The sequence below is a fragment of the Lewinellaceae bacterium genome (genome assembly GCA_020636105.1).
Lineage (GTDB): Bacteria > Bacteroidota > Bacteroidia > Chitinophagales > Saprospiraceae > BCD1.
The window spans coordinates 1,730,148-1,787,818 of sequence record JACJYL010000001.1; the positions used below are offsets into that span (position 1 = coordinate 1,730,148).

Here is a 57,671-nt window from a genome sequence, read left to right on the forward strand (position 1 = left end):
TTCATTTTCTGGATATGCCCTTTTATGAAACGGGAGGAACAAGAAAAAAACCGCTGGGCAAAACAGACATTAACATCGTAGCCGATATCATCGAACGCATACAGCCCCACCAGGTCTATGCCGCCGGTGATCTCGCTGATCCACATGGCACGCACCGGGTATGCCTGGATGCCGTTTTTGGAGCCTTTGAAAAGTTGAAAGATAAAAAATGGATGAAAGACTGCTGGTTGTGGCTGTACCGAGGTGCCTGGCATGAATGGCCTATCCATGAAATTGAAATGGCTGTGCCCTTAAGCCCTCGTGAACTTTACAAAAAACGCAAGGCTATCTTCATGCACCAGTCTCAAAAAGACAGCCCACCGTTCCCGGGACGTGACGAACGGGAATTCTGGCAAAGAGCAGAAGAACGCAACCGCCAGTCGGCCGAAATTTACAGGAACCTCGGCCTGGCTGAATATGAAGCCATCGAAGCATTTGCCCGATGGAAATTTAATTAGGAAACAAAAATCACAATAACAAAAATTCTAATCAAATCAATCGTATTATGAAAAAAAACCTATTACTAACCCTTTTACTATTTGTTCTGGCAGTAGTTCAGGGGTGGTCACAAACAACAGTTTCAGGTACTGTCAGTTCAGAAAATGGAGAGACACTGATTGGGGCAAGCGTCCTTGAAGTGGGTACTTCAAACGGGACAGTTACTGATTTTAATGGTGCTTATTCCATACGTGTTGCCAATGGTGCTTCACTGACCTTTTCTATGACGGGTTTTGAACCGAAGACCGTTGCAGTGGAAGGCCGTACTGAAATTAACGTTTCCCTCTCAGAAGGTATTGAACTGAATGAGGTAGTGGTTACTGCTCTTGGTATCTCCAGAGAAAAGAAAGCTTTGGGATATGCCATCACGGAAGTGGATGGTGGCGAAATTTCAGAAGCCAAGGAAAGTAACGTGATCAACGGGCTTTCCGGTAGGGTTGCCGGGTTGGTGATTACTCAATCTTCTGCCGGACCAGGTGCCGGTTCTCGTGTAATCATCAGGGGTAATAACTCTCTTGGTGGAAACAACCAACCATTATACGTGGTGGATGGTGTTCCTGTTGACAACTCCGGTTATGGATCTGCCAATGGTGCAGGAACAGCCAACTACAGGAGATCTGATTACGGTACCGGTATTTCTGACCTTAACTCAGACGACATCGAATCCATCTCCGTTTTGAAAGGTCCAAATGCTGCGGCCCTTTACGGTTCTAGAGCTGCCAACGGTGTTATTTTGATCACCACAAAAAAAGGTTCCTCCAGAAAAGGACTGGGGGTTACCTATTCCGGCCACCTCGATATGTCCAGCCCTATGTTGCTGCCTGAATTGCAGAACGAATACGGTATGGGATCTATGGGGACCGCTTCTCCTGACCTCGAAACGCTTAAAGGAACTTCAGGTTCCTGGGGTCCTAAACTCGATGGTTCATCACAACCTTATTGGACAAGTGACGGCGCTACACAGGCTTACAATGCTCAGCCTGATAATGTTAAAGATTTCTTCCGTACCGGAACAAATCTTGTCAACACAGTAGCTTTTGAAGGTGGAACAGACAGATCAAGTTTCCGTTTTTCTTTCTCAAACACAAAGATCAATTCCATCCTTGAAAACTCTGGTTTGAATCGTAACAATTTCAATCTTCGTGCCTCTTCCAAATTGTCTGACAAGCTGACCCTGGATACCAAGGTGACTTATTTCCAGCAGGAAGCCGAACGCAGGCCTGACCAGGGTACGGAAGGTATCATGGCTTATGTTTATGACATTCCAAGAAATATTCCGATCGCTGACTTAGAAAATTCTCAGGATCCTAAAGATTACAGCCCTATTTCTTATAATTCATTAGGCAGTAATCCTTACTGGATTCTTAACCAGGACAAAAATGACGATACACGTAACCGTATTCAGGGATTTGCGAAAGCAACTTACCAGATCAATGACAACCTGTCTATCTTCGGCCGTATCGGTACCGATTATGTAAACCAGAATATTGAGTATGTAGCTGGTTACGGCCACTGGTACTATGCCACGGGTAGATTTAGTTTCAATGATTATAAAACATCAGAAACCAACGCAGATCTGTTGTTGATGTACAATAAAAATTTAACAGAAGACTTTGGCTTGAGTCTAAATGTTGGAGCCAATAAAATGTTGGCCACAAGTTCTTCTCAGGGTGTAAGCGGAGATGATTTCAAAATTCCTACTAAAGCAACAGTGGCCAGTGCTCGGAATACTTTCCCTAGCTACGGTGCGTTGGCTAAAAAGAGAATTCACTCTGTTTACGGGTCTGCTTCCTTTAGCTACAAGAATTTTGCGTATCTGGACCTTACTGCACGTAACGACTGGTCTTCTACACTTCCTGAGAATAACTGGTCATACTTCTATCCTTCTGCAAGTTTATCACTCGTATTTAGCGAATTGATGGAAAGCAGCTTCCTGGATTTCGGAAAAGTTCGCTTCAGTTATGCAAATGTAGGTAGTGATACCGATCCTTTCCTTTTGTTGAATACCTACAGCCTCGATGCAGAAAGCTACGACAATCTGGTTATTTTGTCAGCCAGCTCTATTCAGCGTAATCCTGATCTGAAACCTGAACAGACCACTTCTTTGGAGTTTGGTCTTGAATTCAGAATGATGCAGAACAGATTCTACGGTGATCTTTCATTCTACCAAAATGAGACCAAAGACCTGATTACTACTGTTCCTGTTGCACCCGCTACCGGATATTCTTCAAAATTCACCAACGTTGGTAACATTACCAACCAGGGTGTTGAAGTACTGCTTGGATTTGTACCCGTGAAAACAACTGATTTTACCTGGGATGTTTCCTTGAATTTCGCCAAGAACAAAAACAAATTGGTTGAACTTTTTGAAGGATTGGACAACTTTATCTTCAGTTCTAATAATTCAGGTGATGTGGTTGTTCAGGCTACTGTTGAAGGTGCTGAAATAAACGGTGAAGTGGCAACTCAAGCCGGATTTGGAGACATTTATGGTGTCACTTATCTTAGAAATGATAACGGGGATATCATCGTTAATGAAAACGGATTCCCACAGAGAACCAGTGAAAAGGTTTATCTAGGAAACTACCAGCCTGACTGGACAGGAGGTTTGAACAGTATTTTGACTTACAAAGGACTTACTTTCAGATTCCTGATCGACGCCCGTATTGGTGGTCAATTGTACTCAGGTACCGATGCTGGTCTTGATGCAGCTGGAGTTTCTGCGAACTCTTTGGAATACCGTGAATCAGGTATCGTTGTTCCGGGTGTAATGAATACAGGAACAGCGGACAATCCGATATGGACTCCGAACACAACAAGCATCACCGGACAGGAATACTGGGGCAATTACTCAGGTATACCTTCCAACTATATTTTCGATCAGACAAATATCCGTTTGAGAGAAGTTGGTTTGAACTATACTTTACCTAAGAGCTTGTTCGACAATATCTTCATCGAATCGGTAAATATTGGTGTTGTGGGAAGAAACCTCTTGTTCTTTAAGAATGATCTTGGTAACTTTGATCCTGAATCAAGCTACAGTACCAGTAACTTTGCACAAGGTATGTTGTATTACAACCTGCCTGCGTTGAAGAGTTTTGGTGTTAACTTGAATGTTAAATTTTAATTTTAATTTAAAAAAATTCACTTCAAATGCGAAAATATAATATTATCCTTATCCTTTTCCTGGTCTTTGGCTTTTCCGCCTGTACCGAAGACTTTGTGGAGATCAATACCGACCCGAACGCTATTACTGGATCCGAGGCCAGTGCGGCTTACTTCCTGCCGAAGGCGCAATACAAATTATTTTCTCCTGACCGTTATCCATACTGGCGTGCTCAATTGATCCATGCAGATCGTTATGCAGGATATTACACATTTGGCTTCCATAGTTCCTGGTGGAGTGACGAATTGGGTTACACCTACAACAGTGGTTATACAGATGCTGCCTGGGCGAATTTATATGGAAGTTATTTCGGTTATATCAACACCTATCTGCTGCTGACTCAGCCTGGTGGTGATTTCGAAAATCCATTGAGCAACGCGGTCGGTTTGATTCTCAAGGCCATGTACTACCAGCAGTACACCGATGTATTCGGCATGATTCCTTATTCAGAAGCGGGTAATCCGGATATTTTGTTGCCTAAGTTCGACAGCCAGAAAGACGTTTACAAAGGTTGCCTTGCTGACCTGACCACTGCAATCGAAACCATTGGAGATGCCACCGTAACCGGTGACGGGGTAGAAAATATTGCGACCAACGACCTTTTCTTTGATGGCGACCTTCAACAATGGAAAGCTTTAGCCAACAGCTTGAGATTACGGATTGCGATGAGAGCTCTTGGCGCTACCGGGGACGATTTCGCTGCCGGTGAAATCAATAAAGCGTTGGCGGAGGATCTCCTGGAAGAAGGAGACGGAGCAATCATGAGAGAAGATAACGTAATTTCCGAGTGGAACGCTAGTTCTTACGGTGACATTTGGTATGCATTTGGTGACGGAGGCAATTGGAAATTAAGCCAGACCCTCGTCAACTACCTCAGAGATTATAACGATCCACGTTTGAGTGTCTATGCCAAACCAGCCCCGGGAGGTACTATGTCTGTTACCAGGCCTAATGAAAGTGAAAATCCTGACGGTTATACGAATTTCCCAAAAAGGATTGCTTTTATACTTTCTGTTTTGGATGAGGCCGGTGTAGCTTATACACTTGAAAATAACGATCCTACTTATACCCTTACCATGGCTGAAAACACCTACTATGTTGGTCAGCCAACCCGTTTGGGTGGAAAGATCTCCTCTCTTGCCAGATATGAACTGTTTTCTGATCCTTCTGATTATATTCTTGGTACATCCAAAACGGATCCAAACGATGCTCCGGAGATCGTTATGTCTACAGCCGAAGTTTACTTCCTCAGAGCAGAAGCTGCTGTTAGAGGTTTTGGCAATGATGATGCTCAGGATTTGTTCGAGAAGGGTATCCGTGCTTCCATGAAATACTGGAAAGTTGCCGACGGCGATATTGATACTTACCTCGGCAACTCTGACCTTGCTGTATTAAGTGGCAGTGACGCTGAAAAGCTCGAGAAAATAAACGTTCAGAGATGGATTGCCAGTTACACAGATGGTTTTGAAGGATGGTCCATAGTTAGAAAATCCGGTTATCCTACTCAATTGGCAGCAGGCGTGGAAGATGCTGATATCTTTGGCCTCGGAGATATTGACGGTGACTACCCAACAAGAATGCAGTATGGCAGTAGCGCGTACAATAATAACGGTGCCAACGTAGAAGCGGCTAACGCGATTCAGGGACCTGACAAACAAAACACTAAGTTGTGGTGGGCTAAATAATTAAGCACACCGACAATGTCAGAAATATAAATTATCAGAATAAAATCCACGGGGTGACTTTTTACGGGTCGCCCCGTTTTTTATTTTAAAACAATCTTTCCATGTCAAAAAATTCCTTTTTCAATTTATGGGTGTTTACTTTTTTGTTATGCGGCTTTTCAAGTTGCCAACAAAAGGAAACCGTAAACTTCACCCCTACTTATTCCATTATCCCCCTTCCTGCCCAGATGGAAAAAATGGATGGTTTTTTCCAAATAAATGACCGGACCAAAATAGTAGTTCAATCCCGGGAGGATTTACTTATGCCGCTTGTGGGTTACCTCAATGAAAGATTCCGAAAGTTGTACAACATGGAATTGGAGACCAGTAAAACGCTTTCAGGGAATACCATCCACCTGCAGTTAACGGAATCTGATTTAGGTACTGAAGGCTATAAACTGGAAGTCACCACAGAAGGCATTACCGTTTCCGCAAAAGAAACTGCAGGAATATTCTACGGCATACAGTCCATGTTGCAGCTCATGCCGGACGACCAGCCGGTGGTTTCCAATGTCAACATCACCGACCAACCCCGCTACTCCTACAGAGGCATGCACCTCGATGTGTCACGTCACTTCTTCCCTTCCGATTTTATCAAAAAATACATAGATTTTCTCGCGAAATACAAATACAATTCATTCCACTGGCACCTTACGGATGATCAGGGATGGCGCGTGGAGATCAAAAAATATCCAAAACTCCAGGAAGTTGCTGCTTACAGGCCCGAAACACTGATCGGTCATTACAGTGAAAAACCGCAACAGTTTGACGGTCAACGCTATGGTGGATATTACACCCAGGAAGAAATCAAGGATATTGTAGCTTATGCAGCGTCGAGACATATCACCGTTATCCCGGAAATCGAGATGCCGGGCCATGCCCGCGCCGCTATTGCCGCCTATCCTGAGCTGTCCTGTACCGGTGACACCATCGAGCCGGCCACAAAATGGGGTGTTTTTGAAGAAGTTTTCTGCCCTACTGAAGAAACCTTTACCTTCCTCGAAAATGTCCTGACAGAAGTGTTGGAAATGTTCCCTTCTCAATACATTCATATCGGCGGAGATGAATGTCCGAAAACAGCCTGGAAAAACAGTGCGTTCTGCCAGGAGCTCATCAAAAAAGAAGGGCTCAGGGATGAGCATGAACTGCAGAGTTATTTCATCCAGCGAATTGAAAAATTTCTCAATTCCAAGGGACGGAAAATCATTGGCTGGGACGAAATCCTGGAAGGGGGGCTCGCACCCAACGCAACGGTGATGTCATGGCGAGGCATGGAAGGCGGAATTGCCGCAGCTGAAATGGGCCACGATGTGATTATGACCCCTGGTTCCCATTGTTATTTCGACTATTATCAGTCCGATGATCCTAACGAACCATTAGCTATTGGAGGTTATCTTCCACTTGAGAAAGTCTATTCTTTCGAACCCACCCCGGTAGAGTTGTCTCCGGAAAATGCCAGGCACATTCTCGGCGCACAGGGCAATCTTTGGACAGAATATCTCCAAACGCCCGAAAATGTGGAATACATGATCTTCCCCCGGATGTGCGCCCTGTCAGAAGTGCTTTGGTCCCCCAAAGACAGCCGAAACTACGAGGATTTCATTACTCGACTTGAGCCACAATTGGAAAACCTGAAAAAGTCGGGCGTCAACGTTGCAAACCACTTATTTGATATCAATGCCAAAGCTGAATCAGGCGACGGACAAGGCGTCAGGATCAGCCTTACTACAGGATCCAAATCACCAACCATCAGGTATAGTGTTGATGGTAAAGAGGTAACTACAGAAAGTCCTGAATTTACCGCACCGGTTGTAATTGAAAAAAGTGAGATGTTCAAGGCTAATTCATTTATCAACGGAAAAAAAGTGGGCCGTGGGATCAACTATAATTTTAATATTCATAAGGCTGCCGGAAAAAAGATCGAATTGGCCAATGCACCTCATGAAAAATACAATTCCGGAGGCCCCGGAGCTATAATAAACGGCCTCATGGGAAGCGACAAGCGTTATGGAGATACAGAATGGCTGGGTTTTTCGGGAGAGGATTGTATAGCAACCATTGATTTGGGGGAATCAACGGATATTACCAAACTTAGTTTTCGCTTTTATCAAGGGGTTGGCCAATGGATTTATCCGCCCAAATCCATTGAGGTTTTGGTCTCTGAAGATGGTGAGACTTTCACAAAAGCCGGCGAATGGACTGATAGCCAATCAGATGATACTATCGTAAACGCAGTATTGTCATTGGATAATGTACATGGCAGATTTTTGAAAATCCATATCCATCGCCACGGCATCATTGCTGCAGGACTCCAGGGAGCCGGCAACGAAGCCTGGTTGTTTGTGGATGAGATCGTGGTCGAGTAAAATCTCTTTATTATGAAATAAAATGTGGCAAAATCACGCAAATCTCGGAGAAAAGCGCTGACAAAAGTTAAAAAAAGATTCTTCATTCAGCGTAAATCTGCGGGATCTGCGTGCATATTATCTTGTTGTGAACCATTTCAGTTTTGCCTTATCCCAAAACATCCTCCATTTCAATCCCCAGTTCCTTCACGCTGATTTTTCGCATTTCCACCTTTCGTATTTTGCCGGTGACCGTCATTGGGAATTCCTCGGTAAACTTAAAGTGCTCCGGAATTTTATAATGGGCGATCTGTCCCTTACAATACGCTTGAATTTCTTCAGGAGTCACCGTGAGTCCATGTTTGGGCTTTATCCAGGCCATGACTTCTTCTCCATATTTTTCACTAGGGACTCCAATCACCTGCACCTCGCTCACTTTAGGATGGAGGTACAAAAATTCTTCAATTTCCTTGGGATAGATATTCTCCCCACCCCTGATGATCATATCCTTGATTCGGCCAACGATATTGACATAACCCTCTTCGTCCATGGTCGCGAGGTCCCCGGAATGCATCCATCCCTCCTCGTCAATGGATTCTTTGGTTTTGACTTCATCCTGCCAGTAGCCGATCATTACACTATAACCGCGGGTACACAATTCCCCTTTGACACCGCGTTCCACCGTTTCACCAGTGGCCGGGTCAACAATTTTGACTTGGAGGTGCGGATGTACTTGCCCTACGGTGCTCACCCGTTTATCGAAAGGGGTATGAGATTGAGTTTGGGTACTCACCGGACTGGTTTCGGTCATGCCATAGGCAATTTGCATATCAGTCATCGTCATTACGGTTTGGACTTTTTTCATCAGTTCGGGCGGACAAAGCGCCCCGGCCATGATGCCTCCCCTCAAGGTGGAAAGGTCAAATTGCCTTACCTCCGGCAGATCGAGTTCTGCAAAAAACATGGTAGGTACTCCGTAAAGAATGGTCGCCTTTTCCAGGTCTGCGATTTCAAGAATCGCTTTGGGGTCAAAGGCTTCGCTGGCGTAAATAACCGTAGCACCGTGGGTCATAGCCCCCAGGTTACCCAGAACCATTCCAAAACAATGGTAAAGCGGAACGGGGACGATCATCCTGTCCTTATAGGTCAATTGAAGGGATTCAGTTACAAAAAATCCATTGTTGAGAATGTTGTAATGACTCAGGGTGGCTCCTTTGGGGAAACCTGTAGTGCCGCTGGTGTATTGAATATTGATAGGTTCTTTGTAATGCAGTGACGCCTGACGCTCCGTTAACAAACCATCATCCACCTCCGTTCCGTTCTCCAAAAACTCAGCCCATGTGAACATGCCGGGTTTAGAAGAATTGCCCAGGGTGATTATGGTTTTAAGTCCAGGCACTTCTTCAGATCGAAGCTGCCCGGGGTTAGCATAGTTTAATTCCGGAAGCAAAGCATAAAGCATGTCGGTATATTTGGAGTATTTAAACTCGTGGGCTGCGATGAGCATTTTACAGCCCGATTGGTTGAGCGCATATTTTAATTCATGGAGGCGATAACTGGGATTGATATTCACCAAAATGGCTCCAATTTTTGCCGTAGCGTACTGAACTACCATCCATTCACTGCGGTTCTGAGCCCAAATTCCCACACGGTCTCCCTTTTTCACCTCTTGCGCTAAAAGCGCTTTGGCGCATGCGTCCACCTGTTTTTTTAGGTCATTATAAGTCCACCTAATATTTTGATGAGTCACGACGAGTGCTTCATGCTCACCGTATTTTTCGACAACTTGATCAAACATTTTCCCAATGGTAATTTCCAGGAGAGGCACCTCCTTTGATCCGTAAGCGTAACTAAGTTTTTTTTTCATCAGAGCGAAATTTAAAGCTTCAATCATCCAATGAAACACCCCGTTCTCGGAGTCAACAGCCGGAATTTAAAAAATGGATCAATTGGAAGTCTAACTGAAATCCGGCCAGTAGCGAATACCAGGGGGCTACATCGGAAAAAATTTGAAGGATATGGTAAAGAACTTTTTTGTCCTTTAAAAGAGGAGGTACACTGCTCGTCCAGGGGACTGTTTAAGGCGTTTCATTCCCCAATTCTTAACGGCAGAAGGGATAAAAAGCAGTCTGTATCACTCCTTTTCAACTTAGGCTAATATACAAATTTTTAGCCTTTTAAACACGAATCCAGCATGAAAAATTTTGTTTGAAAGGAGAAAATCTTTGAAGTTCAAACTAAAATTGGAATACTCACTAATTATAAGAAACGCAGTAAAGATAATTTTACACTTTTGCCACACCTCCGCCCCGGCCCTAAACATACTGTAACGAAAGTTTTTTTTTAGTTAGAATGTTTCTATTCCGATACTTTTTTGTCATGATGATTTCGCAGATTATCGCTGAAATATTTAGGGAAAATCCTTTTATTCTGCGTTTTGCCCCCTCCCTAACATGATCAAAGCATTATAGAATTATAGTATCATATTATCAAAAAATCAATCAATCAAACTCATTCCCCGCTCGGCAATAGCCGTAATGGTCAGGGAAGGATTCACCCCCGGGTTGGCAGAAATAACTGATCCATCGAAGATAAACATATTTTCATACCCGAAAACCCGGTTGTTTTTATCGATCACTCCCTCACTGGCATCCTTTCCCATCGCTGCCCCTCCAAGGATATGTGCGGTGGAAGGAATCCCAGTAAGGGCCTCGGTAAACATCACCGTTGGTTTGGCATCAATAAGATCGGCGTATTTGTAGGCCATTTCAGCGGCCTTGGGGATGAAAGCGGTAGGTGCCTTGCCCGCCTCGATTTTTGTTTTCATTCTAAAAAGTCCCCGTCTGAATTTAAGAGTGCTGTCAATGTGCTGCATGAACAACAAAACAGCTGTCCGGTCGCTAAAATCCTTTATAAAGTAAATTTTCAGCCACTGCCATGGGGCCATAAAAGGGGTGGCCATTAATTTAGCAAGGCGCTTCAGTCCGTTAGGCTCATTCACCATAGGCATCATCACCGTTCGCCAGAATCCGGATCCTTGCCCATACCTGACCGGCTCGAGGTGGCTATCCTCATCCACCTCCAAAATAGAACCAATGGCTATCCCTTCCGACATTACCAGATCTTTATTCGTGGAAACGTTCATGATCAATGATTCATTATTCGAACGCACCATATCCCCTACCCTTGGGCTTAGGTTGGGAAGAGAAGTTTCCTTCAATTTTAAGAGCAAAGGCAAGGTGCCCAGCACTCCGCCGGCAAAAACGATCCCTTTGGCTTTAACCTTCTTTTTCAAAGAAAACCATTCGGTAGATTTTTTGAATATAACCTCATAACCGTCGGAACCATCGTTTCCTATGGGCTGCACATCCGTCACCACATGCTCGGGAAGAATGTCCACTCCCAGTTTTTGTGCAAGGTAGAGGTAATTTTTATCCAGGGTATTTTTGGCATTATGCCGGCAGCCGGTCATGCAGGCCCCGCAATGGATACAACCTTTCCGCTCCGGGCCTTCTCCCTTGAAAAATGGATCAGCGACCTCTTTTCCGGGTTCACCAAAAAAAACGGCCACTTTAGTCGCTTCAAAATGGTCGGCTTTCCCGATTTGTTGCGCCAGTTCCTTTAGCGCCAGGTCACTTTCGGTGAGATTTGGATTTTTAGCCGCTCCCAACATCTCCCAGGCTAACTCGTAAAAAGGAGCAAGTTCCGTTTCCCAATCCGCCAGTTTTGCCCAGGAGCCGTGATTGTAAAATGCCTTCTTGGGCTTCGGTAAAGTATTGGCATAGACCAAAGATCCGCCGCCTACGCCTACCCCGCTGAGAATGGAAATGTGTCTAAAAAAAGTCAGCTTTTGGATGCCGAACAATTTGAAGGCAGGCAACCAAAACCATTTGCGCAGGTTCCAGTTCGTTTTAGGGAAATCTTCTGATTCAAATCTTTTACCTTTTTCAATAACCAACACAGAGTACCCCTTTTGCGCAAGTCGCAAGGCAGAGACCGACCCTCCAAAACCGGAGCCAATGATGATGTAATCGTAGGATTGTTTGAGTTGCATATTGAAATGAATTATGTATTTACCACATCACAAGATGACACCTTTTTGCTTTCGCTCTTGGCCTCTGCGCTAAGATGCCACCTTGCGCACTTTTTTGCTTTCGCTCTTGGCCGCCAAGCGAATATGTCACCTTGTCAAAGTCTCCTGTTTATCACCCAAAACCAAAGCGGCGGCAGCAGCGACAACAGCATCATACCCGGGTATCCCGTTGGCATCTGTGGGCTATCCTGAACCGTTTCCAGGATTTGGTAATGTTTACTTGCTTTATAATGATGGTCAGAATGCCTTGACAATTCAAAAAGGAACGTACGACCGATCACGTGGTCCGAGTTCCAGGAATGGCGAGGCAGTACCCTTTCATAACGGCCATGTTCTTTTTTCTTTCGCAACAATCCGTAATGTTCTATATAATTGACCGTCTCCAGTAAAAGAATGCCCATCAATGCCACCTGTAGAAAAGCGAACAACCCGGCCCAGTCAAAGAACATAAAAACTATTCCAATCAAGGTGAGTTGTGCCATCGTATAAACCACCATTCTGTTAGACAAAGACAACCAATAGCGATCCTTTTTTTTCAATCGATTCGTTTCCAGCTGCCAGGCCTGGATATAACTGCCTATTTGTGAACGGAACCAGAACAGGTAAAGCCATTCTCCTTTCCTGGCTGTCGCAGGATCTTTGGGGGTCGCCACATTATGGTGGTGGCCACTATTGTGATAAGGTAAAAAATGCATTTCCAGAGAAGTCATCAGGGATATTTCTCCCAACACCTGCACACTACGGCTGGAGCGGTGTCCCAGTTCGTGACCAATATTGATCCCGAACACTCCACACATCAATCCCATAGCATGAATCCTTCCGGCATATTCGATCGTTCCCATCGGCGTCTCCCTGATGACGATTAAAAACCAGACCAGGAAGCCTACCTGAACCGGTACGGTCAGGTAAAGCAGCCAATCGTAGAAGGGATCGGTTTTGGCCATTTCAAGTGCTCTGCCTTCAAGGTTATATTTATCCGGCTTGAGGAGCAACTCCAGTAAAGGCACCAGTCCAAAAAAAAGAAATACAGGTAAAAAACACCAAATTCCCATCTGGGTAAAGGATATAACGACAGTCATCGGCAGGGTAAAAACACCTATATATTTTAGCTTGGTCATCCAAATTCGATTTTTCATTACGGCCCATAAATCTACTGAAAAAAAACGAAATCCAATTCCCTGCCCCCCTTGAAAAACAAAAGGCGACCCTAAGGCCGCCTTTCCTACAATTTGAAAAAAGGTATGTAAATAGTTCTATTATTAATATCGGTAAGTGTTTCAAAAACAAAATGGGGCATAAGCCGCACCCATTCAAGGCATTAAGTTAGCATTATTATTTTTATTGTGCAAGGATTTGAGTGGGAAAGTGTGTGGTCTACCCTAATTAGCGTAAAAACCCCGTATTCAATAGCGATAAAACCAGAGAAGCTGCCCTGCTCAGGACAGCTTCTCTTTTTTTGTTTACCCAATCCGGATGCTACGTGATAGAAATACTGTTTATTAGAAAAAGGCAGAGCCCGGTTCAATGCCTTCCCCACAACTCCACAACAGCCCGTCTGTTGGCCACATTTTTGGTATCATACCAAAAGACGACTTTTCGGATGACCCTTTTATTGCCTCCTTTCAGGTCAATGACTCGCGTTTCCCCGCCGGCAGGAATGTTATTTTTCAGGTTGACCTCCTGCTCGGTGCCGTCCCCAAAATGGATGGTCATTTTGTGCATATTGATGCCGCCTTTTTTTACCAGTAATTTCAGTGCACTGAATCGTCCTTCCTGGGCGGTGACCATTATTTCATCGCGGTCGAGGTTGTATTTGACTGTTCTTTCTCCGAGTTTCTCCCAACGTGGCGGTTGAATGCCCTCTTTCAGTTGTGGAGGAAGGGAATATGCGAAAGATTGCCCGAAAAGAAAAACAAACGTCATGAATAGCAAGGTTTTGATGGAAATTGATTGCATAGTTAATTTGAGTTTTTAATAATTATTATAGCAAATGTGTACCTTTGACTTTAGGTTTCAATCAACGTTTAATCGAACAACAAAATTTCAGGAAATGGACGAACTTTTTAATACAATGCCTCAAAAAGGACGGGTAGACTGGATTGGGATCCGCCCCGATAAACGTCAACCGCTTATTGAAAAGGAAAGGGTCGAAGTGACCAGGGATGAAGGATTGGTCGGGGATCATTACCACGGAGAGAGCAAAAAAAGACAGGTGACCCTGATTCAATCGGAGCATATTCAGGGGGTAACACATGTGATGGGCAAACAAGTGATTCACCCGGGCGAACTGCGAAGGAATATTGTCGTTTCAGGCATCAATCTGCTGGCTTTTTCAGACCGGCAATTTCAGATAGGTGAGGTTATTCTTGAAATGACCGGTAAGTGCCACCCTTGTTCCCGAATGGAGGAAAACCTTGGCGCCGGTGGGTATAATGCCATGCGTGGACATGGCGGAATAACGACCCGAGTGATCAAAGGGGGGGAGATCAAACTTGGAGACGAAGTGAAACTGATTTAATGGCTAAAGGAAAATTACGATTTTATTGATTTTAAAAATATCAGGGTGAAAATTTAAGTGCAAAGGTCGCGGAAAAATCTTCCGCGCCGTGAGTATGGGATATTCCATTTGTGACCTTTGGGTAATTATTTGGATGCCAAAAAAATATTTAGCCTAAAATAATACAACTACAATACCACTATGAAAGATATTGCCGATCTCATCGGGCGGGTTTTTCTGTCCTTTATTTTTTTATTCGAAGCTTATGATTCCATTCGATATTTCCAGAGCACCCAGGAAATAATGACGAGCTATGGCATTACCTGGCGCCAGGATCTTTTGCTTTCAGGCGCCATTTTTGTTTTGATTACCGGAGGAACCCTTATCCTTATGGGCTATCGTTCTTCCCTTGGAGCTTTACTATTACTGTTGTATTGGGTACCGGTCACATTTATCGTACATTCCTTTTGGAACGATCCTTCGGATATGGTAAGGTTTCAGTCGATCCAGTTTATGAAAAATATCGCCATCATTGGCGGGCTTTTGATGGTATTGGTGAACGGAAGTGGACGATACAGCATCAAACGCCTTTTTGCTACTTCAAGGGTTCCTGGAACGCGATAATTATTTGATGATCTACTGGGTTTAATACTACGATGTAGCAGAAATCAATTATCAAATCATTAAATTTCTAAATCCTGTAAATCCCCAAATCCCGTAAATCCTGATACTGGCAATGGGATAGGCGGAGGTTTTGAATTATTTGTTTAACCTTGCTCCGCAATATTTACAGAAAATCGCATCATCATCATGCCCTTCGGCACCGCAATTACGGCATGATTGTGTATTGGCCATGTTTTTGCCTTCCTTGATGATTTCCGCGGTTACAATTCCGGTAGGGACGGCAATGATGGCATAACCCAAAATCATGACCACGGCAGAAAAGAATTGCCCCAGGGCGGTTACCGGCGTAATATCTCCGTACCCGACGGTTGTCAAGGTAACAACGGCCCAGTAAATCGCATTGGGAATGCTGGTAAAACCACTTTCCGCTCCCCCCTCAATCAGATACATGATCGAACCGATGATAATGGTAAGCACCACTACAAAGGTCAAAAAGACTGTTATCCGTGCGCGGCTTGCCTGGAGGGCTTTTACCAATAAACGACCTTCTTTGAGAAAATGGGCCAATTTAAATATTCTGAATACGCGCAATAATCTCAAAATCCTGATCACCAGGAAATATTCCGATCCTATAAAAATAAGACTCAGGTAGGCAGGCAAAATGGATAAAAGATCCACCACGCCAAAAAAACTCGTTGCATATTTTATTGGCCGGTAAACGGAATATAAACGGAGTACATACTCAATGGTAAATACAAAGGTAAACAGCCATTCCAGTAAATCCAGCCACCAACCGTATTTCACCTGAATGGACAAAACACTTTCCAACATCACTACTATGACACTTGCTGTAATAAAGATCAGCAACAAAACATCAAAGGCTTTTCCGGCAGGTGTATCCGCTTCAAAGATTATTTCATGTAATTTTTCCTTCAATGTGCCCTTCCCGGAACTTATTGTTTCACTCATCCTAACCGATTTTCTCTGTAAACGCGAAAATTTATCTCCTTTTATTTCACATAAATTTACCAATTTTAAAGATGCAACCTCTTTTTTTATTTTTTTTCAACTTTTTTTTCACTAAAAACAGGGTAAAAAAACTATTATTTTTTCACATTATCAACAAAATAAATAAACACAAACTATTGTAAAACAGATATTTATACTTTATAAATGAAAACAAAAATCATAAAAAATAATTCACAATGCCCTTATTTTGTCTTTGTTGTCCTGTGAATATCCCTACATATTTGTATCATCAAAAGGGGATAAGAAAAAGAGGAGATAGAAAATTGATAAGCTGATAAAAGTTTCAGCAACTAAATTTGAAATATGTTCATGGGATTATAACTTGTTTGGTGGTAAGTCGTTCCGAGGTAACTCGGAACGAATTACTCACTTTTTAATCCCAACATCAAAATATAAATTCGCAAAAAAAGAAAGGCGGAATAAATTCCGCCCTTCAAATTAGGTCGCCATGGGATTATGGTCGTTAAAAGTAAATTACAATTTGTTAAAAAAGGTTAAAAGCGAATTTAATTCAAATGTTTCTCTTATTTAAAATAAGGAAATATTGTTCACAAGATTATGATTTAGTTTGGATATGTTCATGGGATTATATAAAAAGCCGTGCGGAGGAGGTACGGCTTTTTTTTTTTGCCCGTTTTGAACCTCACAAAGGTAATCTTCCCCACCACTCTGACAAAAGTTATTTCAATAAAATTTTAATTATTTATTTTAGGGTCGTTTTTAATGCCAAAATGTGCTTTTATTTTGGGTGAACGGCAATCCCCTTTAAAGAATATTTTTGACAGGTATGGATCGACTCAATAAAGGATCCATCATGGCATTAATTAATTTAATTTCCCGATACCTTTTTAAGTCTTCAGGCCGTATCGCTGCCTCTTTTAAATATCCTTCTTCCACCAGTTTTGTTCTTTGAGTACCGGCCAGCAACGGATTTTCCGGGGTCCACCATTGTTTTCCGTCAAAAAACGCTACATTAGAATAACTGGTATCCGTGATCAGACCGTTTTTTACCATGAGAATTTCATCACAATCTCCCTTTAAACGGCTCAGCCTATTCAGCGCCGAACGATCCTGGTATTTTAAATCGTAAATAATATCATCCGCCCGAACGAGCTTTAAAGTGTTGACCGACTTCGGGGTGTACGATTCGATTTCCTGTTTAAATTGTTCTACCCCGTAGGTAATCCGTACTTTGTAAAGTCCTTTCTTTTGACTTTCAGGAATATGGATGATTTCGGAGAGTTGCCAGGAATAAACCTCTCCCCACAACCTGAGAGAAGATTGTTGCATACGCCTTTCGTGAAAAGGCAAATTATACAAAAATCCATCCCTGAGCTGAATGGTTTCCAGGAGCAGCAATTCCATGTTCATGATTCAGATGATTATTTATGGGCAAATAGACCTTGTCAAGCAATTCTTTATATTCAGCTTCTGACTTACTAAAAGTAGTTATTCCCCCACCGCTCTTATACCATAAGGCTTCTTCATTTTGTTCGATAAACCGGATAGAAACGGCACTTTCCAGGTTTTTGCCATCAAAGACGCCAAAAACGCCTGTATAATACCCTCGATGGTACGGTTCAGCCATTTTAATAATCTCAACCGTCTTCTTTTTGGGGGCTCCGGTAACCGAGCCGGCAGGTAATAATTCAAACAAAATATCACCCAAAATATTGAGGTATCCCTCCGGAAGTTGCCCGCGAATATGAGAGCTGCTTTGAATCAGAGCACCCCGGCCGGTTTTCACCTTTTCAAAATACCTGTAGCGCTCCACTCCTACCCTTGTGGCTACCTTGTTCAGATCATTCCGGATGAGATCAACAATAGTCGCGTGTTCCGCCCTTTCCTTAATATCCGTTTCCAGGATTTCGAGGGCACCGGGAATCGAAGCATCGATTGTACCTTTCATGGGAAAAGAAGCAATGACCCCGTTTTCAATATGTACAAAAGGTTCGGGAGAAAAAATGACAAAATGATCCTTAAGCCAGAGCTTATATTTGGCATACGCCTGCTGATAAATGTCCTGTAAGGTCCATGAAGTTTTTATCAAGGTAGGAAAAGTCAGATTGGTCAGGTAGGTATTTCCCTCCTGTATGTTCCGGCTAACCAAATTGAAGGCTTTTTGATATTCCTCAAATGAAACGGGGAATATTTCGGTTTGAGGGACCTGGAAAGCAGGTGAAACCACTTTTTCTTCCTTTGCATTAAAGGAATAACGTATCAATCGCTCGTCCAGCTCATCGAGCCTAAGGACGATCGGTCGATCCATCTCAAAGTCAATGACAAATAAAAACGGAATGCCTAAACTTCCGTATTGATTCATCATTACCCGGGCCACCTGTTTTGAAAGCGTTTCGATCATTTACAATGCTAATGTTCCTTTTTTTTGACCCTACAGAAAAAAGAAAGTCACTTCCTGTAATCCAGTGCCTTCTTTACCTACTCAATAACCATTTTTCAAGGTTACAGTTTAATCATGGCCTCTAATGTCTCCCCAGCCTCTTCCAATGCCCTTTTTTCTTTAAGAGGCATTCGCTTATACTTCCACGTGCATTTCCAACTGTCGAACAAATCCATATAAAACAAGGCAAACAACCCTATTATGGGAACCAGAAACAGGAAATACAACTTAAAGCCCAAACCGACCATCAAAAGTATCAATAAATAAATGATCCAGGCGGCCACTCCGACGGCCATTAAAATTGACGACCGAAAAGTTATGTCCTTCACCCTTTTATGGGTCACAAAAGCAGCCAGGAACATGGGTGGATAACCCAAAATAAACCCTCCCAGAAAAAAAGGAAACCCAATGACAAAAAACAGCCCCAACATTATGGAACTACCGGATTTTTCAAAACGAGTACAATGATCAAGACCTGACTTTTTGAGTAAATCAACATAAATGGCCGTTTTTTCCTTGAGCATCTTCTTTTTTTCGGAAGACAATTGATTGACCCAATCTGCCAATCGTTTTTCTCGTTGTAATGTCTTTTTATCGTTCGAAACAATGGGCAGGATATTATTTTTTTGACGTGATCGGTCAAAGCGAAAGAGATTTTCGACCAATTCATTATCTTCTGCCTGCTCAATATGGATGACCCGGGGGAGCAGGTTTTCCCTTATGCTATCGGTAAGATCGTTTATGCCCTGGTTAGGATTTTCCTGGTAGATTTTTTCAAAACTTCGGACTGGTATAGGCTCACCAAAATCGATATATACTTCCGAGCGAAACCGTTCGGCATAAGTGTAGTTTACGCCCACCGGGACGATATAAACATCTTCAATATCAGGATATTCCTCAAGGGTTCCAAAAGCGATACGCGCAGTGCCTTTCATAAGAGGCCGCAACCGTTTTTCATGTTCACAACTCCCTTCTGCAAGGATCATGACCATTCTTTTTTGGGCCAGGGTTTGGTGACAGGTACTGAAGGTTGAATAGTTTTGTTTGATAAATTTATACCCCCTATCCTTTTTGCGGTACACCGGCAACATATGCAGGGAACGGAGCAAACGAATATAAAATTTCCGCACAAAGATATCTCCCCGTACAAGATAATACAGCCCGCGGCTTTGAAAACAGGCCAAAATACAAGGCTCCAGGAAGGCAGTAGGATGGTTGGCGGCAAGGATCACCGGCTTACCGGCAGGAATATTTTGCAGGTTGGACAGATATATCTTCCTGAAAAATATCTTTAGCGCAAACCTAATGATCGGCCTTAAAATGTAATACAACATAAGCTGAACTTCTCAATTAGTGCGAATATAAGCAATGGAAAGTTGGAATGGCAAAAAGGAAACAAAGAAGTTAATTTGGAAACTCAAATGGTTTCTGCAAAAGGAAAGACTTAAAATAAAAACCTCCCCCCGAACGAATTCGGGGAGAGACTATCCCAAAAACCGATTAAGTGACAAATATATATAATTTTTATTAATTAACCATTAATTTTCGACTCAATCCGGCGATTCATGTACAAACCACGACAAAGATTATACGTCATTATACGTTTTACAAATTTGCAGAGGCATTCACATCCCCTATTTTAATACCGATAAACTCAATTTGCATGTCTCCATTCAGATGATCGATAAATCTCGTCTCCGGGAAATTTTCTTCCAAAGGAACCTCAGGATTCTGAAAGTTGTAATCAAACTGCACAAATCTCCAGGAAGTATTGGATTCCAACTCAGGATCCACTCCAAGGATGAGCTTTCTCAATTTCAATAGATCAAAAGTGGAAACGATATTGGAATGGTTTACATCAGCCGCTATGATCTTGTAAGGTGAATCAAAAGGCTGCACATCCAAAATATGTTTCTGGATGAGTATCAGATCGAAGGTCGTAACCCCGTTGACATCATCGCCGTCTTTCATGGGTTCTACCGTATAATTAAATCCTCCAAGAATATCCTCAAAACTGTAATATCCCGTAGAATCCGTTACCACTTCTGCTGTCATGGCCCCTAACAACCTTACCGTTACCCCGCTGATAGGCTCCCCATCTTCTGTTCTCACAAATCCGTCGATATTGTAAAAATCATAACAGGATAAAGATTCGTTATCTATATGAGCCATCACGATACAACTGCTTTGATTTCCTGCATCATCGAGCGCCCAAACGGTGATTAAGGTGTCTCCAAGTGATTCACAATCAAAAAACAGTGCATCCGTCAGCATATCCGGTGAAAAAGAAAGTTGAGGTGTTCCGCAATTATCAGTTACGCCTTCCAATACATCATTGACATTAAGCACAAAAGTCTGGTCGCCTTCCACCTGGATGGTTAAACTTTCAACACAGGTAAGCACCGGTGCCGTACAATCAACCACTTCAAAATCATACTGGCCAAAAGAAACGTTTCCGCAATCATCAGTAAGTGAAAAAACAAAGGAATTGTCTCCTGCCGGGTAAAGCCCCCGGATCTGGTAATTTCCTTCTCCCATTTCCGTAAGTGTCCCATATAGATCATCATTGAAATTCCCTCCATTCAGACTGTGTGCATAATTCAGCCCAATCATTGGACTGCAATGATCGCTAATGCTGAAATTGTACTCCACATAAGCCAGGCATTGCTCACTCTGAAAGGGCATTTCCAGCATGCAAAATGTGGAATTGGTCGTAATACTCGTAAACTGCGGTCCCTGCTCATCAAAAATATGAATGAGTTGAAAGTAACTGTAATGTCCTCCTGATGGGCCCAGGTAAACAGGGTCGACAAAAGTTTCGCGAAAAAGCGACACCCCGTCAGAAAACAGCTCATAACTACTCGCAGGCAAAGGGTTAAATTCATTTCCGGTAAGCCTCGGCAGCTCAAACGGCTCGGATTGCCCGTCATATTCGCACCAGTTGATGATATTATAAGCACGACGGATGAGCAGGCAAGCCCCGGTGCCATCATCGTCAAGGGTATCCTGCACCATATTAACGGTGATCATATCACACCCGTCCTGAACATAAACCGCCTCCGGAAAATCCGTTTCCAGGCAATCCGGGCTTTCGTCTCCCGGAAGGGTTATCCTGTAATCATGAACGGCCGTGAGGAAAATGGTTTGGGTCACCACGGCAGGCGTATTATCCGGAATATCGGTGGCAGTCCATGTTCTGGTCACCGTACCGATACCGCAATCATTAATATTTTCCACCACCACATAATCAACGGTAAAATCACAATTATCGGTAAAAACCGGAGCATTATAATCTTCGGCAAGATAACTGCTGTAATCATCCTGGCAAGTCAGTTGAACATTGGCGACATTTTGAAGTACCTGTGGAGGGATCAGATCCTTGACCACCACGGTCACATTACAATTATTGAAATTCCCGGCACAATCCCAGGCACGCATCAATACCTCTACCGTTGTATTGGTACAAAAAAATTCGATACTGGAACGGAATAGGCTGTCCGGCTCACCTTCCAGTTTGATCAACACCTGATCAAGGCAGCAATCGTCGCGAATTCCTTCATTAATCTGTCCGGCCTGTACCTGCCCGAATCCACTGGGTTGTAGGGTAACGGTAATGTTATCGTCACAGATCATAATAGGCGGAAGAACGTCCAAAACCTCCACCGGTACATCCAGTACACTGGTGTTACCACAATCGTCGGTCACTTCATAAGTTATACTAAAAACACCCAGGGGCAACCCGGGTCCGGGGATGGTTCCTCCCAGGGCTCCGTCCGTTCCATTCAGGTAATTGGCTTCCCCCAATGGCGTGTGAATACGGACGGTGTAATCATTGCATTCGTCCGTCACCACAGGAGGAGGAATAAACCCCAGCGTGGTACAATAGGTCTGTCCATTTTCCTGGGGAGGTACATTGGCACTCAAGGTCAGGGAGGGAGATTCAATTTCAGGAGCTGTATTGTCCTCCACCCGAATGAGTTGTAAGTTATCATTTCCTGCCCCATCCGTATTGAACAGAAAATTGCCACAGGCATCCAAAACGATCCAGCTCCGAAGGATCATAAAACTATTATCCGTATTGCCACACAATCCAATTAACTGGTCGCTATGCGTGAAAATGAGGCCGCAAAGAGGTACATCCACCAAGGTAGGCTGGCCGGAGAACTCTGGATGGGTGAGCATCGGGTTAGCGAGCCAGTCCCCACATTCAATCTGTACATCTGCTGGAAAAAGCATTTGTTGTTGGGTCCCCCGGGCAATGGAGATGGTTTGGGTAGCAGAGGTCTGATTGCCCGACAGGTCCGTGGCCCGCCAGGTGCGCTCCACATAAGCAATAGGATCACCGCATTCGTCCTCAATAAATTCATCCGTGTACTGTACCGATACATCGGTACAGTCAAATCCTTCGGCAAATCCCATAAGTTCTGGCGCCCAGGAACCGGTACAGGAAATGGTGGTATCAGGAGGTATCGTCAATGTGGGAGGAGACACATCGATGAGCGAGATCAGGGTTGAACAAAAAATGCCGCTGCATTCATCAGTGATATTTGCGGTCAGGGTCTGCCCGACATATTCGGCAGGAATGACGCTGCCGAGGTCTACCCCGGACTGACTGACTACATTTATGGCAAAAGCGTCATCTGTTTCAGGAGTGAGGGCCAGCAAAAAAGAAGGCGACACATTTACCTGGCAACTATTGGGATTTAGCGCCACATTTACCTGGTTAAAACAAACCATCGGATAAGCTTCCCGAACGATTACCTCCTTTTGAACCGTTCTGCTGCAGCCCGTTTTATTGGCAGCATAAAAACCAGCTTCCCCCAAATCAAAAGTATAACGGACCGTATAGGTTCCCTCCCCGAGACTGGAAGGAGAAAAAATAGAAGTGTAATAGGTCTGACCATTTTCCTGTCGGGTAATGGTCCAGAATTCATTTGCGCTGAATATAATATTGTCGTTCCCGTCAAATGGTGAAGTAGTCAACCCCAGCAAGATGACGTTTGGCTCGTCGTCACAGTAAAAATCCCCAAGGTTTATAATTTCAGGATCCGGGTAAAAACATTGATTGATCACCGGCCCCACCAATTGATTTGGGGCCGCATTTTCTTTCACAAAAACCTGATACTCATCACTCTCTGAATGGGCAAATGGTAACACATAAATCCCGGTATGGCCGACTTCCGGGATGACGGTATTTTGAGCAAATGGCTGCAATGAATTAGGATTCAGAACGTTGACACTCAAGGCTATTTTCCACACCTGCCCTGACACCCCGGTCGCTACGATGAGCTGATCATCAAACACCCCGTTGTTGGCGTTTGTCCCATTCTGAACCGGCAGGCCCGGGCGGCAGGAACAAGGGGTAATAATATCTACGATTCCATTGCTGTCTATATCCAGCCCTGTTTCGGGAATATCATTTAAAAATTCAAAGGGAGCATAAAAATCTCCCGGCAAGGCAAATTGCGCCGGGACAATCGCTCCGGACATTTCATCCGGCATTCGATGATCAAAAGCAGAAAATGAAAAAAAAGAGAATGATAATATAGAAAAGACCAGCACGTTACGTAAACGTTTCGATCCACCCTTTTGGGTTGGTGTTTGTTTAATCATGGGAGGTAATTAATCGGTTAAAATGCTTATGAATTGGGTATCATGGGTAACATGGAAAGCGCGTTAAAGCCTTTTCGTTCGACGCTGAACGAATCCTTTAAAACGTTGAAAATAGAAGAAAAATGAGGTGGAGTTACAGTGGTTGAGAGACAAAGGTGTAGACTTGCCGTTCATATGTTCGTACAGGATATTGTGCCTGCCAGGGCAGGATTCACAGGGATGAAATAATTTGTTCACTGGTTGTTACCGAAAATGTGTTACCGGTAATGTCCGCAAACAAAGATAGGTATTTTTAGCATGTCAGGAAAGTGCCTCTATCCATGTTGGGAATAAAAAGCGCAGAGAATTCAAATTTGGAGTGCTGCCCGACCATTATTTGTTGATAAAAAAGGAAGTACAGATTTTGCAGATGGTGGGCGGGGTGCTCTTTTAAGAACCTTCCAACGATATTCAACCCCTATCGGGGTTGCAGCTTTTTTTTGATTTCCCAGGCATTTCATGCCCTGTTATTTAAATGGATCCCCCTTCGGGGATTTTGTGGTAGAGGTATTATTATTTAGGACTAATCCTCCTAAGGTTGCAGCGACTTCTTTGATGTCCCAGGCATTTCATGCCCTGTTATTTAAATGAATCCCCCTTCGGGGATTTTGGTGCAAAGGTATTTTTATTTAAGGTTAATAACCTAAAAAACTCTAAGTTCGGATGCCTTTTTCCCGAAGGGAATCTATTTTAATAACAATGGATGCAATCCATTGATTTGAAAAACATATCCTGTCAACCCCTAAAGGGGGCGCGGCTACTTCTTTATTCCCCTGCCATGCCGCGTTATTAAAATGAATCCCCTTTCGAGGATTTTGCAGTAAAGACATTTTTATTTAGGCGTATTAACTAAAAGAAACTCTAAGTTCGGGTGCCTTTTTCCCGAAGGGAATCTATTTCAATAACAATGGATGCAATCCATTGATTTGAAAAACATATCCAGCCACCCCCTAATGGGGGCGCGGCTACTTCTTTATTCCCCTGCCATGCCGCGTTATTAAAATGAATCCCCTTTCGGGGATTTTGCTGTAGAGACATTTTCATTTAGGGTAATAACCAAAAAACTCTAAGTTCGTGGCCTTTTTTCCCGAAGGGAATCTATTTCAATAACAATGGATGCAATCCATTGATTTGAAAAACATATCCAGCCACCCCCTAATGGGGGCGCGGCTACTTCTTTATTCCCCTGCCATGCCGCGTTATTAAAATGAATCCCCTTTCGGGGATTTTGCTGTAGAGACATTTTCATTTAGGGTAATAACCAAAAAACTCTAAGTTCGTGGCCTTTTTTCCCGAAGGGAATCTATTTCAATAACAATGGATGCAATCCATTGATTTGAAAAACATATCCAGCCACCCCCTAATGGGGGCGCGGCTACTTCTTTATTCCCCTGCCATGCCGCGTTATTAAAATGAATCCCCTTTCGGGGATTTTGCTGTAGAGACATTTTCATTTAGGGTAATAACCAAAAAACTCTAAGTTCGTGGCCTTTTTTCCCGAAGGGAATCTATTTCAATAACAATGGATGCAATCCATTGATTTGAAAAACATATCCTGTCAACCCTGAACAGGGTTGAATATTCTTGGAGAAAATTGTAAAGTGAAAGATAAAAAAAAGCCCGCAGAAACACTCCCGCGGGCCTGAACATTAGAATGAGTTTTTGTTTTTTTGAAGTTTCTTGTGTCTGCAATAAATTTTGTACAGGGAATAATCCTTAGCACTGAGTATCCTGCAAACCGGAATCCCAGCAGTGCCAGTCTTCGTCATTGTATTTTTGTGGATCTTTTACACGGCCTTCATTATTGATATTATTCCAGTCGATTTCGAGCAAGTTGTTCAATTCTATTTTGAAAACATCGTAGGAACGGTTAAATGTAGCGGTATTGTCCAAAGTTTCCTGGTATTCGATGTAACCGCCATTGCCCTGGTTATTGGGGATAATGTTGGTATATCGAATAGACCTGGCGCCATTTCCGTTATCCGCATGGTATTCGATCCCTATAAAATCTGTGGGATTGAACCCATTTTGTCTCAGGGTCCAGGTTGCGTAAGAACGGTCGATAGCGGTAACCCCATTGTACCACTGCACATCGGTGAAGGCTCCTGTCCTGGAAATGTACATCTCCCAGCCCACTTCATTATCGTTCAATATTTGTCCGTACAATTTAGCGGTGTATTGGCTTCCCTGGGCATTAAAACTGTAAGACCACATCCAGGTGCTGTTGCCCTGAAACTGGGCATCGTGATTAAATGATTCGTAAAAAGAAGCCACAGGAACAGCGAGATTTACGGTTAGAACGGCATTCCAGACCACTACGTTGGAAGCGGCATAAAACCAGTTGCTGAAAGATTTGGTGGTATCGGTATCTTCGAAACCGGTGAAAGGCATGATGAAGGATTCCTTAGATGGCAATTCAGGAGCTCCTGTATCGATCAAAGGTTCTTTCTGGCAGGATTGCATCAAAGCAACGGAAAAAACAAAGGCTAAAACATAACTTAGATTTTTCATAATTTTCAATTTGTGTTTTAAAAGTATAAGTTGAATAATTTCATCCAATTCACCTTTAATACACAGGAACGGAAAAACACCCTATGTCTATTCTAAAAAAAAAAATGTTTTTTTAGTTTCCTTGAAAATTATGAAAACCCCGTTTCACATATAGCCCCAAATCCGGGAGCTTTCGGATAAGGTCAGGATACCATCTTTTCTTCCAGGGCCAGGATAATGAATTCGGCAGGCTTTACCATAGCTACGCCCAGCTGAACCCGCAAGATCCCGTTTAGAACATCCTGCGCGGTCATAGTGGTTCCCAGCCCCACCCGGACATAATAAGCCTCTGAAGCTTTTGCCCCCGGGAATGCTCCCTCCCGCCAAAGGCTATAAAGGAAATTTTCCACCATGGATTTAACCGACGCCCAGGTATTGGCATCATTGGGCTCAAAAACAAAAGGTTTCAGGCCTTGTTTTACGGATTCTTCGATAAAAATGCACGTCCTTCTGACCGACACATATTTCCATTCATTATCATTGCCGGCCAGGGTCCGAGCCCCCCAGACCAGTGTGCCTGCATGAGAAAATTCCCTGATGGCACAAATGGATTTTCCATCACCCGAAATATTGAGATCGTGCTGATCGGTATCGTTTATGGCGATTGCTGGTTTCACCACATTGAGTACGTTTACGTTTGCCGGCGCTTTCCAAACTCCCTTTTCGCTATCCGTTTTGGCATATACCCCCGCCATACCTGCACCTGGCGGCATGAGATTCAAATATTCCAGCACGGCCTGTTTTTTCGAACGATCGTAAGTAGAAAAAAGCCCATTTTCAGCAAAATCGTCTTCTTCCAAAATTTTTGTAAACAGGTAAGGATAATAAGCCGCAGCAAAAGATTGATGTGCAGGATCAATAGGGATTATGCCTTTTCGGAATGCTTTAACAGGATCCAGCTGATCCTCCGGCGGAAATCCGCCAGGAACGTCCAGAATGGCAAAACGATCCTTCATTTTGCCACAATGATCGATCATTTTACTTTGCAGCCTGTAGCAGTTATCATAAACCTTACCGAGATCATTTCCCCGAATATCTGTAATCAGGCTTGCAGCATCGGGCACAACAACCAATGTAATTTCCGGTTCTTTTTCCAAAATTTTAAGCGCATCAGAAAAGGGCCTAATGTCCGTCAGAGTCGCCAGTTCATAATCATAACTCCCCAGGGACAATATGTAACATGCCGTTTCTTTATGCTGAAAAAACCACTTTACCCCAGCATACATCCGGTATAAAACTGACTGTGGCTGTATGCCTGTGGCTGTATAGGCAAACCTGACTTCCGGTGCCTTACCGAAAATGGTTTTAAATTCATCAAACGATTTTATCTTTACAGGTACCCGGGTGCAATCCCGTCCGCGGTAAATCGCTTTTTCCGTGTATCCTATGAATACAGGGATATAAGTTGGAACAGGAACGATGGAGTTGGGGGTGAAAGATGTTTCTTCGACATAAACTCCGGGGGTAATTTGATCTGACATAATTCTGGTTACTGGTTGCTGGTTACTTGTTACTGGTTGCTGGTGCTGGTGCTGGTTGCCGATAATTTTATTGGGCGATTAAGGTATCCGCTTTTACGGCACAAAGACCGAAAAAGCCCAAAGCCCCATTGCTGAAATTAGTGGGCAGACTTCCGGAATCATCCTCGTAAACACCACCCTGCCATTGAGTTTCCAGAACCAGGGCACGCATAAATTCGGCAAAATCTTCATTAAGGGAATATTTTTTCTCCACCACAATACTTCCACGCGGAAAAATGACATCCTCCTTCGGAGGACTAAATATCTGCCCGGCGTCAACGGTGGTAAAAGTATAATAAAAAACTTTTGCCTTACTGCTGTCGGCATTCGTTATATGGCTCCAGTTGATGTCTATCTCATACATAGCCTGCTGTACCAGTCCGTAAATATTGGCCACTTCTTTGATGCGCAGACTGTCCGTTTCGCCGATCTGTTGAAAAGTAAGCGGTTGAAAGGGCAAAACCGGCACCATATAACTCGTCGCCATATGTTGCTCGCCTTTATAGAAAACTTCCAGGGAATAATCCGTAAAATAGGTTAAAACAATAGGAACCACACTTCGAAAAGTACCTGGTTCCATGGAATCTTCAACAAATTCAACCACATTTTGTCCATCGTAAAAACGCACCACCGCTTCGGAAACCGGGACCGGTTTTTCATTAAAATCATTGTAACTCAGGGACAGTTTCACTTCCTGGGCTTTTTGCTCATTGGTGATGATGGCCTCGATGACAAGTTTTCCATTTTCACCGGGTTTGAGTTCCCAATCAACGGGAAGCTCACAAGTGGTAAACATTACCATTGTCATCAAAGGAAGACTCCATCTCCTTAATTTTGAGATATCAAAGGTCATTTTTGGATTATTTTGGTTCCGGAGATTGAACATAATCGCGTCCTGCTTTCATATAAAAATGAAATAAATCCGGATCCTGTTAACCAATATTCAATCCTTTAAAAAGAACATTCCTGTTCTAACCTAAAGGATCTGCTGACGGGTTCTTTCTCCCCTGCCCTACCTTCCTCAGGATATTCTTGATGGCAATGATGCCGAGCCAAACAATACCACCCCAACCTAAAATCAATGTAACCACCGCAAGGCCTTCATAACCCGAGCAAGAAAGGTTACAGGACAGGGCTGCGACCAAAAAGCCTAAGGTAACGGCCACGGTAATGGTCAGTATAATCAATAATGCTTTTATCAGATTATCCCTGCCATCCTCATTATGCTGCTTTTTAAATTCTCTTTTCAGCTCTTTTATTTCAGCTTTTATATTTTGCCGTAATTGCCTTGATTTTTGCCTGAGTTCCTTCTTTACACTAAAATCACTTTTGAGTTCTTTTTCAGGAATAGTTTTATGAACGATGAGTTTGGCCTTGCCCTCGGGCAATTGTAATAACGGCTCGCTTACGGAAAGAAAATGATTTACCCCAAAAGCTAGGGTCATACCAGCGGAAAAAACCAGCAGAAAATCCAGTGTTTTGCGTTTTAGATAGGAATTCCTGAACAATCCGCTTGCCTGCTCCTTCAAAGGATATAAAAAGAAAGAAAGAAAAAAAATATTGGCAAAAATAAGAAGAGGCCACCTTGAAACATCAAAATCACCAAAATAGAACAGCCCCCCCAGAACCAGGGCATTTACTCCGGTAAACACATGTGCCAAAGCAATCATGACCCTGGATTGTTTAGGATTGGCTTTTGCCCAAAAAGACAATTTTTTCATTTTAAAATTTTTATATCACTGGCCAATAAATGGATATCAAATCCCGGAAAATAGCTTGGCGGGGGGTGCTCATGACCAGATTCCGGAAATATTCCTAAAAATAACCCCAAAAGTGCAGATATGCAACTTCCTGAAGTCATCCCTTCCACGAGTGTTTTTTTTTCACAATAGGTTCAATGCATAAAGTTAATTATTTCATTCCTCCAAAAAGTCAATCTGAATCCATTCGAATTCAATCTCATCATTTTTTTGCGGCAGCCCGGGCGTACTCCTTCCCTCCCTGATATATTTGGAAAGCAATGATTTTAATTCCAGTACTTTTTCAGGATACTTTCCTTGTAAATTTACCCTTTCACCAGGATCTTCCCGTAGGTTATACAGTTGAATTTTGGGCAGGGAATCCAACGCGGCCTTATCTTCCGGCCTCGGAAAACTCCATCCTCCGGAACCCGGACACAAAATGAGTTTCCAGTCGCCTTGCCGAATAGCAAAACTGCCATTGATGGAATGGTGCACCGTAGCTTCCCGGAATGGTTTTTCCAATACCATTTGCCCGAACAAGGGCAACAAACTGTAGCTGTCCTCCCCTTCTCCATCCGACAGGTTATACCCTGTAATCTCGGCGCAGGTGGCCATCAGATCTGTGGTACAAATGGTTTCATCCGAAATACTTCCCTGCTTAATTTTAGCCGGCCATTTTGCCAAAAAAGGCACGCGGTGGCCGCCTTCAAAAATATCAGCTTTATGTCCTCGGTAAATATACCCGGGATAATGTCCTGCCGCTTCAAGTTCATCTATTTTAGCAGCCGGAGAACAACCGTTATCACTGGTAAAAATGATCAGAGTATTTTCTTCAATGCCGGCAACTTTAACGGCGTCCAACAACTAACCGAAATAATCATCGATCATCATCACAAAATCACCGTAAGGGTTCAGGCCGCTTTTTCCATGCCATTCAGGAGCAGGCAGGATGGGCGTATGCGGCGAAGGAAGCGCCAGGTACAAAAAGAAAGGCTGCTTTGTTTTGGCTTGCTCCTGAACATAAGTTATGCCCTTTTCAAAAAAGTGGGGCGTAACTTCTTCGTGGATAAAATCTTTAGCGGTAGGGCCTTCTCTCCACCAGGAATATTTTCCTGTATTTACAGTCATCGTATCCGGCAGGGCCGTTACCTTCCCGTTTTCCACATAAACATAGGGCGCCATATCCAGCGACCCGCTGTGTCCGTATGCATAATCAAACCCCAGCTCATTGGGCGAATTTGTAATGGGTTTTGAAAAATCTATTTGGTCAAAATCCGTAGCATCCCAGCCTTCTCCGCCAAACTCTGTGGAATCTTTTAATGCCCAGTCCCAACCCAGGTGCCATTTGCCAATGAATGCGGTCTGATATCCTTGTTTTTTTAAGATCGAAGCCACTGTACTTCTTGTACGGGGAATTAAAGCTTTTGATTTACCCGTCAACACTCCGTTTTTGAGTGTACTCCTCCAGTTGTACCTCCCCGTAAGTATCCCATAACGCGTAGGCGTACAAACGGACGATGAAGTATGCGCATCCATAAATCGCATCCCTTCTGCCGCCAACCGGTCAATATTAGGGGTTTTGATTTTACTGTTTTTATTGAATGAAGCAATATCTCCGTAGCCCAGGTCGTCCGCCAGCACATAGATGATGTTAGGCCTGGCTGATACTGGCATATGAGCGGTTTTACATCCGAAAAAAACGGATAATATACCTAATAGAAAGATCAGTTTAAAATGAATCATGGCTGGTATTTTTTGGAAAGATTTGTGGAGCATACTGATTACATGGTTTAAAATAAAGTTAGTTTTTTATGCAGTAGGCTAATAGCGTTTTATTTATTACCCCCGATAAGCATTCCCCTGTAATTCAAGGAAAAAACATGGTGGTGTTGAGGTGTATCACAGGCTTATTGTTTTTGATTAAAAACCAACAATTTTGGGGAAGGCACAGGATACCGCAATATGGTCATAAAAAGATGCCAAGATAAGTAAAGATGCTGCGTTCAGCAAAATGCATTCCCCCTATTAAAATAAGGTTGCGGATGCACCTAAAAAAAATCCTTTGTTGGGCAAAAAAATTGGAGGCTGCTCCCCTAGCAGCCCAAACCTCTCCCTCCAGACAATGATGAAGCCGGACATATAAAGTGGAAACTAAAAGCAGTGCTCTTATTTCCCGGTGTCCTTTCGCCCTTAAAAACGCTCTATTTTCCATCCTTTCACCATTTATGACAATTCTGTGACCTGTGTTTGCAGAAAAAGGAGATAGGAATTCTATTTTTGCAAAAAATGATAAATAACGCAAATATGAAGAATCACTTATTACTGTTGATCCTGGGATTATTAGCTATCCAGGCTTGTCAGCAAACGGCAAAAAATCCTGCAACGGAAGAAGTTACCGAGGCAGTGGACAGCCTTCGACTCGAAGGAGAAGTACACTTCAAAAATGTTCGTCAACTCACTTTTGGAGGGGATAATGCAGAGGCTTATTTCAGCTTCGACGGGACAAAACTATCTTTCCAGGCCAAAAACGAAGCCTGGGGTACTCAGTGTGATCAGATCTATTACATGCCCATCACCGGATACGAAGGGGATAAACCTACTTTAATCAGTACCGGAAAAGGCAGAACGACCTGTGCTTATTTTATGCCGGGAGACGAAAACATCCTTTTTGCTTCCACCCACGAGGGCGGTGACAATTGCCCGCCGGAACCCGAACACCGGGCGGACGGAAAATACGTATGGCCGATTTATTCAGATTTTGATATTTACGTTTCGGACCTCAATGGTAATTTGGTCGCAAAATTGACCGATACTCCCGGGTATGATGCCGAAGCAACCCTTTCTCAACAAGGAGATAAAATCGTTTTCACCTCCATGCGCACCGGCGATCCTGAATTGTTTACTATGAATCTCGACGGATCAAATGTTAAACAGGTAACCAGCGGACTGGGATATGATGGTGGAGCATTTTTTACCCCGGATGGACAAAAACTGATCTTCAGGGCCTCACGTCCTAAAACTCCGGAAGATATTAAGGTTTACAAAGATCTGTTGGCGGAAGGGCTGGTCCAACCTACGGAAATGGAACTGTTTATGTGTAATGTTGACGGCTCTGAACTGACTCAAATCACAGAACTGGGCAATGCCAACTGGGCTCCTTACATGCATCCTTCCGGACAAAAGATCCTGTTTTGCTCCAATCACAAAAGCGAGAGAGGATTTCCGTTCAATATTTTTATGATCAACCTCGACGGAACGGGTCTTGAGCAGGTGACTTTTGATACCGCCTTTGATTCCTTCCTGGTATTTTCACCGGATGGCAAAAAAGTAGCTTTTTCTTCCAATCGTAATAACGGCGGAACCCGGGCAACCAATGTTTTTGTGGCGGATTGGGTGGAATAATTTTTCATTGCAGTTTTGAAAAAAGGGAAAAAATCCCGCCTCACGAATATGGGTTGCAGAAATAATTTTGCAACCCATATATTTTTTTAAGCATAAAATTTCCAACCCGATGCAAATCCAACAGGCAACCATAAAGGATATTCCCCGGTTGAATCTCATCAGTGTGGAATCCAAAAAACATTGGGGATATCCTGATGATTGGATAGAACACTGGAGGCCCGACCTCACCGTTACAAGGGCCTTTTTAAAGGAAAATCATGTATTAAAGCTGGTGCTCGAAGGAGAAATCAGAGGGTTTTGTGCCATTTCGGAATCTCCCGAGCAATACGAAATTGAGCATCTTTGGGTACAACCTGCGTTTATCGGTAAAGGGTTAGGTAAATTTTTACTCGAGGCCTCCCTTGAGAAAGTGGTAAGACGCCCCATAGATATAGTGGTGGTGGCTGATCCCAACGCCGAAGGGTTTTATACCAGCCAGGGATTTGTGACTTTTAATGCCGTGGAAAGTTATCCAAAAGGGCGCTTCTTACCCTTGATGAGAAAATCCCTGACCCCATAAATCGGGGGCTAGCCGTTGTAAAAACCATTTAATTTTTCAAAAAAGGATATTGTCTGTTTTCGAAATTGTCCTAAATTTGGTTTCGTAACTTAGTTTTTGTCTTTTCCCAACCTGATAGATTTTACCAAATTATACCCGAAGGATGCCGGACGTCCTTCAGTGTCTTTCCGAATAGTACCAAAAGTTTAAACCGCTTATACCAACGTTTTCCTTGAGCGCAAGGGAAATACATGACATAATTTTTAACATAATACCAATAAGGACATGGGAAAAAGAATGAATTTTATCGTATTGACCGTGCTAGTGCTGGTCGCTTTGCTTTTTGGTTCGGAATACAAATTCGTAACCGGTGGCGGGGAAATAGATTCCGGGGATACCGCATGGATGCTGATTTCCAGTGCGTTTGTACTGTTGATGACTCCTGGACTGGCCTTTTTTTACGGGGGCATGGTCAGTCGGAAGAATGTTATTTCCACGCTGATGCAAAGTTTTGTGGCCCTGGGAGTGGTGAGCCTGATCTGGGTTATTGTCGGGTTTAGTATCGCTTTTGGAGACAGCATTGGGGGTATTTTTGGCAATCCTTTTACTTACTTTAATTTCAGGAATGTCACGTTAAGCCCCAATCCGGATTTTTCTTCCACGATTCCTTTTTTGCTCTATGCCTTATTTCAAATGAAATTTGCCATCATCACCCCGGCATTGATCACCGGAAGTTTTGCGGAAAGGGTCAGGTTCAGAAGTTATATCCTTTTTGTGGTGCTGTTTACCCTTTTCATTTATGCTCCTCTGGCACACATGACCTGGCATCCCGACGGATTGCTGAGAAACTGGGGCGTGCTCGATTTTGCCGGAGGAACCGTGGTCCATATGTCTGCCGGTTTTGCCGCATTGGCCGGGGCTTTCTTTCTGGGCAAACGCAAACAAGAATCCCACGAACCGGCTAACGTTCCTTTTATCATTTTAGGAACGGGATTGTTGTGGTTTGGCTGGTTCGGATTCAACTCGGGGTCTGCCCTGGGCGCCAATGAAGATGCCGTCATCGCCTTTGCCAATACCAACCTGGCCTCGGCATCTGCTATGATCACCTGGATTTTCTTGGAGCGTTTCCACAACAGGAAAATGTCCGCACTCGGTGCCTGTGTTGGGGCTATCGTAGGCCTTGTCGCCATTACTCCTGCTGCCGGATTTGTGACCCTGGGGCAAAGTATTTTTATTGGTTTTGTGGCGGCGATTACCAGCAACTACGCCATTCGTCTGAAAAACAAATCCGACCTCGACGACACCCTTGATGTATTTCCAAGCCATGGGGTAGGAGGTATGGTGGGGATGATCCTCACCGCCGTATTTGCCAAGGAAGTGGGATTGATTTACGGGCATACCAGCACATTTTTTTACCATATAATTGCCCTGGTCATCGTGGCAGTGTTTACCTTTGGAGGCAGTTGGCTGCTGTATTATATTGTTGACATCCTGTTGCCTATGCGTGTTACGGAAAGCCAGGAAGAGAGAGGGCTGGATGCCTCCCAACATGGTGAGACTTTTGTTTAATCTCTGATTCAGGAGCCTTTTGCATATCAACAGGCTCCTGAATTATGAAAAAAAATTACACTTCCCACACTTTTTTGTATGCTTTAGCGGCAGCTAATGTGGTTATTCATCTTGCCTTTTATGGAAATTTTCTGTATTAAGCCTGGACTGAATCACGCAGATCACGCCGATTTTCGCAGAAAAAATAAACAGAACAGCGATTTTTTTTCTAAAATAGGTAAAAAAACCATCCAGCTGACTCATTTCTTTTGATCAATATGCTAATAATGCAGGTAAATTTGAATTCCTGGATTTTGTAGCTTTTTTAATAATCCATTCCTGGTTTTTAATTGGCTTCCAAACATCTTCTCTATATTTGGATCATGAAAAAAATAACGCTTATCCTTATTGGTTTTCTGTGGATTTTGGGACTTAGCGCACAAAACGGTGTTCCGCCCGTGGCAGGGGCGCGTGGAGCGGCGTTGGGCGGGGTTGGAGCCGCTTTTGAAGATGTACATAGTGTGTTTTCCAACCAGGCCGGCATGGCCTCTGTCGAGGAATGGGGAATTACCCTTTTGGCGGAGCAGCGCTTTCTACTCAATGCCATTCGGACAGTTGCTGCGGGAGGAGTGTTGCCATTGAAGTCCGGGAGCCTGGGCATGACTTTAAATTATTATGGCACCGAAGCCTATAACGAACAGCGGGTCAGCCTGGCTTATGCCCGGAAACTGATGGAAAATTTTTCCATCGGGGCGGCACTGGATTATCTGAATACCAATATCTCGGAATATGGCAGCAAAGGAGCGGCTACTTTTGAACTGGGGCTGATGGCTCGTTTTACGCCACAGCTGAACATGGGGATCCATGTATTTAACCCATTGAACGTGAAGTTGATTGAAGGGGAAAGGTTACCTTCTTTATTAAAAATAGGATTGAAATACAGTCCGTCCGAAAAAGTGAATATTTTCGGCGAAGTGAGCAAGGATATTGATTTTGCGGTCAGCACCCATTGGGGGGTGGAATACGAACTGATCGAGGATTTTCATTTGAGGGCCGGAGTGGCTACCCAACCCGTTGAGATCACCTTCGGTGCCGGGTACCAATTGAAAAACGGATTCATCCTGGACGTTGCCTCCCGCTATCACGAAGTGCTCGGAATTTCCCCTTCTATTGGAATTGTATTCGTTGGAAGAAAGTCGGATTAAGGCCCGGGGTTTTGATAAAAAAGGCAGATGGTGCTTAAAAAATGAATCATGCTCAAAAAAGAAAATTTCATAAAGGACTCCACCCGGATCATTGAGTGGATCGATGATTATTTTAATAAACTGGAGTCCTTACCGGTAAAGTCGCAGGTAAACCCAGGAGAAATCTACCACCAGATCCCTCCCGTAGCGCCAGATCAATCCCAGGGTATGGATCAGATTCTGAAAGACCTGGACGAGATCATCCTCCCCGGGATCACCCATTGGCAGCATCCTAATTTTCATGCTTATTTCCCGGCCAATGCCTCTTTAGAATCGCTTTTTGGAGAAATGATCACGGCCTCTATCGCTGCCCAGTGTATGATCTGGGAAACCTCACCTGCCGCTGCCGAACTCGAAGAACGCATGATGGAATGGCTGATGAAAGCCATGGATTTCCCACCCGGGTTTGAAGGCACCATCCAGGATACCGCTTCAACGGCTACCCTGACAGCCATTATTACGGCCCGGGAAGTGGCGACCGGGTTTAAATCCAATGAGGAAGGCGTTCCCAATAATCTGCGGGTGTATTGCTCTACCCAGACCCATTCTTCCATCGATAAAGCCGTTGGTATTTCCGGGATTGGGAAAAAGAACCTCATCAAGATCCCGGTGGATGATCAAATGAGACTGATTCCGGAACTGTTGGAAAAACAAATTGTGGAAGACCTTGCCAACGGATTGGTTCCATGCTGCGTGGTAGCCGCTATAGGGACGACAGGCACTGTGGCTGTTGATCCGGTGAAACCTATTGCGCAAATTTGTAAAAAGTATAAAATATGGCTTCATGTGGACGCCGCCTTCGCCGGTACAGCCTTGCTGTTGCCGGAATACCGCTGGATGGCAGAAGGCGTGGAAGGTGCGGATAGTTTTGTGTTTAATCCGCACAAATGGATGTTTACCCATTTTGATTGCTCGGTTTATTTTGTGAAAGATGTCAATGTATTGATCCGCACCTTTGAAATCCTTCCGGAATATTTAAAAACCAATACAAGAGGACTGGTCAACGATTACCGAGACTGGGGCATTCCGCTGGGGCGCCGTTTCCGGGCCTTGAAACTTTGGTTCGTGATTCGTGGTTTTGGGCTCGACGGCATCCGCAAACGCCTTCGGGAACACATCGCCCTCAATGAATTTTTTGCAGGCCAGATCGATAAACATCCCGATTTTGAACTGGTTCTCCAACCTTTCCTGAATTTTTCCTGCTTCAGGTATCATCCGGCAGGCGCAGATCCTGCACAATTGAATGACCTGAATGAACAATTGAAAGATAAACTGAATAAAACAGGACAACTTTTTCTTTCCCACACCAAAATTGACGATAAATATGTGCTTCGTTTTGTGATCGGGCAAACGTATGTAGAGCAGGAACATGTCGAGAAAGCATTGGAAATGATTTTCGGAATGTAGAAGGAAGATTGAAAAAAAATGGATCTAAGAAAACGATTAATTGAAATGTTTAATTCATAACAATATTTTTACATTTCGGCTTTTTCCTTTATATTTGTAGGCATAATCACACCCAAAAAAGCCCCGCACCATGAATTTCAGGGCATTACCCCCCCCTTACCCCCCCCTTACCCCCCCCCACTATTTGAAATTATATTGTTAATGTTTTTTTTCAGTTCTAACAGACAAAGGCACTATTTCCAAAAAGCTTGTCAAGGATTAATTTTCCACATTAACTTTACCCATAGTGGGGGGCAAATTCTCCATTATGGTTTTTCAACTTAAAAATTATGAAAAATATTTTTTTCCTTTTGCTGGTAGTTTGTTTATATTTTCTTGGTTGCCATAAGGATGAAACTTGCAAAGAAATAGAACATTTAGTTGATTTACAAGAAACGTCTCTTTTTCAAACAGTATACCCATCATATGGTGTACCATACTTTAACCCCAATAATTCTGAAGAAATTATCTTTTTTTATGCAAATGAAGAATCAGGTACAACTGAAAAGCTCGTAAAATATAATTTAATTTCCAAGGAATATTACACTATTCACGAAGGGAACATTGGCATACGACCCAGATGGAGCAAGAAAGGTTGGATAATTTTTCAATTATGGAATGAACTTGGGAATGACGGCTATAACATTTGGAAGATCAAAGAAAATGGAGATAGTCTGACTCAATTAACTACATCGGGACTTTGTTTTTTCCCTGAATGGAACAAAGAGGGAGATAAATTTATTTATGAACTAGGATATACGAGTCCAACTAAATTTATAATCGCTGATCAAAACGGTGATGTTATTGATACAACATTAGTTGGAGTTGGTGGCAACGGTTCATGGCAACATGATTCCCTGGTTGCCAATGGAAATTTCCAAGGATTGTTTATTGGTAACCCCTACAGCAATTTTTATGACTACGACCTTATATACAGTTTAGAGCATATTTCACAATCAGCGGGTGGTGCAGAATGGATAAATGAACATGAAATAATATGGAGCCATGTAACAGGAGTATATTTTACAAATATTTCAGACAGCATTACACATAGGATACTTAAAACCTGCAATGCTAAATTTTACCAATTGCCAACTTATTCTCCACAACTTAATAAAGTTATATTTCAAAGAGTAGAAAGAATAATAACTGATGGTGAAAAAGGAGATTTATATTCAGAGCTTTATATGATGAACCTGGATGGAACAGATGAAGAAAAAATTGAAATACTTGAATAGGGAGGTTATATTTATAAGATTTGACAGAACCATAACCGACCCCGAAAATTTCTTGGGAACAGCAAGTCAACTTTTATTCATGATGAACCCCGACGGCACCGAAATGGAAGAAATAATCATCCCGGATTAAAATCAGAAGATCAATATCCATAGCTTTAAACAAATCAAAAATCCGTGAAAACCCGTTTTACTGTTCCATCCGTGTTCCATCGGGAATAATTGGGGTTGAATTTTTTATTTCCCATATCTTTGCTTTTGTAAGCATCAAAATCTACTATGCAAAAAATCCTCATAGTCTCCGCCACCAGTTTCGAGATCACTCCCCTGGAAGAATTTCTCAAAGGCAATTTCCGCCAGACGGGCAATTATCGCTATACCCATGATGAGATGGAAGTGAGCCTGCTGATCACCGGCGTGGGCCTCCCGCTGACGGCTTATGCGGTGGGCAGGGCACTGGCAGCCACATCATACGACCTGGTCATCAATGCCGGTATCGCGGGTGCTTTTAACCGGGCGTTCAAAATCGGGGAAGTGGTGCAAGTGGTGCAGGAGCAATTTGCCGACATTGGGGTGGAGGAAGCAGATGGTCGTTTTGTAAGTGTGCACGAAATGGGGTTAATCGAACCCAATCAGCCGCCTTTTATCGAGGGCTGCCTCAAAAATGAAGGCGCAGCAGCATTTGATTTTTTGCCGACGGCCACGGCCATTAGCGTCAATAAAGTGCACGGCAGTGAGGCATCTATCAAAAGCATCACAAACCTGTTCCCGGCTGACCTGGAAAGTATGGAAGGAGCGGCTTTCTTTTATGTGTGTTTGTGCGAAAACGTATCTTTTTTGCAGCTGAGAAGTGTCTCCAACTACGTAGAACCAAGAAACCGGGAAAACTGGGACATTCCCCTGGCGATCAATAATTTGAATGAAGTGCTGAAGGAGTTGATCCAGGTGCTGATGGTGGCGGGTGCTTCGAAAAGGAGGGGGTAGGCGGGAGGCTGGTTGCTGGTTACTTGTTACTTGTTACTTGTTACTCGTTGACTTGTTGCTGGTTGGAAAAACTTAGGAGTTCGATATTCAAAAAAACCACTAAAATATCGAACTCCTAACTCCGAAAATAAATTTTGAATTTTTTCAATAATTTAGGGCAAAGGATCCTTATTTACACTGATTATAAGCTGCTACGTGGGAGGCAAAGTCGCTCCAATCCACCCTTTTATCTCCAAATTTGAGGGCTTTCTGACATCCCTTGTAAAGCGTCTTGAAACTGTCTTTGTAGTCTTTTTTTAACATTTTATAAGCGGGAGCCTCTCCTTTTTTGACAAAATAGGATTTTTCCTCACCACCGGCGAGCGTAACGCCTGCAATCCCCAATGAGGCTGTTTCATTAGCAAAAGGATCGGTATAAACACGAATCTCGCCAGGGAAGGTTGGGTTGACCAGTTGCATCAGGAGGACAAAGGATTTCTTTTTGATCTGAACCTCTGTTTTTTCAAAATAGGCATAACCTTTATTGATGACATCCTGCTCAATGTCATCTCCCCATTGGGTGGCATCATAAGCAAAGTCAATGGTTTTCATCACTTTGTCGAATCCGCTTGGAGGTAAATACATGACTTTGATCTGGTCGGCAGTATATTCGGTCTTATTGCCGAGAGAGTCTCTGAGAGTAATGGATTCGATCTGCCCTTTTTTGCGGTCGAGATCCTTGATGGTGCCCTCCACCTTAGTGCCGTCTTCCAGGGTTACGTAGGCCACTTTTTTGCCTGAGAAAGTGTCAAAGGCGGGGATGAATTGCTGTCCGAATGCAGTAACAGAAACAAAAACAGCCACCAATAATAAAAGAGAAATCCTTAATTTCATTTTCATAAAGTTTAATTAATTAAATAATGAGGCGAAAGTACCGAAAATGTTGAGCAATGTGGCGGAAGAGGAATTAAATATTAGGACGGAGCGCTAAAATTGCCCTTCCAATCCTTATTAAAAAGCATCAAATCCTATTCAAAACCGCCGTTACCATCCGGTCCTTACCGCTCATATCTTTGATGAGCTCTATTTGTGAATACTGCCTGTCTTTTAACAATTTCACTACCTCCGAGGCATTAAATTCGTTGGTTTCAAAAAACAATCGCCCCCCGGAGTTTAAATGTCTTTCGGCAAAGTCTGCGATGTTTCGGTAGAAGACCAAAGGATCTTTATCGGTGACAAAAAGTGCCAGGTCAGGTTCGAAATTTTTGACGAATTCGGGAACGATATTTTTTTCTTTTCCCGGAATATAAGGCGGATTGCTGACGATGAAATCAAAATGAAGCAGACTGGCCTGCGCCTCCATGTTGAGGATGTCGAGGAGGTGAAAATCAATTTCAACGGCAAGGTCCTGGGCATTTTTTTTAGCGACGATCAGGGCTTCCGGACTGATGTCCAGTGCATGAATTTCCCAATGGGGTCTTCTCTTTTTGAGGACAATGGGAATACAACCGCTCCCCGTTCCGATATCAAGGCCTTTTAGCGCCCCGGCTTCAGGAAGGGTTTCAAGGATCAGGTGAACCAGTTCCTCGGTATCCTGCCGCGGAATGAGGACATTTTCATTTACATGAAAAACATAACCGTAAAAATCCGCCTTGCCCAAAACGTATTGCAGGGGACGACCGCTGAGCAATTGATCCTGGATCTCAAAAAAGTAGGCCTGATCGGTGTCAGAAAGCAGGCGGTTGTGTTGAAGGTTGGAAGTGCCAAAAACATCCTCCGCGACAATGCGAACCAAACTCCTCGTTTCTCCCTCTCCGTAAATGGGTAGGAGGGTTTCGGTTAATGTTCCTATGGCTTCTGCTACGGTCATGCGATAAGGCTATAATGTTGCGATATTATAATAATACGATACTATGATTTTAAGATGCGGCAATATTTTGATGTTACGATACTATGATTTTGTGACGCTATTATTCTTAAGATGCCACGAAACTAAGGTATGCCAATGCCAGTATATTTAGGTCTTAGCTGGTTTATTTTTTTAATAATGATAAGCTGTCAAAAATTGCATCGCACTATCAAACCATCGTATCATCGTATCATCGTATCATCGTATCATCGTATCATCTGTATCATCGAATCATCGTATCATCAAACGATCAATAAATCACGGATAATGCTCGCCAAAAACAAAACCGACGGACAGCAGGAATCGGGAAGGAGATTGATCGAATGAATATTTATTGCCGAAAAAGACAATGTGGTCCCCGAATTTTGAAAAATTGCCTTCATACCTGAAATCCACCGTGAATTTCCAGAGGTCAAGTCCTAGACCTGCCTGCCAGCCAAGGGTTAATTCTTCGAATTTTTGTTCGTATCCTTCGATATTGTCCAGTAATTCGGAGGTGCTGTTCAGGTAAAAATGACCAACAGGCCCTGCATGCAGCCTGATGGGACCGGATTTGTACCCAAACATAAAAGGAATATCGAGGTATTGATATTTTTCGGAAAGAATGCTGTCGGTGACAACGGAATTATTGATTTCGATGATGGAATAGTCTACTTTGTTGGAATTGAGCAGAATTTCCGGCATGATCATAAAATTTTTGCCAAATCTCATGCGAATGACGAGCCCTCCATGGATGCCATATTGTGCATTTTTGAGGGCCATCTTTAGGTTTTGCACACCGTTAATATCCAGGATATTGAGTTCCGGGGCATTGATATTGGTGGTGCTGGCCCCTGCTTTGATCCCTAATTTTAAAAACTGGGCGTTTAGGGACAATGCGAAACACATCATAACAAGAGGGAAGAGCATTTTTTTCATTAGCATGGTTATTTTCCTGTTGCCTGCAAAAATACAATTATTACAAAAGCAATCCTTTTTTTTCAAATCAGATCTATAAAAATGGCTGTATATTCGGCGTTTGGCAAAGGAAATTAGATAATGTACCCAAGCTGAATGGACAGTCTTCGTGTTGATGTTGGTTTTTTTGACTAATTTTGTGTTGTTAAAATATAACGAAGGGTGGTTTTAATTCTTTTGTCAAAGTGAAAATTATTTTTTTGACATCAAAAAAAGACTGAAGTTTAAAACGGCCTTTGAGTGTAAGAAAAGTAGCAAATGAACATTAATTCTGTATTTTTTACCGGAAGCTTTCCAAAAGTATCTTCCTGTCCTACCGACGGGTTGCCGGAATATGCCTTTATCGGACGATCCAATGTGGGCAAATCTTCCCTGATCAATATGCTTTGCAGCCGGAAGGATATTGCAAGGGTATCGCACACCCCTGGGAAAACACAACATTTGAACTTTTACCTGATAGAAGACAAATGGTATATGGTTGACCTTCCCGGATACGGGTATGCCAGTATCTCAAAAAAGACGAGGCATTCCTGGAAAAAAATGATTAAGGATTATTTTCTGAAAAGAGATACCATGTTCTGCGCTTTTGTGCTGGTAGATTCGAATATTGCCCCGCAAAAAAATGATATTGAATTCATGAACTGGTTAGGTGAGTGCAGTGTTCCGTTTGTGATTGTTTATACCAAAGTGGATCGGTTGAAGAAAAAAGAGTTGACCGAAAACATCGAGAAAATACAGCAGGAATTATTAAATACCTGGGAAACCCTGCCGCCCCAGTTCTATACCTCTGCCCGTAAGGCGACAGGACGCGAGGAAATTTTAAATATGATCGAGGAGGTAAACGAAAAGGTTAAGGCTTTGTAGGATTAAGAATTATTGTGCTACCGGTTTTAGCTAATAAATAAAAATGGAAGATAAAAATAAAAAGTACCCACAAATCTGGCCTAATATAGAGGATTGGCCTATATACAAATTACACCAGGAACGGAAAGCGTTTGTCCAGGAGATTGAGCGTTTCACGCTGGATCGCATGTTGAGAAAAAAACCTTCCGTAGTGACGGATGTCATCGCCAAAACAATCTACAAAGAACAAATAAGGATCAAAGAGGAACCATGGAAAGTGGACCCGCCCAATGAAAGGGTATTTTGGAAAAAGATCAAAAACAAGTTGATGCGGGAGTCCCTGGATCAGCCCGATGAAAAAGCCGCTTTGGCCAATAAGGAAATTTTGGAGCGGATTATTCACCGGTATGCCGAAGAAATCGTAGGTACTTTCAGGATCAGCACTTTCAAATTCGCCCGGAAATTCCTGTATTTCTTTTTTACCCGTTTGCTGAATACGGCTGCCAGTAGAAATTATAAGAGAATCTGGAGCAGTAAGCACAAACTCTATGATAAACTGAAGGTAAGAGGAGAGGTGGAAACAGTCAGACAACTGATGAAAAAAGGGACGCTGATTGTGGCCCCTACTCATTTTAGCAACCTGGATTCTATTCTTATAGGGTATGCGCTGGACGAAGTGGTGGGATTGCCTTCGTTTGCTTATGGAGCAGGTCTGAACCTTTACAACTCGGGGGCGGCAGCCTATTACATGAATCGCCTGGGCGCGTATCGCGTCGATCGCCGCAAGAAAAACAGCGTTTATCTCGAAACGCTCAAAACAATGTCTAACCTGGCCATCCAAAGAGGTACGAACAGCCTGTTTTTTCCTGGAGGTACCCGGGCGAGATCCGGGGCATTGGAAAGCAACCTGAAATTGGGGTTGTTGGGAACCATTGTGGAAGCACAAAGAGGGATTTATCAGTCCGGAAAGGAAGATAAGGTATTCGTCGTTCCGCTCATCCTCGGGTATCATTTTGTCCTTGAAGCAAAACACCTGATAGAACAGCATCTGCGCCAGGTGGGAAGGGAGCAGTATTTTGTTTCCAGGGACGGATCTCACAGTTTTCGATTGATCGTAAAATTTATCTGGCAACTGTTTTCCAAAAGCAATGAAATTGTACTTTCTCTCGGACAGCCTATGGATGTCCTGGGAAATCCTGTTGATGCGGAAGGCAATAGTTATGATAATTACGGCAATAAAATTGAGGTAAAGGAGTATTTTATGTCTGACGATGAAGTAACGGAAGATATCCAGAGAGAGTCTCAATACACCAAAGCACTGGCCGAGAAAATAACGGAGCGCTATAAAAAGGATAATATTGTATTGTCCAGTCACCTGGTAGCCTTTGCTGCCTTTGAAATCCTGAAATACGAAAATTCCCGACTGGATCTTTATGGCATATTGAGATTGCCGCCGGAAGATTATCAATTTTCCAGGGATCAACTAAGAGAAGTGATTGGTCAATTGAGAGAAGTATTGATCGAAATGAAATCTAAAGGTGAAATCAAACTTTCCGGCGAAGTGGAAGGTGATCTCGAAAATCTCATAAGCCAGGGGATTGCACGCATGGGCAATTTCCATACACTGGATCCGCTTATGGTCAATAAAAAAGGCCAGATCGTCAGTAAGAACTTTAAAATCCTCTACTATTATCACAACCGCCTGAGTGGTTATCAACTGGAATCCAAGATTAACTGGGGTAAAAAACAAGAGGCCACCACCGAAGTCTCTATTGAGGGATAAAAGAATTCGGCGATTGGCTGGTTAATTTTTTAAATTTAATGTTTTACAATTTTAATTAAAAACACTATTAGTTGTTTTTAAAATAGATTTGGATTATATTTGTCAAAGAAATCGGAAATTTTACAAATAAGATAACCGGACCTATTAAAAAAGAAGTAATGAACGGATTGGAAGTATTAATGAATAAAGGATTTGAGCTCGGTGTTAAAGAAGGTTATGAGGAAGGGATTGAAAAAGGCATCGAAAAAGGCATCGAAAAAGGCATCGAAAAAGGCATCGAGAAAGGCATCGAGAAAGGCATCGAGAAAGGTATTGCCAAAGGGTTAGAGCAAGGAATACGTCCCGGAACAATTTATCTTTTTCAGCAAGGATTGGAGGTTAAGGAGATTGCAAAAATTCAACATGTACCGGAAGCATTAATTGAAAAGATTATCCACGAATTTGAAAAACATGGAAGCGCCTGAAATTCATTGCATTCATTCCTGTTAGCAGGCCAATCATTAATTATCGCGGAGGATTTTTCAAATACCTTTCAAATCAATTTACCAGTCACAAACAATTTCATATCTTAGCCCCTTTGCTAATTTTCCACCATTGACAAATGTCACAAAACCCGACTTCCAAACCTCCGCGGCTCGACGTAGTTTACAACCTTTATGAATTTGAACAAGGGCTGTTCCTTCCCAATGCTTTTGTGGTAAGTGTCGATAAGCAGGGGCTATTTGCCCATATCAGACAAAAGGCGCTTGCTCATACTATCGGCGGTTTTGGTTTGCCCTTTGATCCGGTTCGGGAAAAATTATTCGGAATTATTGAATGGTTGCAACCTGCTGCCCTGGAAGCCCGATTCAATACCAATAAACGAAAGCAAAAGCCGCTCGATTTTTTATTAAAAGAGCCTGAAATAAAAAAAGCCATATTTAAATTCGTCAATCGTCATCTCGATGAGATCCTGAGTTTCATTTCCAATCACAAATTGCCATTGAGTTTTGATGCAGAACGAAAGATTCTGGTACATCAATTTATGGTCCGGACAGGTGATTTCGAACTGGAACCCTATTTATTTTTTAAGAAAACCGAAACGGAGGTTTTTTATCGGCTGGTGATGGCTGAAAATGATCAAAAATGGAAAATCAGTTCAAGGGATGTCATTCCTGTTTGCAACCATCCGGCCTGGGTCATTGCAGACTATAAGCTCTATAAAATTACTCATATCAATGGCAATATGGTCAAGCCTTTTCAAACCAAAAATGAGGTGGTGATTCCCAGTGCTTCGGTGAAAACTTATTTTAAAACCTTCATTTTAAAAGTCGCTGAAAAGGTGGATATCGAGGCGGAAGGATTTGAGGTGGTGGCCAATGGCAAATTGTTGGGGTGTAGGATTGAGGCGGTACGTAATTTTTTCAACGGCCAATGGGGACTTACCCTTCAAATGCTTTACACCGGGGTACATTTCAACTGGAGCGAGAAAAAAGAAAAGCGTACTTCCATTGAATTCATGGGGGAAGAAATACGAATTGTAAGGGTATCCAGGGATATGAACAAAGAAGCGGACTTTGTAGAAAAGCTGAAATCTTTCGGGTTGAAAAATACGGTGGGCAGTTATTTTCAAACGGAAGTTGCCCGGCTGGCAGATAGTGAAACATCTACAGAGATGATCGAGTGGTTATCGGAAAACAGGAAAGCCCTTGAACAAGCAGGTTTTGCTGTTCAGCCTCCCGAACATGAAGGAGATGTGATTTTCCTGCAAAAGCCAAGCCTGCAAATGGATATCAAGAGAGATAACGACTGGTTTGATGTTCATGCCATAGTGACCGTAGGGGAAATTTCTTTTCCTTTTGCCCGGCTCGGAAAAAATATCAGGGAAGCAAATCCTTTTTATAAAATGCCCGATGGGCGATTTTTTGTTATTCCACAGGAATGGATGAGCAAATACAGCGAATTTTTTAAATTTGTCCACCATTCGGGAGATAAGCTGAAACTGGTAAAAAGCCAGTTTACCATCCTCGATAAAATAGGCCTTAAGGCAGATGGAGACCCCATAACAAAAAAGGAAGTTAAAGATTTCCAATTGTCCAAATGGTTGAAAGCAGAACTGCGCCCTTACCAGTTGGACGGGGTAAAATGGCTGGTTGAGCTCTACCAAAATGAGTTGGGTGCCTGTCTTGCCGACGATATGGGACTGGGAAAAACATTGCAGACCATTGCTGTTTTACTGCATGCGAAGGAACAAAAACCCCTCACCACCCAGGCCAACAGTTCACCCGGACAACTTGACTTGTTTTCGGCGGCCTCTGATGCACAGTTTCTCAAACCCTTAAATGCCCTCATCGTGTTGCCTGCTTCCCTGGTATTCAACTGGCAATCAGAATTAATGAAATTTGCCCCTTCCCTTACCTCTTACCGGCATGTCGGGGCAAAACGCCATACAGATATTCGTCTGCTGCACCGGTTTGATGTGATCCTGACCACCTACCAAACCGCTTTAAGGGATATAGAATTGTTAAAAAAACTGGAGTATGAGTATATCGTTCTCGATGAAAGTCAGCAAATAAAGAACAGGGAGAGCAAAGTCTTTAAAGCGATCAATGAACTGGTCGCCAGGCATAAAATTTCTTTGAGTGGAACGCCTATTGAAAATTCTCTTTCAGATCTTTGGTCCCAAATGCAATTTATCAATCCTGATCTGCTAGGCTCCTTCAATTTTTTTAAGAAAGAATTTTTGCGGCCGATTGAACAGTTGCAACAGGAGGAGAAAAAAACGCGCCTCAGGTCATTGGTGCAGCCTTATCTTTTGCGAAGAACAAAGGAAGAAGTGGCCAAAGAACTTCCTCCCCTGACCACCAGTATCCTTTACACGGAAATGACGAGTGAACAAAAAAAATTGTACGAAAGGGAGAAATCCGCTGCGAGGAATTACCTGCTCGAAAATTTTGATGCTGCAGACGGAAAATACAGGTTACTCGTACTTCAAACATTAACAAAACTGAGGCAACTCGTCAACCATCCCGTATTGGTCAAACCCGATTACACCAGGGAAAGCGGGAAATTCCACGAGGTGATGGAACAATGGGACGTAATTCTTAAAGCAGGTCATAAAGTGTTGATTTTTAGTTCATTCGTTAAATATCTTGAATTGTTTAAAGCAGAGTTGGATAAGAGGGGCGAAGCCTATTCATGGCTTTCCGGAAGTTCCACCGCTAAGCAAAGAGAAGAAGAGATCAAAAAATTTGAAAGGGAAGAACAGGTAAAGTCTTTTTTGATCTCTATTAAAGCCGGCGGGGTAGGGCTCAACCTCACCGCTGCCGACTATGTATTTATCCTGGATCCATGGTGGAATCCGTCGACAGAACAACAAGCTATTGCCCGCGCTCACCGGATCGGACAGGAAAAAAGCGTTTTTGCGATCAAATTCATCACCCGGGAAAGTATTGAAGAGAAAATACTCAAACTCCAGGAGCGCAAAAGCCAGTTGGCAGAAGATATCATTGGCCAAACCGGAACCATGACCTTTAGCCGGGGCGATATCGAATATTTGCTGCAATAGAGCCGATGCACATTATTGGCTATTTAGGAGGGTTATTGTTTGAAAATTACTAGATTTATGCTTTGGAACGATTCTTTCTGTCATGGAAATGAAATTCGGTTTTCATTGCTCAATAAATCTTTGAAAAATGCACAAGGCGCTCCACTATTTTACCCTATTATCTTTGCTAATAGTGTTCATTCTCCAGGGGTGTTCTCATGATCCTGATGAAACGCCGGTCATTATTGTACCCGAGGAGGAAGTCCCAAATGTCTATTATTTTGAACGGGACGGACACAATAATGTCTTCAATTCCGGGCAGGTATGCAGGAACCTGATCATCCAGGATTTTGAGATTCTGGTAAAAAGGCTGGCAGAACCAGGTGCCGTGCCGATAGCCTTTGAAGATTTGTATAAGTATTATGATAATGGCGGGGTAACCATCAGTGGCCCAACGCTGACTGCCGTCAACATGCCTTTGCTTGTCTCCACTATTTACGAAATTTCATCGGTCCGTGATTTGAAGGGAAGGGTTTACGGTCCTTATGCCAATAAAATCCATGCAGACATGGAATACTGGTGTGCGACCATTGCTGAAAATTCTCATGATCCTTCAAAAATAGGCACTTACCGGGTGTATATCGATGAAGAAACCGGCCACGATATGGTACAGATGTTTAAACTGACGGCCATGGGGGGCGTCATGTGGCAGCACGGGTTACATGCTTATTTTCATTATGTGGAAAATGACAACAACGATACCATTGTCACTTTTCCCGGGGTCACCTGGTTGCATTATACCTGGATGGAACACCATCTTGACGAGGTTTTTGGTTATTACGGAGCGGCCCGGAAATTCCATGATTTTACAGATGAAGACCTCGTTGACTATGCTGAAGGGGGGAATTACTTGGATAATTTTCAGGTGGATGGGAAACTCGATTTTTCTACGGAGTATAATTTTTTGTTTGCGCGCCTGGCTGCAGAACGTGACCTGGGGTCTCAAACGCATACGGATTTTTCAAAAACCATTTTTGACGGCTTTTATGATGCCCGCGTTGCCATAGTGGAAAAGGATTACGATAAACTTATTGAACGCAAGGCTGTAATACTGGATAACTGGGAAAAAGTCGTGGCTTCCAGTGCCGTGCACCATCTTAATGAAGTGGTCCGGGAGCTGGATTTTTTAAAAGACTACCCGGGAGCCAGTCCTGAGCGGTTTTATATGCATTGGTCCGCTATGTTTAAGTACACGGAAATGCTGCGTTACAATTACGACAACCGGTTCACGGGGTATAAAGAGGTGTTGGATGAAAAATTTATTACTTCAGCAGTACCTTTCCCTAAAGCCATTGTGGATGATGTTTCAAAAATAAACGACTATAAAACCGGCTTACTGGATGCCAGGGCCATCATTCAGGGGATTTACGATTTTGATCCGGCAGATGTTGAAAACTGGTAATGACCCGATTTACAAAAAACGGAGTAAACAATTTTATCTATTATAAATCTATAAATTCAATGACAAAATCTAATAAAAATATTCAACCCGGAATCGGTTTAGGTTCCATCAAGTTCGGGATGACTCGTGATCAGGTGGAGGCCATCCTGGGAGAACCCGGTGAAAAAGAAATGTTTTCTTATACCGGTGGCGATGATGATATTGCAGAACTTTGGCATTATGATGAACTCGAGTTATCGGCCAGTTTCGACGAAGAGGATGACTGGCGGCTGGTAACCTTGTCGGTTACAGGGGAAGACTATCTCCTGGAAGGCATGCCTGTCATAGGGTTGACCCAGGAAGCGCTCAAGGCAACCTTGTTGAAATTGGACATCACTGACCTGGAGTACGAGGATCTCTCTTCGGCGGAAAATCCTTCTCACGAATTACTTGCTACCGATGATTACGGCCTCAATTTTTGGCTGGATAATGGGATAGTTTCCGAAATACAATGGATCCCTGATTTTTTGGATGATGAAAAGATCGATTGGCCAGAATAAAACATGAGTCATCCCGAATTTCATCTAATCAGATTAAATTCGGGATTTTTCTTTTACAAAAGAAATAAACCGCAAAATTTAAAACAAGTAACCGCAAAATTTAGAAGTGTTTGGGTCGTGGGTTAGGTGTTTTGCGACAAAAAATGACTTTTTTCCAAAACCCGAACCTTTTGCCCACTTACTTTTACATTTTAAATTCCTTGTTTTACATTTTACATTTAAAAAATACTTCAAATAATCAAAAAATTTCTATTTCAGACAGTTTTTGAAAATTCGGGATGACTCATGTTTTGAGATAAATTAGACGGTACTATTTCACTTTTTTCAATTCTCCATTAACGTCTTCTACCACGAAAGCCGCTTTAAAACCAGCCGATTTGGCTTTGCCTAAAGCCACATTTGCTTCACCAAGACTATCAAAACCAGCAAGGTATTTTACGGTATATTTTCCCTTAATTCGCTCTTCAATAACCCCAAGATCTTTTATCTGGGAATCATCGAACCATTTGGTATTGGTATAAGCAGCCAATTGTACTTTGTACCGGCCGATGGCATCCCCGTAATTGGGTGTACCCGGAGTACCTGAATTGTCGCTTACTCCTTTGATGCCGGAAACGCCATCTTCTGTAACAATAAACGGACCTTTGTAGCCTCTTGCTTTGATGGCATTAAGTGCTTTGGTCGCTTCATCACGGCTGGTAAAAGTACCTACACGGACTTTGTATAAGCCGTCAATTTCCCTGGCATAAACGGTTCCAAGGTCACTTAGCCCCTGGTAAAGTTCAATTTCAGGAGTCTTGATGGCGGCAATCTGAACAGCAAATCCACTCTCAATAGTCTCCGCTGGTTGTACTGGCCCATCAGGCGTGGTATCCACGTAAGGATCCTCGCCAAAGCCTGTACTTGCAGAAGTCGGCAGGAAGGAGATCACGCCTAAAATACTGCGGTCAAAACCATCTTCGGTCCTTACGGTAACATTCAAATCCTGGTAGGCTTGTTTTGAAAAACGAAGCACATAGGTTGAATACGGACTAAGCGAGAGGAAGTAGTTCCCGCTCGCATCACTTTGTACCTGGGCGGTACTTCCTGTCGCCTGATTGGTTGCCGAAACCACCACCCCCGGAACGGGTTGGTTCGTGGTATAATTGATAATTCTTCCGGCATAGGCCTCCCCTACTCTACTCATGGATACATCATAAGTTCTGCTGGTATTGGTGCCAAGGGTGGAAATTTGAAGTGTGGTACTCTGGTATCCGTCCTTTTTAATAATCAGATTACAGGAAAGGCCCTGAACAGCCTGGAAACTATAAATACCTCTTTCGTCAGCCTGATAAACCTGTTCTCCACAATTACTGAAATCAACCAGGGCATTGGGCACCGGAGAACCATCTACCGCATTGGTAATTCGAATGACCACATAGTCTGCTGATCGGTTTACGCGGTAAATATCCTCGTTCCCGCGACCGTTGAGCCGGTTGGAAGTCAGGTATCCAACATTGCGGAAAGTATCATAAATGTATCCATAATCATCATAGGAGGAGTTGATGGCATTGCCCAGGTGGAAAATTTTGGTCCAACGACCAGAAGTTTCCTCTGCGCGAAAAACGTCCATCCCGCCAAGCCCTTGATGCCAGTCGGAAGAGAAGTACAGCATACTCCCGTCGAAATACGGAGTAATTTCATCCCCCGGGGAATTCACCACCGGGCCGAGGTTTTGCGGGGCGCTCCATGAGTTGGCTGATTTGTAGGACACATAAATGTCAAATCCACCAAAACCGTCAGGACGGTCAGAGGCAAAATAAAGGGCATTGCCATCAGGCGAAAAAGCAGGATAACCTGTGGAATACCCGGAACCGTTAAAAGGAAAACTTACCACATTGGTCCAGTCACCATTGGAGGAGATATCCGCGGTATAGATACTCAATTCCAGCCCCGTGGCAGGAATTTGCCGGGTGCCGTCCACAAAGTTATTTTTGGTAAAAGCCACTCTTTTTCCATCAGGTGAAAAAGAAAGCGGGCCTTCATTATAAGCATTGGTTTCATTACTTTTCAGGAAAATAGGAGATTCCAGGTAACCGCTGGATCCAATACTTGCTATAAAAAGCTGGTTATTGGCTTTGCCCGTCCAGGAGGACGAAGAACGGTAAATGTCCGTCCGGGAAGAAGCATAAATGACTTGCTGCTTCCCATAATAAGCGGCGCCAAAATCCGAAGCGGAAGTGTTGATGAATTCATTGGTTACCGTATAGGAAGAAGTGACCCCCAACTGCGTTTTGGCAAAGTCGCAGCTCTGGGCAAAGTGATTGCCAATGACGGCATCCTCATCCCGGGCATACAATAAATACCATTGTTTGGCCACATCGTATTTTCCGAGGGCTTTGAGTACATGTCCGTACATCAAAATAAATATTTTGTCCACATCCTTATCCCGGCAAACATCGGCGAAAATGGTAGCAGCCTCCTCCATTTGGTTTAGCCTGCGGTAACAATCCGCCAGTTTAGACTTGGCTTCAGTATCGTCTGATTTTTTGTCAAGTGCCGCCTTGTATGAACCGACAGCCAAGTTATAGGCATGTAGGTCATATTGTGTATTGGCGGTTCGTAATAAACTTTTGAAGGTTTGCCCGGAAGCAGGCACCGTAAAAGCAAGTGCTAGGACGGAGAGCAGGGCAATTTTTAGAATTTTCATAGTTGAAATTTAAAATTTACTTGGAAATGTAGATCTTTTTTGAATGATACAATGATTCGATGATGAAATGATTCAATTGCTTAGGGATACAAGGATTGAATGAAAAAATATAACATTGAATCACTGTATCATTTCATCATTGAATCATCGAATTATTGCCTACGTAAAGTTAACAACATTTTAATCCGTTTACAACTTTGGTTAAAAGTAAATAAAATTTGTATGTAAACACAATGCACGATAATTTAACGATGAACTTTAGCTTTTGGGATGTTTGTTATTATTTCTGTCCTGGTATCTTGAAAATTAATGATTCAATACTTGAACATGTCGAACTGAATCGGGTGTTCATTATCCTGAGATTATTTTTGTGAAAAAAGGGTTTCAATCCGGGGCCTATCGTTTCAAATACCCTTCCACAAATTCCATCAGTTCCTGCCCGTGAATATTCTTGGCAATGACCTTTCCATCGGCATCCAGGATGAAATTTGCGGGGATGGTTTGGATGCGAAGCCTTTCCATGAATGGAGCATCGTCGCCCATCAGGTGGGAGGCGTTGGGCCAGCGGGTGGTCCCGTCTTTTTCTATGGCGTTTTTCCAGGCTCCTTCACTTGCCTCCAGCCCGTAAGCTATTACCTGGAATCCTTTTTCATGGTAACTATCCCACAAGGGAACCAAAATGTTGCGGTTTTCCTTCCGGCAAGGCGCACACCAGGAAGCCCACATATCCAGAACTGTCAGGCGGCTTCCCAGTAGAGCATGCAGGTTGGTGGTATCGCCGGAGGCCATGGGCAGGGGAGTATCCGGCACCTGGTCGCCTACGAGCACGGGTAATTGATCCCGGTTTCCTTTGCTGCAAAGTTGATTCACCCATGGATGGTCCGGGACGGTTTTTTGCCATTTTTCGCATTGGGAAACCAGGAATTCCGGCACCCTTTCGTAATCGTTTCCGGGGCTTACCCAGCGGATGGCAGTGATCGCCGGAAGAAAGTAATTGGTAGAATTGGCAAAATGTATCAATTGTTTTTGGAAGTTCAGCAAAGCCGCTTCTTCATCCATGAGTTGTTCCGCATCGTGTGATTCGGAATGATCCTTATCCAGGAATTGTCGAAACGCTTCCAGTCGGATGTCCCGCAACTTTAGCAATTCCCCATTGGCAGGGGAAGGATCCTTGATGGAAAAACTGCTCTGGAAGTGTGTCATATCGGCCGTCAAAGTAATGTTTTCTCCGTTTTCCCAAATGATAGGGAAATAGTTGGAATGGGGTAGGTCGTCATTGTCCAGCCGGTTAAAATAGCGCGCTCCTTTTTTCTGGACAGCCAGTTCGAACAGGGTCGGACCGGATACTTTCGGCATATTTTCAAAGGTAAAACTGCCCTCCGGCTCCACCGCAGCAGAATCAATGACCTCCCCGGTGAATGCGGTGGCCACCTCATCCATGTTGAGGGGCATAATCAGGTAAACCATTGGCGTCCATTCGTCGTTATGAGCATTGTTAATGGTTCCGGAAATGGGCCCTTGTGCTGTGCAGCCTGTGGCCAGGGCCAGGAGCGAAAAAGAAAAATAGGAGATGAGTTTCATTTTTTGAGTGATTTAAGCAGCGAATTTACTAAAATCCGGGGCTTCAACCAACAATGCCGGGTTATTATAGTGGCGAAGATGACCCCGGTAACCAGCTTCTGGCCAGAATCGCAGAATATAGAGCAAAGTGACATGGCAACGGAGCGGAAAATAAAGAGTCTGGAGCAAATGTCGAATACCGAATAACGAACCTGTCTACTGAAGCAGTCTACTGTATATCCATAAATGCTTGCAGGAATGCAGGTATTATTCAACCCATTCCAGGCCTGTCTGCCGCCGGCTTTGCAAGGCAGGGTTGCCAGATATGTGCTTTTTATCAATGGATTACATCCATTGCCATTAATACCTGCCGGCAGGCAGGCAGGTTGATTCCCTTTCGGGAATGTATTTTAGCAATGAGAAACGAATTAATTGAATCATCCTGTAAAAAATCCAAAATCCCCAACGGGGATGAATCTCAATTAACACAGTATGAAATGCTGTGTTAAAACAATATCTGCAGGCAACCCTGGAATGGGTTGTATTTTATTTTACCCCTATAGAAAATTTATGTATATACGGTAGCTGACGCAGTAAGGGAGGTATCGAAATTTTACAACAAGTAACCAGCAACGAGCAACAAGTAACCAGTAATTTGCCCGAGACGACACCTTAAGCCAGCCCTTGAAGCCAGCCCGGCGAAGATGTCACCTCGGTAACGCAACAAGTAACGAGCAACCAGCAACAAGTATCCAGTAATTTGCCCGAGACGACACCTTAAGCCAGCCCTTAGAGCCAGCCCGGCGAAATGCTGTGTTAAAACAATATCTGCAGGCAACCCTGGAATGGGTTGTATTTTATTTTACCCCTATAGAAAATTTATGTATATACGGTAGCTGACGCAGTAAGGGAGGTATCGAAATTTTACAACAAGTAACCAGCAACGAGCAACAAGTAACCAGTAATTTGCCCGAGACGACACCTTAAGCCAGCCCTTGAAGCCAGCCCGGCGAAGATGTACCTCGGTAACGCAACAAGTAACGAGCAACCAGCAACAAGTATCCAGTAATTTGCCCGAGACGACACCTTAAGCCAGCCCTTGAAGCCAGCCCGGCGAAGATGTCACCTCGGTAACGAGCAACAAGCAACGAGCAACCAGCAACCAGCCTCATCTAGTTTCCCAATTCCCCCAGCACCCGAAACTCCGTTCTCCGATTCATTTGGTATTCTTCTTCGCTACAGTCGACGCCGTCAACACAATGATTGACCGGTTTGGTTTCCCCGTAACCGATGGCGACCAGGCGTTTCGGGCTGATGCCTTTGTTGATAAGGTATTGAACGATAGCATGGGCCCTTCGCTGCGACAATTTTTCGTTTACAGTGCTGGAGCCTTTGGAGTCGGTATGGGAACTGATCTCTACAATGATATCCGGGTTCTCCTGGAGTAATGCGAGTAATTTTTCCAACTCAATTATGCCTTCTTTTCGCACGCTTGCCCGGCCTGAATCGTAATAAATATTGAGCAAATAAGCTACAGAGTTATCCTCTTCGTACACTTTTTTACTGATCTCAAAGGCTTTTTCGCCCGTTTTGGAAGTGAGCAACTGCGGTTCCGCCTCTGCAGTTCGTTTGAAAGGCTGCATATAGATGTCGATCAAAAAAGTACGGACTTCCTGTGACTCGACGCAGTATGTCTGGTCTATTTTTTTGGTAAAAAAGTCGTCCTTTCTGGCCTTGAGCCCATAGCAGAAATCTCCCGGCAGATCTATCATGAAATGACCATCAGCATTAGATTGGAATTCGCGGACAAACCCGGTATTTGTATTGTTTAATAACAGCAGGGTATTGGCAACCGGCATACCTGAAAACTGGTCAATGACGGTGCCTTCGATACGGGAAACGAGTTGCGGTTCCTTTTGCATGAGGAAGTACAAAGTATCCCCCGGAGTAATGTCTTTGTTGCAAAGCCGGATTTTATCCTGTTTGTATTTTGGCTTATCGCTGTAAATATCGAAACAGTCATTTTTCAAGAGGCTGATGTTGTAAAACCGGTCAGAAGTTTTTTCGATGACTACGTTTTCGGATCTTGCCATGAGGTTAAAATCGGAAAGAATCAGCTCACTTTCTTCATCCACAGCAGCCATCCA

General features: G+C 43.3%; 38 protein-coding genes and 1 pseudogene (2 of these 39 cut by a window edge). 19 read left to right on the top strand and 20 right to left on the bottom strand.

What is annotated here, in order from left to right; translation table 11 throughout:
• The 4 genes from nagB to H6571_06400 form a co-directional block, all read left to right on the top strand.
• Positions 1–497, top strand: partial view of a glucosamine-6-phosphate deaminase gene (gene nagB, locus H6571_06385; protein MCB9323353.1) — the 3' end only. The gene continues 1,447 nt to the left of window position 1, outside the view; 497 of the gene's 1,944 nt are visible here — the last part of the coding sequence; its start codon lies off the left edge, out of view; its stop codon occupies positions 495–497.
• Between the two features lie 47 nt (positions 498–544).
• Positions 545–3,664 carry a SusC/RagA family TonB-linked outer membrane protein gene (locus H6571_06390; GenBank protein ID MCB9323354.1) on the top strand — a complete coding sequence of 1,040 codons (3,120 nt, stop codon included), beginning with the start codon at positions 545–547 and terminating at the stop codon, positions 3,662–3,664.
• Between the two features lie 26 nt (positions 3,665–3,690).
• Positions 3,691–5,388, top strand: coding sequence for a SusD/RagB family nutrient-binding outer membrane lipoprotein (locus tag H6571_06395; GenBank protein MCB9323355.1), 1,698 nt, complete (start codon positions 3,691–3,693; stop codon positions 5,386–5,388).
• A 101-nt stretch (positions 5,389–5,489) separates the two neighbouring features.
• On the top strand, positions 5,490–7,793 hold the full coding sequence (locus H6571_06400; protein MCB9323356.1) for a family 20 glycosylhydrolase: 2,304 nt from the start codon (positions 5,490–5,492) through the stop codon (positions 7,791–7,793).
• 148 nt (positions 7,794–7,941) lie between these two features.
• Here H6571_06400 and H6571_06405 read toward each other — a convergent pair whose 3' ends face one another.
• From H6571_06405 to H6571_06420, 4 genes are all read right to left on the bottom strand, one after another.
• On the bottom strand, positions 7,942–9,639 hold the full coding sequence (locus H6571_06405; protein ID MCB9323357.1) for an AMP-binding protein: 1,698 nt from the start codon (positions 9,637–9,639) through the stop codon (positions 7,942–7,944).
• A gap of 630 nt (positions 9,640–10,269) precedes the next feature.
• Positions 10,270–11,826, bottom strand: a complete 1,557-nt coding sequence (locus tag H6571_06410; GenBank protein ID MCB9323358.1) for a GMC family oxidoreductase — start codon at positions 11,824–11,826, stop codon at positions 10,270–10,272.
• A 134-nt stretch (positions 11,827–11,960) separates the two neighbouring features.
• Entirely contained in the window at positions 11,961–12,983 is a 1,023-nt protein-coding gene (locus H6571_06415; protein MCB9323359.1) for an alkane 1-monooxygenase, read from the bottom strand.
• Between the two features lie 403 nt (positions 12,984–13,386).
• The gene (locus tag H6571_06420) at positions 13,387–13,821 is read right to left on the bottom strand and encodes a DUF2541 family protein (GenBank protein MCB9323360.1); all 435 of its coding nucleotides are present in this window, start codon (positions 13,819–13,821) and stop codon (positions 13,387–13,389) included.
• Positions 13,822–13,915: 94 nt separating this feature from the next.
• Here H6571_06420 and H6571_06425 point away from each other — a divergent pair, with 94 nt between their 5' ends.
• Both H6571_06425 and H6571_06430 read left to right on the top strand, forming a co-directional pair.
• Complete coding sequence (locus H6571_06425; protein ID MCB9323361.1) at positions 13,916–14,383, top strand: MOSC domain-containing protein; 468 nt, start codon at positions 13,916–13,918, stop codon at positions 14,381–14,383.
• A gap of 180 nt (positions 14,384–14,563) precedes the next feature.
• The gene (locus H6571_06430; GenBank protein ID MCB9323362.1) at positions 14,564–14,986 is read left to right on the top strand and encodes a DoxX family protein; all 423 of its coding nucleotides are present in this window, start codon (positions 14,564–14,566) and stop codon (positions 14,984–14,986) included.
• 135 nt (positions 14,987–15,121) lie between these two features.
• Here H6571_06430 and H6571_06435 read toward each other — a convergent pair whose 3' ends face one another.
• The 10 genes and pseudogenes from H6571_06435 to H6571_06480 form a co-directional block, all read right to left on the bottom strand.
• Positions 15,122–15,955, bottom strand: coding sequence for an ion transporter (locus H6571_06435; protein ID MCB9323363.1), 834 nt, complete (start codon positions 15,953–15,955; stop codon positions 15,122–15,124).
• A gap of 825 nt (positions 15,956–16,780) precedes the next feature.
• Positions 16,781–17,386 carry an aminotransferase class IV gene (locus tag H6571_06440; GenBank protein MCB9323364.1) on the bottom strand — a complete coding sequence of 202 codons (606 nt, stop codon included), beginning with the start codon at positions 17,384–17,386 and terminating at the stop codon, positions 16,781–16,783.
• Positions 17,328–18,374, bottom strand: a complete 1,047-nt coding sequence (locus tag H6571_06445) for an aminodeoxychorismate synthase component I (protein MCB9323365.1) — start codon at positions 18,372–18,374, stop codon at positions 17,328–17,330. Before H6571_06445 ends, H6571_06440 begins: the two co-directional genes overlap by 59 nt.
• Positions 18,375–18,478: 104 nt before the next feature.
• A complete protein-coding gene (locus H6571_06450) occupies positions 18,479–19,750 on the bottom strand; it encodes a 1-acyl-sn-glycerol-3-phosphate acyltransferase (protein ID MCB9323366.1) in 1,272 nt (423 codons plus the stop codon).
• A 271-nt stretch (positions 19,751–20,021) separates the two neighbouring features.
• Entirely contained in the window at positions 20,022–24,029 is a 4,008-nt protein-coding gene (locus H6571_06455; protein ID MCB9323367.1) for a hypothetical protein, read from the bottom strand.
• A 1,755-nt stretch (positions 24,030–25,784) separates the two neighbouring features.
• Positions 25,785–26,579, bottom strand: a complete 795-nt coding sequence (locus H6571_06460) for a hypothetical protein (protein ID MCB9323368.1) — start codon at positions 26,577–26,579, stop codon at positions 25,785–25,787.
• A gap of 182 nt (positions 26,580–26,761) precedes the next feature.
• Positions 26,762–28,099: a phage tail sheath family protein gene (locus H6571_06465; GenBank protein MCB9323369.1), complete on the bottom strand. Its 1,338-nt coding sequence runs from the start codon at positions 28,097–28,099 to the stop codon at positions 26,762–26,764.
• A gap of 67 nt (positions 28,100–28,166) precedes the next feature.
• Positions 28,167–28,991: a DUF4249 family protein gene (locus H6571_06470; GenBank protein ID MCB9323370.1), complete on the bottom strand. Its 825-nt coding sequence runs from the start codon at positions 28,989–28,991 to the stop codon at positions 28,167–28,169.
• A 118-nt stretch (positions 28,992–29,109) separates the two neighbouring features.
• A complete protein-coding gene (locus tag H6571_06475; GenBank protein MCB9323371.1) occupies positions 29,110–29,859 on the bottom strand; it encodes a hypothetical protein in 750 nt (249 codons plus the stop codon).
• Positions 29,860–30,054: 195 nt separating this feature from the next.
• A pseudogene (locus tag H6571_06480) lies at positions 30,055–31,623 on the bottom strand (arylsulfatase).
• Between the two features lie 561 nt (positions 31,624–32,184).
• Here H6571_06480 and H6571_06485 point away from each other — a divergent pair.
• The 7 genes from H6571_06485 (at position 32,185) to mqnB (ending at position 40,277) form a co-directional block, all read left to right on the top strand.
• On the top strand, positions 32,185–33,282 hold the full coding sequence (locus H6571_06485; protein MCB9323372.1) for a PD40 domain-containing protein: 1,098 nt from the start codon (positions 32,185–32,187) through the stop codon (positions 33,280–33,282).
• A gap of 109 nt (positions 33,283–33,391) precedes the next feature.
• Positions 33,392–33,841: a GNAT family N-acetyltransferase gene (locus H6571_06490; GenBank protein ID MCB9323373.1), complete on the top strand. Its 450-nt coding sequence runs from the start codon at positions 33,392–33,394 to the stop codon at positions 33,839–33,841.
• Between the two features lie 264 nt (positions 33,842–34,105).
• Complete coding sequence (locus tag H6571_06495) at positions 34,106–35,389, top strand: ammonium transporter (protein ID MCB9323374.1); 1,284 nt, start codon at positions 34,106–34,108, stop codon at positions 35,387–35,389.
• Positions 35,390–35,751: 362 nt separating this feature from the next.
• Positions 35,752–36,573: a hypothetical protein gene (locus tag H6571_06500; protein ID MCB9323375.1), complete on the top strand. Its 822-nt coding sequence runs from the start codon at positions 35,752–35,754 to the stop codon at positions 36,571–36,573.
• A gap of 48 nt (positions 36,574–36,621) precedes the next feature.
• Positions 36,622–38,019, top strand: a complete 1,398-nt coding sequence (locus H6571_06505; protein ID MCB9323376.1) for an aspartate aminotransferase family protein — start codon at positions 36,622–36,624, stop codon at positions 38,017–38,019.
• A gap of 329 nt (positions 38,020–38,348) precedes the next feature.
• Positions 38,349–39,296: a hypothetical protein gene (locus H6571_06510; protein MCB9323377.1), complete on the top strand. Its 948-nt coding sequence runs from the start codon at positions 38,349–38,351 to the stop codon at positions 39,294–39,296.
• A 276-nt stretch (positions 39,297–39,572) separates the two neighbouring features.
• Positions 39,573–40,277 (top strand): futalosine hydrolase, encoded by a 705-nt coding sequence (gene mqnB / locus H6571_06515; GenBank protein MCB9323378.1) that lies wholly within the window; start codon positions 39,573–39,575, stop codon positions 40,275–40,277.
• A gap of 168 nt (positions 40,278–40,445) precedes the next feature.
• Here the strand turns inward: mqnB and H6571_06520 are convergent, their stop codons facing one another.
• The 3 genes from H6571_06520 to H6571_06530 all read right to left on the bottom strand — a co-directional run bounded on the left by H6571_06520 (position 40,446) and on the right by H6571_06530 (position 43,083).
• Entirely contained in the window at positions 40,446–41,150 is a 705-nt protein-coding gene (locus tag H6571_06520; protein ID MCB9323379.1) for a hypothetical protein, read from the bottom strand.
• 127 nt (positions 41,151–41,277) lie between these two features.
• A complete protein-coding gene (prmC, locus tag H6571_06525; GenBank protein ID MCB9323380.1) occupies positions 41,278–42,126 on the bottom strand; it encodes a peptide chain release factor N(5)-glutamine methyltransferase in 849 nt (282 codons plus the stop codon).
• 297 nt (positions 42,127–42,423) lie between these two features.
• Positions 42,424–43,083 (bottom strand): PorT family protein, encoded by a 660-nt coding sequence (locus H6571_06530; protein MCB9323381.1) that lies wholly within the window; start codon positions 43,081–43,083, stop codon positions 42,424–42,426.
• Positions 43,084–43,380: 297 nt separating this feature from the next.
• Between H6571_06530 and H6571_06535 the strand changes: the two genes are divergently transcribed.
• The 6 genes from H6571_06535 to H6571_06560 all read left to right on the top strand — a co-directional run bounded on the left by H6571_06535 (position 43,381) and on the right by H6571_06560 (position 51,275).
• A complete protein-coding gene (locus tag H6571_06535) occupies positions 43,381–43,986 on the top strand; it encodes a YihA family ribosome biogenesis GTP-binding protein (protein MCB9323382.1) in 606 nt (201 codons plus the stop codon).
• Between the two features lie 43 nt (positions 43,987–44,029).
• Positions 44,030–45,748: a 1-acyl-sn-glycerol-3-phosphate acyltransferase gene (locus tag H6571_06540; protein ID MCB9323383.1), complete on the top strand. Its 1,719-nt coding sequence runs from the start codon at positions 44,030–44,032 to the stop codon at positions 45,746–45,748.
• Positions 45,749–45,906: 158 nt separating this feature from the next.
• Positions 45,907–46,212 carry a hypothetical protein gene (locus H6571_06545; protein ID MCB9323384.1) on the top strand — a complete coding sequence of 102 codons (306 nt, stop codon included), beginning with the start codon at positions 45,907–45,909 and terminating at the stop codon, positions 46,210–46,212.
• A 137-nt stretch (positions 46,213–46,349) separates the two neighbouring features.
• A complete protein-coding gene (locus H6571_06550; protein ID MCB9323385.1) occupies positions 46,350–49,295 on the top strand; it encodes a DEAD/DEAH box helicase in 2,946 nt (981 codons plus the stop codon).
• Positions 49,296–49,422: 127 nt separating this feature from the next.
• Complete coding sequence (locus H6571_06555) at positions 49,423–50,736, top strand: DUF4856 domain-containing protein (protein ID MCB9323386.1); 1,314 nt, start codon at positions 49,423–49,425, stop codon at positions 50,734–50,736.
• A gap of 59 nt (positions 50,737–50,795) precedes the next feature.
• Complete coding sequence (locus H6571_06560; GenBank protein ID MCB9323387.1) at positions 50,796–51,275, top strand: hypothetical protein; 480 nt, start codon at positions 50,796–50,798, stop codon at positions 51,273–51,275.
• Positions 51,276–51,585: 310 nt separating this feature from the next.
• Here H6571_06560 and H6571_06565 read toward each other — a convergent pair whose 3' ends face one another.
• The 3 genes from H6571_06565 to H6571_06575 all read right to left on the bottom strand — a co-directional run.
• Positions 51,586–53,964, bottom strand: coding sequence for a PD40 domain-containing protein (locus H6571_06565; protein ID MCB9323388.1), 2,379 nt, complete (start codon positions 53,962–53,964; stop codon positions 51,586–51,588).
• A 396-nt stretch (positions 53,965–54,360) separates the two neighbouring features.
• Positions 54,361–55,545, bottom strand: coding sequence for a TlpA family protein disulfide reductase (locus H6571_06570; protein ID MCB9323389.1), 1,185 nt, complete (start codon positions 55,543–55,545; stop codon positions 54,361–54,363).
• Positions 55,546–56,696: 1,151 nt separating this feature from the next.
• A protein-coding gene (locus tag H6571_06575) for an OmpA family protein (GenBank protein ID MCB9323390.1) crosses the window boundary here: on the bottom strand, positions 56,697–57,671 show its end. 1,152 nt of this gene lie beyond the right edge of the window; 975 of the gene's 2,127 nt are visible here — the last part of the coding sequence; its start codon lies beyond the right edge, outside the window — the gene reads right to left on this strand; it ends in the stop codon at positions 56,697–56,699.

What these genes read in the sequence shown, in the direction of transcription:
- H6571_06390 (MCB9323354.1), top strand. Translation starts at nt 545, where the DNA reads ATGAAAAAAAACCTATTACTAACCCTTTTACTATTTGTTCTGGCAGTA.
- H6571_06395 (MCB9323355.1), top strand. Translation starts at nt 3,691, where the DNA reads ATGCGAAAATATAATATTATCCTTATCCTTTTCCTGGTCTTTGGCTTT.
- H6571_06400 (MCB9323356.1), top strand. Translation starts at nt 5,490, where the DNA reads ATGTCAAAAAATTCCTTTTTCAATTTATGGGTGTTTACTTTTTTGTTA.
- H6571_06405 (MCB9323357.1), bottom strand. Translation starts at nt 9,639, where the DNA reads ATGAAAAAAAAACTTAGTTACGCTTACGGATCAAAGGAGGTGCCTCTC.
- H6571_06410 (MCB9323358.1), bottom strand. Translation starts at nt 11,826, where the DNA reads ATGCAACTCAAACAATCCTACGATTACATCATCATTGGCTCCGGTTTT.
- H6571_06415 (MCB9323359.1), bottom strand. Translation starts at nt 12,983, where the DNA reads ATGACCAAGCTAAAATATATAGGTGTTTTTACCCTGCCGATGACTGTC.
- H6571_06420 (MCB9323360.1), bottom strand. Translation starts at nt 13,821, where the DNA reads ATGCAATCAATTTCCATCAAAACCTTGCTATTCATGACGTTTGTTTTT.
- H6571_06425 (MCB9323361.1), top strand. Translation starts at nt 13,916, where the DNA reads ATGGACGAACTTTTTAATACAATGCCTCAAAAAGGACGGGTAGACTGG.
- H6571_06430 (MCB9323362.1), top strand. Translation starts at nt 14,564, where the DNA reads ATGAAAGATATTGCCGATCTCATCGGGCGGGTTTTTCTGTCCTTTATT.
- H6571_06435 (MCB9323363.1), bottom strand. Translation starts at nt 15,955, where the DNA reads ATGAGTGAAACAATAAGTTCCGGGAAGGGCACATTGAAGGAAAAATTA.
- H6571_06440 (MCB9323364.1), bottom strand. Translation starts at nt 17,386, where the DNA reads ATGAACATGGAATTGCTGCTCCTGGAAACCATTCAGCTCAGGGATGGA.
- H6571_06450 (MCB9323366.1), bottom strand. Translation starts at nt 19,750, where the DNA reads ATGTTGTATTACATTTTAAGGCCGATCATTAGGTTTGCGCTAAAGATA.
- H6571_06455 (MCB9323367.1), bottom strand. Translation starts at nt 24,029, where the DNA reads ATGATTAAACAAACACCAACCCAAAAGGGTGGATCGAAACGTTTACGT.
- H6571_06460 (MCB9323368.1), bottom strand. Translation starts at nt 26,579, where the DNA reads ATGAAAAATCTAAGTTATGTTTTAGCCTTTGTTTTTTCCGTTGCTTTG.
- H6571_06465 (MCB9323369.1), bottom strand. Translation starts at nt 28,099, where the DNA reads ATGTCAGATCAAATTACCCCCGGAGTTTATGTCGAAGAAACATCTTTC.
- H6571_06470 (MCB9323370.1), bottom strand. Translation starts at nt 28,991, where the DNA reads ATGACCTTTGATATCTCAAAATTAAGGAGATGGAGTCTTCCTTTGATG.
- H6571_06475 (MCB9323371.1), bottom strand. Translation starts at nt 29,859, where the DNA reads ATGAAAAAATTGTCTTTTTGGGCAAAAGCCAATCCTAAACAATCCAGG.
- H6571_06485 (MCB9323372.1), top strand. Translation starts at nt 32,185, where the DNA reads ATGAAGAATCACTTATTACTGTTGATCCTGGGATTATTAGCTATCCAG.
- H6571_06490 (MCB9323373.1), top strand. Translation starts at nt 33,392, where the DNA reads ATGCAAATCCAACAGGCAACCATAAAGGATATTCCCCGGTTGAATCTC.
- H6571_06495 (MCB9323374.1), top strand. Translation starts at nt 34,106, where the DNA reads ATGGGAAAAAGAATGAATTTTATCGTATTGACCGTGCTAGTGCTGGTC.
- H6571_06500 (MCB9323375.1), top strand. Translation starts at nt 35,752, where the DNA reads ATGAAAAAAATAACGCTTATCCTTATTGGTTTTCTGTGGATTTTGGGA.
- H6571_06505 (MCB9323376.1), top strand. Translation starts at nt 36,622, where the DNA reads ATGCTCAAAAAAGAAAATTTCATAAAGGACTCCACCCGGATCATTGAG.
- H6571_06510 (MCB9323377.1), top strand. Translation starts at nt 38,349, where the DNA reads ATGAAAAATATTTTTTTCCTTTTGCTGGTAGTTTGTTTATATTTTCTT.
- mqnB (MCB9323378.1), top strand. Translation starts at nt 39,573, where the DNA reads ATGCAAAAAATCCTCATAGTCTCCGCCACCAGTTTCGAGATCACTCCC.
- H6571_06520 (MCB9323379.1), bottom strand. Translation starts at nt 41,150, where the DNA reads ATGAAATTAAGGATTTCTCTTTTATTATTGGTGGCTGTTTTTGTTTCT.
- prmC (MCB9323380.1), bottom strand. Translation starts at nt 42,126, where the DNA reads ATGACCGTAGCAGAAGCCATAGGAACATTAACCGAAACCCTCCTACCC.
- H6571_06530 (MCB9323381.1), bottom strand. Translation starts at nt 43,083, where the DNA reads ATGAAAAAAATGCTCTTCCCTCTTGTTATGATGTGTTTCGCATTGTCC.
- H6571_06535 (MCB9323382.1), top strand. Translation starts at nt 43,381, where the DNA reads ATGAACATTAATTCTGTATTTTTTACCGGAAGCTTTCCAAAAGTATCT.
- H6571_06540 (MCB9323383.1), top strand. Translation starts at nt 44,030, where the DNA reads ATGGAAGATAAAAATAAAAAGTACCCACAAATCTGGCCTAATATAGAG.
- H6571_06545 (MCB9323384.1), top strand. Translation starts at nt 45,907, where the DNA reads ATGAACGGATTGGAAGTATTAATGAATAAAGGATTTGAGCTCGGTGTT.
- H6571_06550 (MCB9323385.1), top strand. Translation starts at nt 46,350, where the DNA reads ATGTCACAAAACCCGACTTCCAAACCTCCGCGGCTCGACGTAGTTTAC.
- H6571_06555 (MCB9323386.1), top strand. Translation starts at nt 49,423, where the DNA reads ATGCACAAGGCGCTCCACTATTTTACCCTATTATCTTTGCTAATAGTG.
- H6571_06560 (MCB9323387.1), top strand. Translation starts at nt 50,796, where the DNA reads ATGACAAAATCTAATAAAAATATTCAACCCGGAATCGGTTTAGGTTCC.
- H6571_06565 (MCB9323388.1), bottom strand. Translation starts at nt 53,964, where the DNA reads ATGAAAATTCTAAAAATTGCCCTGCTCTCCGTCCTAGCACTTGCTTTT.
- H6571_06570 (MCB9323389.1), bottom strand. Translation starts at nt 55,545, where the DNA reads ATGAAACTCATCTCCTATTTTTCTTTTTCGCTCCTGGCCCTGGCCACA.